56 protein-coding genes (2 of these 56 running past the window's edge) are annotated in these 57245 nt (G+C 66.2%); 36 read left to right on the forward strand and 20 right to left on the reverse strand.

Going from position 1 to position 57245, the window contains the following annotated elements:
- Together AC3WTE_RS05830 and AC3WTE_RS05835 are read left to right on the forward strand one after the other, a co-directional pair.
- Positions 1–634, forward strand: the 3' end of a protein-coding gene (locus tag AC3WTE_RS05830; RefSeq protein WP_492436402.1) for an adenylate/guanylate cyclase domain-containing protein. 1565 nt of this gene lie to the left of the window's left edge; only the last 634 of its 2199 coding nucleotides appear in the window; its start codon lies beyond the left edge, outside the window; its stop codon occupies positions 632–634.
- A 2-nt stretch (positions 635–636) separates the two neighbouring features.
- Positions 637–2121 (forward strand): mechanosensitive ion channel domain-containing protein, encoded by a 1485-nt coding sequence (locus AC3WTE_RS05835; protein WP_492436816.1) that lies wholly within the window; start codon positions 637–639, stop codon positions 2119–2121.
- On the opposite strand, the gene AC3WTE_RS05840 is transcribed toward AC3WTE_RS05835, so the two are convergent.
- The 3 genes from AC3WTE_RS05840 to AC3WTE_RS05850 all read right to left on the reverse strand — a co-directional run bounded on the left by AC3WTE_RS05840 (position 2118) and on the right by AC3WTE_RS05850 (position 6777).
- Entirely contained in the window at positions 2118–3608 is a 1491-nt protein-coding gene (locus AC3WTE_RS05840) for a class I adenylate-forming enzyme family protein (RefSeq protein WP_492436404.1), read from the reverse strand. The two genes, AC3WTE_RS05835 and AC3WTE_RS05840, sit on opposite strands and share 4 nt — an antisense overlap.
- Before the next feature lie 149 nt (positions 3609–3757).
- A complete protein-coding gene (locus AC3WTE_RS05845; protein ID WP_492436405.1) occupies positions 3758–5227 on the reverse strand; it encodes a FadD3 family acyl-CoA ligase in 1470 nt (489 codons plus the stop codon).
- Positions 5224–6777 (reverse strand): AMP-binding protein, encoded by a 1554-nt coding sequence (locus tag AC3WTE_RS05850; RefSeq protein WP_492436407.1) that lies wholly within the window; start codon positions 6775–6777, stop codon positions 5224–5226. Before AC3WTE_RS05850 ends, AC3WTE_RS05845 begins: the two co-directional genes overlap by 4 nt.
- Before the next feature lie 172 nt (positions 6778–6949).
- On the opposite strand from AC3WTE_RS05850, the gene AC3WTE_RS05855 reads away from it, so the two are divergent.
- Genes AC3WTE_RS05855 through AC3WTE_RS05865 form a run of 3 tightly spaced genes read left to right on the forward strand, consistent with a single transcriptional unit; the run spans position 6950 to position 9347 of the window.
- A complete protein-coding gene (locus AC3WTE_RS05855; RefSeq protein WP_492436409.1) occupies positions 6950–8344 on the forward strand; it encodes an HNH endonuclease signature motif containing protein in 1395 nt (464 codons plus the stop codon).
- A gap of 57 nt (positions 8345–8401) precedes the next feature.
- On the forward strand, positions 8402–8569 hold the full coding sequence (locus tag AC3WTE_RS05860; RefSeq protein ID WP_492436410.1) for a hypothetical protein: 168 nt from the start codon (positions 8402–8404) through the stop codon (positions 8567–8569).
- A gap of 7 nt (positions 8570–8576) precedes the next feature.
- On the forward strand, positions 8577–9347 hold the full coding sequence (locus AC3WTE_RS05865; RefSeq protein ID WP_492436412.1) for an enoyl-CoA hydratase/isomerase family protein: 771 nt from the start codon (positions 8577–8579) through the stop codon (positions 9345–9347).
- Here the strand turns inward: AC3WTE_RS05865 and AC3WTE_RS05870 are convergent.
- The 5 genes from AC3WTE_RS05870 to AC3WTE_RS05890 are packed head-to-tail and all read right to left on the reverse strand — an operon-like array spanning position 9339 to position 15360.
- Positions 9339–10829 carry an AMP-binding protein gene (locus AC3WTE_RS05870; RefSeq protein ID WP_492436414.1) on the reverse strand — a complete coding sequence of 497 codons (1491 nt, stop codon included), beginning with the start codon at positions 10827–10829 and terminating at the stop codon, positions 9339–9341. The two genes, AC3WTE_RS05865 and AC3WTE_RS05870, sit on opposite strands and share 9 nt — an antisense overlap.
- On the reverse strand, positions 10826–11593 hold the full coding sequence (locus AC3WTE_RS05875) for an SDR family NAD(P)-dependent oxidoreductase (RefSeq protein ID WP_492436415.1): 768 nt from the start codon (positions 11591–11593) through the stop codon (positions 10826–10828). Before AC3WTE_RS05875 ends, AC3WTE_RS05870 begins: the two co-directional genes overlap by 4 nt.
- Entirely contained in the window at positions 11584–13041 is a 1458-nt protein-coding gene (locus tag AC3WTE_RS05880) for an AMP-binding protein (protein ID WP_492436817.1), read from the reverse strand. Before AC3WTE_RS05880 ends, AC3WTE_RS05875 begins: the two co-directional genes overlap by 10 nt.
- A 7-nt stretch (positions 13042–13048) precedes the next feature.
- A complete protein-coding gene (locus tag AC3WTE_RS05885) occupies positions 13049–13780 on the reverse strand; it encodes a GntR family transcriptional regulator (protein WP_492436417.1) in 732 nt (243 codons plus the stop codon).
- Positions 13777–15360 (reverse strand): SMP-30/gluconolactonase/LRE family protein, encoded by a 1584-nt coding sequence (locus tag AC3WTE_RS05890; RefSeq protein WP_492436419.1) that lies wholly within the window; start codon positions 15358–15360, stop codon positions 13777–13779. Before AC3WTE_RS05890 ends, AC3WTE_RS05885 begins: the two co-directional genes overlap by 4 nt.
- A gap of 138 nt (positions 15361–15498) precedes the next feature.
- Here AC3WTE_RS05890 and AC3WTE_RS05895 point away from each other — a divergent pair, with 138 nt between their 5' ends.
- The 11 genes from AC3WTE_RS05895 to AC3WTE_RS05945 are packed head-to-tail and all read left to right on the forward strand — an operon-like array spanning position 15499 to position 28937.
- Positions 15499–16350 carry an SDR family NAD(P)-dependent oxidoreductase gene (locus AC3WTE_RS05895; protein ID WP_492436421.1) on the forward strand — a complete coding sequence of 284 codons (852 nt, stop codon included), beginning with the start codon at positions 15499–15501 and terminating at the stop codon, positions 16348–16350.
- Positions 16350–17702, forward strand: coding sequence for an aromatic ring-hydroxylating oxygenase subunit alpha (locus tag AC3WTE_RS05900; RefSeq protein ID WP_492436423.1), 1353 nt, complete (start codon positions 16350–16352; stop codon positions 17700–17702). Before AC3WTE_RS05895 ends, AC3WTE_RS05900 begins: the two co-directional genes overlap by 1 nt.
- The gene (locus AC3WTE_RS05905; RefSeq protein WP_492436425.1) at positions 17699–19546 is read left to right on the forward strand and encodes a flavin-containing monooxygenase; all 1848 of its coding nucleotides are present in this window, start codon (positions 17699–17701) and stop codon (positions 19544–19546) included. Before AC3WTE_RS05900 ends, AC3WTE_RS05905 begins: the two co-directional genes overlap by 4 nt.
- Positions 19547–20458: an SDR family NAD(P)-dependent oxidoreductase gene (locus AC3WTE_RS05910; RefSeq protein ID WP_492436426.1), complete on the forward strand. Its 912-nt coding sequence runs from the start codon at positions 19547–19549 to the stop codon at positions 20456–20458.
- A gap of 31 nt (positions 20459–20489) precedes the next feature.
- Positions 20490–21605 carry a CaiB/BaiF CoA transferase family protein gene (locus AC3WTE_RS05915; RefSeq protein ID WP_492436819.1) on the forward strand — a complete coding sequence of 372 codons (1116 nt, stop codon included), beginning with the start codon at positions 20490–20492 and terminating at the stop codon, positions 21603–21605.
- Between the two features lie 16 nt (positions 21606–21621).
- Positions 21622–22770: an acyl-CoA dehydrogenase family protein gene (locus AC3WTE_RS05920; RefSeq protein WP_492436820.1), complete on the forward strand. Its 1149-nt coding sequence runs from the start codon at positions 21622–21624 to the stop codon at positions 22768–22770.
- Positions 22767–23657 carry an acyl-CoA dehydrogenase family protein gene (locus AC3WTE_RS05925; protein WP_492436427.1) on the forward strand — a complete coding sequence of 297 codons (891 nt, stop codon included), beginning with the start codon at positions 22767–22769 and terminating at the stop codon, positions 23655–23657. Before AC3WTE_RS05920 ends, AC3WTE_RS05925 begins: the two co-directional genes overlap by 4 nt.
- Positions 23654–24820, forward strand: a complete 1167-nt coding sequence (locus AC3WTE_RS05930; RefSeq protein WP_492436429.1) for an acyl-CoA dehydrogenase family protein — start codon at positions 23654–23656, stop codon at positions 24818–24820. Before AC3WTE_RS05925 ends, AC3WTE_RS05930 begins: the two co-directional genes overlap by 4 nt.
- A complete protein-coding gene (locus AC3WTE_RS05935; protein WP_492436430.1) occupies positions 24817–25761 on the forward strand; it encodes an acyl-CoA dehydrogenase family protein in 945 nt (314 codons plus the stop codon). Before AC3WTE_RS05930 ends, AC3WTE_RS05935 begins: the two co-directional genes overlap by 4 nt.
- Positions 25762–25773: 12 nt before the next feature.
- Positions 25774–27486: a thiamine pyrophosphate-binding protein gene (locus AC3WTE_RS05940; protein ID WP_492436432.1), complete on the forward strand. Its 1713-nt coding sequence runs from the start codon at positions 25774–25776 to the stop codon at positions 27484–27486.
- A gap of 32 nt (positions 27487–27518) precedes the next feature.
- Complete coding sequence (locus tag AC3WTE_RS05945) at positions 27519–28937, forward strand: aldehyde dehydrogenase family protein (RefSeq protein ID WP_492436434.1); 1419 nt, start codon at positions 27519–27521, stop codon at positions 28935–28937.
- Positions 28938–29122: 185 nt separating this feature from the next.
- Here AC3WTE_RS05945 and AC3WTE_RS05950 read toward each other — a convergent pair whose 3' ends face one another.
- A complete protein-coding gene (locus AC3WTE_RS05950) occupies positions 29123–30313 on the reverse strand; it encodes an amidohydrolase family protein (RefSeq protein ID WP_492436436.1) in 1191 nt (396 codons plus the stop codon).
- A gap of 84 nt (positions 30314–30397) precedes the next feature.
- Positions 30398–30988, reverse strand: a complete 591-nt coding sequence (locus tag AC3WTE_RS05955; protein WP_459365926.1) for a TetR/AcrR family transcriptional regulator — start codon at positions 30986–30988, stop codon at positions 30398–30400.
- Between the two features lie 145 nt (positions 30989–31133).
- Here AC3WTE_RS05955 and AC3WTE_RS05960 point away from each other — a divergent pair, with 145 nt between their 5' ends.
- Positions 31134–32420 carry a cytochrome P450 gene (locus tag AC3WTE_RS05960; RefSeq protein ID WP_492436437.1) on the forward strand — a complete coding sequence of 429 codons (1287 nt, stop codon included), beginning with the start codon at positions 31134–31136 and terminating at the stop codon, positions 32418–32420.
- Positions 32421–32487: 67 nt separating this feature from the next.
- On the opposite strand, the gene AC3WTE_RS05965 is transcribed toward AC3WTE_RS05960, so the two are convergent.
- Positions 32488–33693 (reverse strand): CaiB/BaiF CoA transferase family protein, encoded by a 1206-nt coding sequence (locus tag AC3WTE_RS05965; protein WP_492436438.1) that lies wholly within the window; start codon positions 33691–33693, stop codon positions 32488–32490.
- A 246-nt stretch (positions 33694–33939) separates the two neighbouring features.
- Here AC3WTE_RS05965 and AC3WTE_RS05970 point away from each other — a divergent pair, with 246 nt between their 5' ends.
- From AC3WTE_RS05970 to AC3WTE_RS05990, 5 genes are all read left to right on the forward strand, one after another.
- On the forward strand, positions 33940–34638 hold the full coding sequence (locus AC3WTE_RS05970) for an SDR family NAD(P)-dependent oxidoreductase (RefSeq protein ID WP_492436439.1): 699 nt from the start codon (positions 33940–33942) through the stop codon (positions 34636–34638).
- A gap of 17 nt (positions 34639–34655) precedes the next feature.
- Positions 34656–35525, forward strand: a complete 870-nt coding sequence (locus AC3WTE_RS05975) for a mycofactocin-coupled SDR family oxidoreductase (protein WP_492436440.1) — start codon at positions 34656–34658, stop codon at positions 35523–35525.
- 12 nt (positions 35526–35537) lie between these two features.
- Positions 35538–35732 (forward strand): ferredoxin, encoded by a 195-nt coding sequence (locus tag AC3WTE_RS05980; RefSeq protein ID WP_138231335.1) that lies wholly within the window; start codon positions 35538–35540, stop codon positions 35730–35732.
- A 44-nt stretch (positions 35733–35776) separates the two neighbouring features.
- On the forward strand, positions 35777–37120 hold the full coding sequence (locus AC3WTE_RS05985; RefSeq protein ID WP_492436441.1) for a cytochrome P450: 1344 nt from the start codon (positions 35777–35779) through the stop codon (positions 37118–37120).
- A 90-nt stretch (positions 37121–37210) separates the two neighbouring features.
- Positions 37211–37972 (forward strand): MerR family transcriptional regulator, encoded by a 762-nt coding sequence (locus AC3WTE_RS05990; RefSeq protein WP_492436821.1) that lies wholly within the window; start codon positions 37211–37213, stop codon positions 37970–37972.
- Between the two features lie 16 nt (positions 37973–37988).
- On the opposite strand, the gene AC3WTE_RS05995 is transcribed toward AC3WTE_RS05990, so the two are convergent.
- Entirely contained in the window at positions 37989–39167 is a 1179-nt protein-coding gene (locus AC3WTE_RS05995; protein WP_492436442.1) for an acyl-CoA dehydrogenase family protein, read from the reverse strand.
- A complete protein-coding gene (locus tag AC3WTE_RS06000; protein ID WP_492436443.1) occupies positions 39151–40149 on the reverse strand; it encodes an acyl-CoA dehydrogenase family protein in 999 nt (332 codons plus the stop codon). The genes AC3WTE_RS05995 and AC3WTE_RS06000 overlap by 17 nt, the downstream gene beginning before the upstream one ends.
- Positions 40150–40255: 106 nt before the next feature.
- Between AC3WTE_RS06000 and AC3WTE_RS06005 the strand changes: the two genes are divergently transcribed.
- The 4 genes from AC3WTE_RS06005 (at position 40256) to AC3WTE_RS06020 (ending at position 43876) form a co-directional block, all read left to right on the forward strand.
- Complete coding sequence (locus AC3WTE_RS06005; RefSeq protein ID WP_492436444.1) at positions 40256–41332, forward strand: amidohydrolase family protein; 1077 nt, start codon at positions 40256–40258, stop codon at positions 41330–41332.
- 16 nt (positions 41333–41348) lie between these two features.
- Positions 41349–42491, forward strand: a complete 1143-nt coding sequence (locus AC3WTE_RS06010; protein ID WP_492436445.1) for an amidohydrolase family protein — start codon at positions 41349–41351, stop codon at positions 42489–42491.
- Position 42492: 1 nt separating this feature from the next.
- Entirely contained in the window at positions 42493–42882 is a 390-nt protein-coding gene (locus AC3WTE_RS06015) for a Rieske (2Fe-2S) protein (protein WP_492436446.1), read from the forward strand.
- 85 nt (positions 42883–42967) lie between these two features.
- Positions 42968–43876: an alpha/beta fold hydrolase gene (locus AC3WTE_RS06020; protein ID WP_492436447.1), complete on the forward strand. Its 909-nt coding sequence runs from the start codon at positions 42968–42970 to the stop codon at positions 43874–43876.
- Between the two features lie 2 nt (positions 43877–43878).
- Here the strand turns inward: AC3WTE_RS06020 and AC3WTE_RS06025 are convergent, their stop codons facing one another.
- Positions 43879–44340: a hypothetical protein gene (locus tag AC3WTE_RS06025; RefSeq protein WP_492436448.1), complete on the reverse strand. Its 462-nt coding sequence runs from the start codon at positions 44338–44340 to the stop codon at positions 43879–43881.
- Between AC3WTE_RS06025 and AC3WTE_RS06030 the strand changes: the two genes are divergently transcribed.
- From AC3WTE_RS06030 to AC3WTE_RS06075, 10 genes are read left to right on the forward strand one after another with little or no spacing between them, the layout of a single operon-like run.
- Complete coding sequence (locus tag AC3WTE_RS06030; RefSeq protein WP_492436449.1) at positions 44339–45628, forward strand: NADH-ubiquinone oxidoreductase-F iron-sulfur binding region domain-containing protein; 1290 nt, start codon at positions 44339–44341, stop codon at positions 45626–45628. The genes AC3WTE_RS06025 and AC3WTE_RS06030 overlap by 2 nt on opposite strands.
- On the forward strand, positions 45625–45921 hold the full coding sequence (locus AC3WTE_RS06035; RefSeq protein WP_492436450.1) for a ferredoxin: 297 nt from the start codon (positions 45625–45627) through the stop codon (positions 45919–45921). The genes AC3WTE_RS06030 and AC3WTE_RS06035 overlap by 4 nt, the downstream gene beginning before the upstream one ends.
- A 5-nt stretch (positions 45922–45926) precedes the next feature.
- Positions 45927–47570, forward strand: a complete 1644-nt coding sequence (locus AC3WTE_RS06040) for a thiolase C-terminal domain-containing protein (RefSeq protein ID WP_492436451.1) — start codon at positions 45927–45929, stop codon at positions 47568–47570.
- Positions 47571–47617: 47 nt separating this feature from the next.
- On the forward strand, positions 47618–48481 hold the full coding sequence (locus tag AC3WTE_RS06045) for an alpha/beta hydrolase (protein ID WP_492436822.1): 864 nt from the start codon (positions 47618–47620) through the stop codon (positions 48479–48481).
- The gene (locus AC3WTE_RS06050; protein WP_492436452.1) at positions 48481–49299 is read left to right on the forward strand and encodes an NAD(P)-dependent oxidoreductase; all 819 of its coding nucleotides are present in this window, start codon (positions 48481–48483) and stop codon (positions 49297–49299) included. Before AC3WTE_RS06045 ends, AC3WTE_RS06050 begins: the two co-directional genes overlap by 1 nt.
- Complete coding sequence (locus AC3WTE_RS06055) at positions 49296–50099, forward strand: NAD(P)-dependent oxidoreductase (RefSeq protein WP_492436453.1); 804 nt, start codon at positions 49296–49298, stop codon at positions 50097–50099. The genes AC3WTE_RS06050 and AC3WTE_RS06055 overlap by 4 nt, the downstream gene beginning before the upstream one ends.
- Positions 50096–51307, forward strand: coding sequence for a cytochrome P450 (locus AC3WTE_RS06060; RefSeq protein WP_492436454.1), 1212 nt, complete (start codon positions 50096–50098; stop codon positions 51305–51307). The genes AC3WTE_RS06055 and AC3WTE_RS06060 overlap by 4 nt, the downstream gene beginning before the upstream one ends.
- Positions 51304–51507 carry a ferredoxin gene (locus tag AC3WTE_RS06065; protein ID WP_492436455.1) on the forward strand — a complete coding sequence of 68 codons (204 nt, stop codon included), beginning with the start codon at positions 51304–51306 and terminating at the stop codon, positions 51505–51507. The genes AC3WTE_RS06060 and AC3WTE_RS06065 overlap by 4 nt, the downstream gene beginning before the upstream one ends.
- On the forward strand, positions 51504–52556 hold the full coding sequence (locus AC3WTE_RS06070; protein ID WP_492436456.1) for an NAD(P)H-dependent amine dehydrogenase family protein: 1053 nt from the start codon (positions 51504–51506) through the stop codon (positions 52554–52556). The genes AC3WTE_RS06065 and AC3WTE_RS06070 overlap by 4 nt, the downstream gene beginning before the upstream one ends.
- A gap of 20 nt (positions 52557–52576) precedes the next feature.
- The gene (locus tag AC3WTE_RS06075; protein ID WP_492436457.1) at positions 52577–53308 is read left to right on the forward strand and encodes an SDR family oxidoreductase; all 732 of its coding nucleotides are present in this window, start codon (positions 52577–52579) and stop codon (positions 53306–53308) included.
- Positions 53309–53331: 23 nt separating this feature from the next.
- Here AC3WTE_RS06075 and AC3WTE_RS06080 read toward each other — a convergent pair whose 3' ends face one another.
- The 6 genes from AC3WTE_RS06080 to AC3WTE_RS06105 form a co-directional block, all read right to left on the reverse strand.
- A complete protein-coding gene (locus AC3WTE_RS06080; RefSeq protein ID WP_020102581.1) occupies positions 53332–53622 on the reverse strand; it encodes a DUF1330 domain-containing protein in 291 nt (96 codons plus the stop codon).
- A gap of 14 nt (positions 53623–53636) precedes the next feature.
- The gene (locus AC3WTE_RS06085; protein ID WP_492436458.1) at positions 53637–53831 is read right to left on the reverse strand and encodes a ferredoxin; all 195 of its coding nucleotides are present in this window, start codon (positions 53829–53831) and stop codon (positions 53637–53639) included.
- Positions 53828–55117: a cytochrome P450 gene (locus tag AC3WTE_RS06090; protein ID WP_492436459.1), complete on the reverse strand. Its 1290-nt coding sequence runs from the start codon at positions 55115–55117 to the stop codon at positions 53828–53830. The genes AC3WTE_RS06085 and AC3WTE_RS06090 overlap by 4 nt, the downstream gene beginning before the upstream one ends.
- Before the next feature lie 97 nt (positions 55118–55214).
- The gene (locus tag AC3WTE_RS06095; RefSeq protein WP_492436460.1) at positions 55215–56060 is read right to left on the reverse strand and encodes a TauD/TfdA dioxygenase family protein; all 846 of its coding nucleotides are present in this window, start codon (positions 56058–56060) and stop codon (positions 55215–55217) included.
- The gene (locus AC3WTE_RS06100; protein WP_492436461.1) at positions 56057–56392 is read right to left on the reverse strand and encodes a hypothetical protein; all 336 of its coding nucleotides are present in this window, start codon (positions 56390–56392) and stop codon (positions 56057–56059) included. The genes AC3WTE_RS06095 and AC3WTE_RS06100 overlap by 4 nt, the downstream gene beginning before the upstream one ends.
- Positions 56393–56394: 2 nt before the next feature.
- On the reverse strand, positions 56395–57245 hold the 3' portion of the coding sequence (locus AC3WTE_RS06105) for an aromatic ring-hydroxylating oxygenase subunit alpha (RefSeq protein ID WP_492436462.1). The gene runs 409 nt beyond the window's last position; only the last 851 of its 1260 coding nucleotides appear in the window; its start codon lies off the right edge, out of view — the gene reads right to left on this strand; it ends in the stop codon at positions 56395–56397.

The following is a 57245-nucleotide window of genomic DNA, read 5'->3' on the forward strand; positions in this document are numbered from 1 at the left end:
TCGCGAACGCCAAGAGAATGCGCAGTTGCTGCGTTCGCTGATGCCCGAGGCGGTCGCGCAGCGGTACCGACAAGGCGAGGAGACCATCAGCGAGAGCCATCAGGACGTCGCGGTGCTCTTCGCCGACATCGACGGGCTGGATACCCTCGCCAGCGAGCTACCGTCCGACGAATTCCTGACCGTGGTCAACGAATTGGTTCGCCAGTTCGACGACGCCGCCGAACGGGGCGGCGTCGAGCCCATGCGCATTCTGCGCAACGGCTACACGGCCAGCTGCGGCCTGAATGTGCCGCGGTTGGACAACGTCGAGCGCATCGTGGCGTTCGCCATCGAGATGCAACGCATCGTGGCCCGCCTCAACGCCGAGGACAATCTGCAGCTCGGTTTCCGGGCCGGTATCGACACCGGCCAGGTCACCAGCGGGCTGGTCGGCAGCAACACGATGATCTACGACATGTGGGGCAGCGCAGTCGACCTGGCCTATCAGATCCAGGCCGGCGGCGGTGAACCCGGTATATACATCACGTCGCGGGTGCGCGACACGGTGCACGACACTCACCGGTTCACCCAGGCGGGACAGTTCACCGCCGGCGATGCCGAGGAGCCGGTCTGGCGGCTGACGGGGCGGCGGTGACCATGTACACCTCGGGGCCGTCGTGGTTCTTGTGGGTCGCCGTCATCGCCATCGGCCTGCCGGCCAGCCTGATCCTACTCACCGAATGGCGTCGGTCTCTCCTGCGCCGGCACAGTCCGCTGGCCGCGCCCGTGGGGCTCTTGCGCACCTACGTCCTACCGGTCGCGGCAGTGCTGTTCCTGCTGCTCAAGGTCGCCGTCGTCCCCGCGCGCGATATGCCCATCCGGATCGTGGCGACCGTACTGGTGTTCCTGACGCTTCTGCTGGTGCTCTCCGGTCTGAACAACACCATGTTCGCGAACGCGCCAGAAGCGTCGTGGCGCAGCCGGATCCCGCGGATTTTCGTCGATGTGGCCCGCATGGTGCTCATCATCCTGGGCCTGGCGGTGATCTCCCGCTACATCTGGGGCGCCAACGTCAAGGGCGTGTTCACCGCGGTCGGCGTGAGCTCGGTGGTCATCGGTCTCATGCTCCAGCACTCGGTCGGCCAGATCGTGTCCGGTCTGTTCATGCTGTTCGAGCAGCCGTTCCGGATGGGCGACTGGCTCGACACCTCGGCGGCCCGCGGCCGCGTCGTCGAGGTGAACTGGCGGGCCGTCCACATCGAATCCAGTACCGGCGTGCAGATCACGCCAAACTCGGTGCTGGCCGGCACGTCCTTCACCAACCTGAGCCGGCTGGCCACCGCGCACGCCACAGTGACCACCACGTTCGCCGCCACAGATTCGCCCGACCAGGTGTGCGCCACGCTCACCCGGATCGCGACCAACCTCCCGCAGCGCGGCGGCGATGTCGAGCCGTCGACAGTGCCGATCGGGGACCACAAGTACCGCACCACCATCGGCCTGAATTCCCCTGGCGACGACGAGGCCGTCCAGGCCACGTTCCTGCGTTGGGCCTGGTATGCCGCGCGGCGCGACAAACTGCACCTCGACGGTGTCGCCGACGACTACTCCAGCCCGAAACGCCTCGAGGAGGCGCTCGACGACGTCGCCGGCCCGGCGCTGCGGCTGAGCCAGAGCGACCAGCGGGCCCTGATGCCCTACGCACGTCTGATCCGTTACGGCACAGGCGAACTCATTCACGCGCCCGGTGAGGTGCCGAAGACCATCACGGTGCTGGTCTCCGGACGAGTGCGGTTGACCGTGCCCGCAGGCGACGGCTCCGTCACCACGGTTCGCAGCCTCGACAAAGGTGCGCTCCTTGGCGTTGCCGCGTTCACCCGCCAGGCCAACTTGGCGTACGCACACGCCCTCGACGAAGTCACCCTGCTGCAGATCGAGCACGACGAGATCCAGCGGCTGCTGACCGACCGGCCCCTGCTGTCCCGGGAATTCGGCCGCCTCATCGACGAGCGCCGTACCGAGGTGCAGTCCGTCCGTAGCGCGGCGAAGAAGGCGATTGCGGCCGCCGGTCAGGACGTCACCGCTCAGGACGCTCGGCCGTCAATCGCGGCCCCTGGGGGTCAGGGAGCCGAAACTCGTTAGCTCGCGGCCACGCTCAGTTCACCGGCCAGTTCGCGTCGCAGCACCTTGCCTGTCGGTGAGGTCGGTAACTCGTCCCGGAACACCACGCGATCGGGCGTTCGAGACCCCCGCAGGGCTGCCCGTACATACTGGCGCAGCGCCTCGGGGTCAGGGGAAGCGTCGACTTCGGGAACGACGACCGCGACGATGATCTGTCCCCATTCGGGATCCGGCACACCGACCACCGCGACGTCGCGCACCTGCGGATGCTCGACGAGGACATCCTCGAGCTCGGCGGGTGCGATGTTCTCTCCCCCGCGGATGATGGTGTCGTCAGACCGGCCGTTGATGAACAGGAAGCCCTCGGAATCCAGCCAGGCGAGATCACGGGTCGGGAACCAGCCGTTCTCGTCCAGCACCGAACCGAGGTCGGTGTACTTGCCCGACACCTGCTCACCGCGGATGAAGAGCTCACCGATCTCGCCGTGGCCCAACGGTTTACCGTCGTCGGCCCGGATCTCCACCTCGATGCCGGGTACCGGTCTGCCGACCGATCCCAGTCGCTTTTTCACGTCCTCATCTGCTGACTCGTGCGCGGCACGGTGGTCCTCGGGCGTGAGGACGGCAATGGTCGAACTCGTCTCGGTCAGCCCGTAGGCATTGACGAACCCGACCTCCGGCAACAGGTCGAGGGCCCGACGGACCAGCGGCAGCGGCACTTTCGATCCGCCGTAGGCCAGGTTGCGCAAGGAAGCCGGAGTCGGCGCGCCGCGCACGAGTTCGCCGACGATCCGGTCCAACATGGTCGGCACCACGGTGCCCGATGTGACAGCTTCCGCGGCCGCCAGTCGGAGCCATTCGGCAGCATCGAACTTCGGCAGGTACACCATCTTTCGGCCCGCGTACAGGTTCGACAGCGCCGCGCTCACGCCGGCGATGTGGTACGGCGGCACGCAGATCAGCGCGGCATCCTGCGCGTCCGAGGAGTCGAATTCGACGGTGCCGGTGACGTAACTGGTCAGGTTGTGATGCGAGAGCTCGACAGCCTTCGGCTTGTTCGTCGTGCCCGAGGTGAACAGCACGATGGCGACGTCGTCGGGGTCGGCGAATGCGGCCGGAGTTTCAGCGCAGGTGGCTGCATCGACGAAAGCCTTCGATGCCATTGCGCGGTGGCAATTTTCGGCAACCTCGGCGTATTCCTCGTCGTAGACCACCAACGGATCCGGCAAGCGCGCGATGAGGTCGCGCAACGCGGCCGGACTGAGGCGGTAATTCAGCGGCGTCAGCGGACGGTTCGCCCTCGCCGACGCGAAGATGAGGAGCGGCAGCATGGCGCCGCCGGTCCCGATGTACGCGACGCTGCCTGCACCGGACGCCGCCACCACTGCGCCGCCGCCGTCGGCGAGGCGGTTGAGTTCATCTGTCGTCCAGCGGGTTTCGCCAGAGACGACTGCGGTGCGGTCCGGATTGGCGGACGCCGCCATGTCGAGCAGAAGGGCAAGACTCACCGAGGGCTCCGTCTAGATGGGTGGAACTTTCATCCGAGCAACAATGTAAATCACGTTATCAGAAACGATAACGCAATTTCTATACGCTCTCATCAACCCGTCGGATTTGCGCTTTACCAGCGAGAATTACATTCTCGCATGTCGTCCGGTCACGCCCGAGTGCGGCGCTCCAACCTCGGGCCGGCCAAGGCGACCAGGGCGTCTTTCGTGACCTTCCCGGTGGCGTTCTGCGGGAGTTCCTCGACGAATTCGATGAACCGCGGCGCCTTGTAGCCCGCCATGCGATCTCGACTCCACGCGATCAGCTGTTGTTCGGTCACGGGCGACGCCGGGACGACGAACGCCATGCCCACCTGCCCCAGCCGATCGTCGGGAACACCGATGACCGCGACCTGGTCCACTGCCGGGTGTTCGAGCAGATAGCCTTCGATCTCCGCCGGGTAGGCATTGAAGCCGCCGACGATGAACATGTCCTTCTTCCGGCCGATGATGCGCAGGCGACCGCCGTCGTCAAACGATCCGAGGTCACCGGTGTGCAGCCAGCCCGCCACGTCGATGGCGTCCGCTGTCGCGACCGGATCATCAAGGTATCCCGCCATCACCGTGTACCCACGCACCAGTACTTCCCCGTCGTCGGCGATCCGGACCTCGACCCCGTCGGAGGGCCGGCCGACCGTGGTGGCGATGTCCTCGAACGAATCGTCCGGCCGGGACATCGTGGCCGTGCCGCACTCGGTGAGCCCGTACCCCGTCGCGAGCGTCTGGAACGGCAGCTCGTGCAGGACGCGGCGCACCAGCTCCACCGGAATGTCGGCGGCGCCCGTGACACCGGCCCGCAACGTGGCCAGCCTCTTCTTGTCCGACACCGCCAGCAACGAGTGATAGAGCGTGGGCGGGCCGGGCAACATCGTGATGCGCTCCCGTTCAACGAGTTCCACGACGGCATCAGCGTCGAACACCGCCACCGGCAGCATGGTCGCGCCGCGGATCAACGAAGAGATGATGCCCGCCTTGTAACCGAAGGTGTGGAAGAACGGGTTGACGATCAGGTACCGGTCGCCTTCACGTAGGTCGACCCGGTCGCACCATTCGGCGTACTGCCGCAAGGTCTGCCGGTGGTTCATCATCACGCCCTTGGGGCGGCCGGTCGTGCCTGACGTGTAGATGATGTCGGCAATGTCGTCGCCGTCGATGTCCGGGCACACAAAAGGCTCTGCACAGTCCAGGAATCCCGACTTGAGGTCAATGGCCGGCACACCTGTGGGGACATCGAAATCCTGCCCCAGGAAGCCTTTCTCGACCAGAACCGCCTTGGCGCCGCTCCGCAGGATGATGTCGGCCGCCTCCTCGGTCTTGAACCGGGTGTTGACCGGGACCACCACTGCGCCGGCAGTCAACAGACCCAACGCGGCGAGTACCCAGTTGGCCGAGTTGGGCGCCCAGATGGCGACGCGGTCTCCCTTCGTGACGCCCAGTGCATGGAAGGCCCCGGCCGCTTGCCGCGTGCGCCCTGCCAGTTCGGTGTACGACAAGCGCAACGGCCCGTCGATAAGCGCCTCCGCGTCGCCGAATCTGTCAGCGGTGCTCAGCACCATCTGCGGAATGGTGTCCCAACTCATGACCGAAGTCCTTGTCGCACCAGGAATTTCTGCACCTTGCCGCTGGCGGTCCGCGGATAGTCCGCCACCTCGTGCAGCTCCTCGGGCCACTTCTGGCGCGCCACGCCCGCGGCCGCGAAGTGTTCGCGAACTTGCTGCAGCGTCGGCAGTGCATGGCCGGGCCGGACGCGCACGACGGCCGCCACGCGCTCGCCCAGCCGGGCATCGGGTGCGGCCACCACTACCGCGTCGGCAATGCCCTCCATACCCAGCAGCACCTCTTCCACTTCCACGGCACTGACGTTCTCGCCACCACGGATGATCACGTCGGACTTGCGGTCGGTGATGGTGAGATAGCCGTCGTCGTCGAGGAATCCGATGTCACCGGTGCGGTACCAGCCGTCGTCGTCGAATGCCTTCGCGGTCAGCTCGGCGTCGGTGTAGCCGAGACACAGGTCCGGCCCTCGGCTGAAAATCTCGCCCTCATCGGTCAACCGGATCTCGACACCCGGCCGCGGATCGCCGTCGGTGAACAGGCGCTTCGGCTCGGGCGCGGTCGGATGCGTGCCGGTGATCGACGGGTGTTCGGTACTGCCATACGCCCGGTAGACGAAAACGCCGAGATCCGACAGCCGGCGCGTCACGGCCGCCGGCACCGACGACCCGCCCAGGCCAACGGTTTTCAGCAGCGACCGGTGCTCGGCCGTGCAGTCGGGATGGTCGAGCAGGCTCGTGACGAAGTAGGGCGGCCCACCACCGACCGCCAGTCCGTCGCGTTTCATCAATGCCAGCACCTGGCCGGCATCCCAGCTGTCGCAGAGGTTGATGGGCCGCCCCTCCAGCACCGGAATCAGGAACGCCCCGACCATGCCGATGAAGTGGCCGACGGGCGCGACGGTCAGCTCTTTGCCACGTTTGGTGGGGTATCCGGCGTTGAGTTGGCGCGTCTCGCAAACCAGCGTCTGGTGACTATGTACGACGCCTTTGGGGTTGCTCGTCGTGCCGGAGGTGTAGGCGATCAGCGCGGGCGCCGCCGGATCGACGGGAAGGGTGCCCGCCATCGGTTCCCCGGCGAGCAAGTCATCGAAATCGCGGCCCACCACCGCGACTATCGGCACATCGGCGCACAGATCAGCGTGGTAGGCCGGACGGCCGGCGTTGTCGGCGGTGATGAAGACCCGCGGGTCGGCATCGGCGAGGATGTGCGCGAGTTCCTTGCGGCCGTAGAAGTGCACGATCGGGACGACAACCGCACCGAGGAACGCCGACGCCCAGAACACCGCGGCGGCTTCCATCCAGTTCGGCAGCTGGAAGGCCACGACGTCGCCGGGTCCCACGCCACGTGCCCGCAGTCCGGCCGCGAGCCGACGAGCCACGCGCTCAGCCTCGACATAGGTGCCGGACCAGCCCCGGACGGCCGAGTGGATCCGGAAGTCGGCGCCGGGAGCGGCCCGCAGGCCGGCGGCCAGCAGGTCACCGACGGTCTCGGTGGTCCACCAGCCATTGTCTCGGTATCTGACGGCGAGATCAGCGGGGACGGTGCGGTTTACGGGGCTGCGAAGACCAGTCATGACACTGAGGATCGTATTCTCGAAAATAGAGAATGCCAATATCACTGCCGGGCTCGTCGACGGTCCTGGCAACCAAAAAACTTTGGTCACTTTATTTGCGCTGGTCACAGTAGATAACTGGTGTCACTTCACGGCCGATTTCTTGTCGGTCGTTCGAACTAGTGTTCTATATATGCCCACGGACCGCGCCACCATCGGCACCGCCTACGCGGCCCTGCAGGATGCCATCGCGATGGTCAACAGCCTCGACTACACCGGACTGCCGATCGAGGTCTTGCTGGAGTTGCAGTCTCTGCGCGAAACCCTGAAATGCTCCACTGAAGCCACCGATCACCAGATCCTGGCCGCCGCCCAAACCCAGGCCACCGCCAAAGACATCGGCGCCAAAGACTGGCCCGAAGTCCTGCACATCCGGCACCGCATCAGCCGTGACGAAGCCCGCCGCCGGGTCCGCGACTGCGACCACCTCGGTCCCCGGTCGGCGATCACCGGGGAGCCGTTAGGTCCGGTGTGGGCGCTGGTGGCTGCGGCGCTGGCGGAGGGCGCGATCAATATCGAGCATGTCGCGGTGATCACCCACTTCTTCGCGAAGGTGCCTTTGTGGGTGGACCCGGCCACCCTCGCCCAGTGCGAACGCGACCTGGTCGCCGCCGCGCGGTACAAGAGCCCCGAGGACTTGCGGGCCGCCGCAAAAGACTTGTTGTACCGGCTCGATCAGGACGGGCCCGAACCCGACGATGACGAACCGGATCCGAAACGTTCATTCGTGATGGGCAAGCAACAGCCCGACGGCCGCACCGAGGCCACCGCCACCCTGACCCCCGAAGCCCGCGCGTACTGGGACGCCATCTTCGACAAATACGCCGCACCCGGGATGTGCAACCCCGCCGACGAGGTGCCGTGTGTGTCCGGAACCCCGACCGCCGAACAGATCGCCAACGACACCCGCACCCTCGCCCAGCGCCAGCACGACGCGCAGATGTGGGTCGTCCGCATGGCCCTGACCTCCGGGATGCTCGGTGAGCACAATGGGCTGCCGGTCTCGGTGGTCGCCACCACCACTCTGCAGGAACTGCAACAGGGTGCCGGCGGCGCCGTCACCCACACCGGGTCGAAACTCTCGATCCGAGACGTGATTCGGATGGCCTCCCGCTCGTACTGCTACCTCGCGGTGTTCGACCAACACACCAACATCCCGCTCTATCTGGGACGGACCCGGCGCACCGCCACGCCCGGGCAACGCATCATGCTGTTCGCTCGCGACCGCGGGTGCACCAAACCGGGCTGCACCGCGCCGGCCTCGCGCTGTCAAGCCCACCATGCGGTCTGCAACTGGCGCGACGACGGCCAGACCGACATCACCGACATGACCCTGGCCTGCGGCTGCGACAACGTCCTGGCCGACACCGGCGGCTGGACCACCACCATGAAAAACGGCCGAGCCCACTGGACCCCACCGCCCCTACTCGACGTCGGCCAACCAAGGACGAACCAATACCACCACCCGACGCTGTACCCGCCCGAGGGTGAGGACGCCGATGGTGAAAGCGACAGTCCCGCAATCTGACCCGGCATACCGCCGCAGCACCCCATGCCGCGACGGCAATGCCGCACGCGCCGACGGATGCCACAGAACATCGTGGCCGCCGAAGGCAAGCGCGCGGCGCTGATCACCGCCCGCGACACCATGGTGCGTGGCATCGCCGTCCGCAGCCCCCTGAGTCGCGGCATCCTCTCGACCAGCGCAACGACGCTGCTATTCTCTGAAACGGAGAATGCCACTATCAGTTAGGTAGCGAATGCAGGGCGAGAGAAGCGACGGACCGCGTTCGGTCAACGTGGAGTTCGACGGCGGGTTGGCCGTCCTGACCATCGACCGCCCGCACGCGCGCAATGCCATTTCGCTGGACACGATGGACCAACTGAACGCCGCGCTGGACACCGTGGCAGACGCCCGGGTGCTGGTGATCAAGGGCGCAGGCGACCGCGCCTTCGTGTCTGGCGGGGACCTCAAGGAGCTGGCCGCCATCACCACTCACGACGAGGCCGCAGAGATGGCGTGGCGGATGCGCGGCATCTGCGATCGGCTGGTGAATTTTCCCGGCCCGGTGATCGCCGCCCTCAACGGGCACGCACTCGGCGGGGGCGCGGAGTTCGCCACCGCGGCCGACATCCGGCTGGCGGCCGACGACATCAAGATCGGCTTCAACCAGGTGACCCTGCAGATCATGCCGGCGTGGGGCGGCGCCGAACGGCTGGCGGCTCTGGTGGGCACCGGCAGGGCACTGCTGCTCGCAGGTACCGGCGAGATCCTCACCGCCGGCGAGGCCGAGCGAATCGGCTTGGTGGACAAGGTTTTCGAGCGGTCACACTTCGAGGACGGCTGGCGCCGGGTGGCCCAGGCGCTGACGGCCGCGCCCGTGCATGACATCAAGCGTGTCGTCCGCGGGTTGCCAGCTGCGGACGCCGTGGATGCCTTCGCCCGACATTGGGTGTCTGACGAGCATTGGGCGGCTGTCGACAACCGCACCAAACCGGTGCAAAGTCTTGACGCAGGACGCTCAGCCTGACCGGAGGCCTCGTGTCTCGTGCGCTGCTAACGGCGCCGACAGCTGGCCCCGTAGCTCTCGTTTCAGGACCTTGCCGTAACTGTTCTTGGGCATCTCGTCGAGGTACAGATAGCGCTTCGGCCGTTTGAATCGTGCAATGCGGTCCAGGAGATAGGCGTCCAACTCGACGGCCGGGGCGGTGCCGACGATGAACGCGACGGCGATCTCGCCCCACTCGGGATCCGGCGCACCCACCACGGCGGCTTCCGCGACGTCGGGATGTTCCAGCAGCACTTCCTCGACTTCGCGCGGATAGATATTGCTGCCACCGCTGATCACCACGTCCTTCGACCGGTCACGCAGGGTCAGGTGGCCGCGGTCGTCGAACGAACCCATGTCCCCCGTGTACAGCCAGCCGCCCCGCAACGTCTCGGTGGTGGCCGCTGGGTTGTTCCAGTAGCCGGCCATGACAACGTCTCCGCGGCAGACGATTTCGCCGATCTCACCGGTGGCGGCGCGAGTGCCGTCCTGCCGCAGCACGGCCACCTCGACACCGGAGCGGGCGTAGCCGACCGAGCTGAGGACTGCGTCGTCACCGGATTCGTGGTCGGCGCGGCGCAGGCCCGTGATGGTCATCGGCGCCTCCCCCTGGCCGTACAGCTGCGCGAAGACGGGACCGAACGCGGCCATCGCCTTCTTCAAGCCGGCGAGGTACATCGGTCCGCCGCCGTAAATGACGGTGCGCAGGTTGCGCGGCCGGGCCCGGCCGGTGTCGACCAGACGGGCCACCATGGTCGGCGCCAGGAACGCACTGCTGCCGGGGTGGTGGTCGCAGAGGTCGAGGAACTCATCAGGGTCGAACGCAGCGGACTCGGGTACGACCTGGCGCGCACCACGCAACACATATGGCGGGATGTAGAGCCCGGAACCGTGTGACATCGGTGCCCCGTGCAGGAGACTGCAGTTCTCGTCGGGGTCGTCGAGATCAGCCAAGTGCGCCAGCGTCATGGACATCAGGTTGCGATGGGACAGCATCGCGCCTTTGGAGCGGCCGGTGGTGCCGCTCGTGTAGAACAGCCACGCCAGCGCTGACGGGTCGTCGCCGGGCAGATCGACGGGCGGAGCGGCCAGCCGCTGCGAATACTGTGCGGTACCAATGACTTCGGCAGACCGCTCGAGGCGAGCAGCAATGGTCGGTGACGCGAAGATCAGAGACGCGCCGCTGTCATCGAGGATCTGCGCCATCTCGCGGGCGTGCAGCTTGTAGTTGATCGGAACCGCGACACATCGGGCCGCCCAGATCGCGAACAACAGCTCGACGATCTCGGGGCGGTTCTCGCTGGCGATCGCAATTCTTGCCCCGGGTGTGCCGAGGCCGGCGGCCAGGCGTAAGGCGCGCTCCCGCAACTCCTTCCACGTATGCAGTTGGGTCCGCCCGCGATACACCGCACCGCGGTCACCGAAGCGGGTGGCAGCGGAATCGAGCACGGCGAACATGTTCACCGCGCGATCCACTCCGAGTCCAGGGCGTGGTCCGACAAATACTTGGTCGAACTCCACCCGCCGTCAACGACGATGGTCTGGCCGTTGATGAAACTTCCCGCCTCCGAACACAGGAACGCCACGGTGCCGGCGATGTCCTCGACCCGACCGAGCCGTTGGTGCGGTGTCATTTCCACGTTGATCTTGCGGAATCGCTCGTCGTCCAATCGGTGCGCGACCATCGGCGTCATCGTGACCCCGGGTGCCACGGCGTTACAACGGATTCCGTGCGCACCGTACTGACATGCGATGTGTGTGGTCAGCGCCGTCAGCCCGCCTTTGGCTGCCGAATACGCGCCGCCGCGCAGCCCACCGACGACAGCGAACGTCGAGGTGACGTTGATGATCGCCGACCCCGGCGCCAGGTGCGCGATGACCTCGCGGGCCAGCCGGAACGGCGCGCGCAGCATCAGACCGAGCGCGTAGTCCAGTGCTTCATCATCGGTTTCGTGCAGCGGCTTCGGGCTGCCGACCCCGGCATTGTTCACCAGGAAGTCGATACGTCCCCACCGGCTGAGCGTGGCCTCGACGATGCGGGACGGCGCGTCGTCGTCGGTGAGGTTCACCGCGAGAGTGGCGATGCGGTCGGGGTTGCGCCGTCGCAATTCCGCCAGACGCGATTCATCCCGTCCGGTACCCAGCACGGCCATGCCGGCCTCGGCCAGCGTTGTCGCGCAACCGAATCCGATTCCGCTGCTGGCACCCGTGACGATCGCTACCCGCATGTCAGCCTCGCTCTGATCTGGTGCTTGAGGACCTTGCCCGCATCGTTCTTCGGCAGCGTGTCCCATGTCTCGACCTGCTCGGGGATCTTGAACCGGGCAATGCCCTTGTCCGCGAGAAAGGTTCGCAGGTCGGCGATCCCGGGTCGCCACCCCGCCGCGGGCACGACGACGGCGCACGCCCGCTCCCCCGTCCGCGCGTCGGGCAACCCTACGATCGCGATCTCCGCTATTCCCGGGTGGCCGATCAAGATGTCCTCGACCTCCTTGGGCGCGATGTTTTCGCCATTGCGGACGATGATGTCCTTGGCCCGTCCGGTCACCACGAGGTAGTCCCCGTTCCACCGGCCGAGGTCGCCAGTACGGAAATACCCCTCTTCGTCATGGGATTCGTCGTGTGCGTCACGGTAGCCGATGAGCATCTGGGGACCCCGGACCCGGATCTCATCGTCGACCAGCCTGATGTCGGCGATACCCGCACGGCCGTCGGTGTCCGCAGCAGCATCGGCATCATCGAGCGCGCCTACGGTGGTGACCGGAACTTCCGTGGACCCGTAGACGCGACTGACCCCGGCGCGCTCGAAATATGCGGTGGCCCTGCGGATCAGCGAAGGTGACACGGACGCGCCGCCGCAGATGAAGACCAACAGATCAGGCAGGCGTGTGCCGGCACGTTCAGCAGCGTCCAGAATCTGCTCGAGGATCGGCGTGGCACCGGCGATGTGGGTGCACCGTTCCGCGACCATCAGGGCCACCGCAGCATCGGCATCCCACCGATCCATGAGAACCGCGGTGGTGCCGAGCAGCAGCGGGCACTCGAACGCGTAGATGGAGCCGCCGATGTGGGCGATCGGTGAGGGCACCAGAAATGTGTCGCCAGGCTTGATCCGCCAGTGGTCACGGAGCTGCCCGATCAGCGCACCGATCGAGTTATGACTGTGCAGAACGCCTTTCGCGCGTCCGCTGGTGCCCGAGGTGTAGAGCAGCACGGCAGGGTCGTCGGGTGAGACCACCGGAAAGTCGCGGGGTGTCGCGCCTGTCGGCAGCGCTCCGTCGCGCACCACGACGATCTCCGGCGGGGTCTCCATCATCGCCGTCACGCGGGCCAGCATCGCGGCGTAGTCGTGGCCGCGAAACTCACCGGGGATGAGGATCATCCGGCAGTCCGCATCGGTGAGGATGAAGGACAACTCGTGGTCGCGCAACGAGGGCAGGATCGGATTCACCACCATGCCGGCGAGCAGCGCCCCGAGGTAGACGACGGCGGCCTCGGACCAGTTCGGCAGCATGAACGACACGACGCTGCCGGTCGGCAGCCGCGCCGAAAGGTGAGCAGCCAGCGCGCAGGCATCGTCGTGCAGTGTGGCGCCATCGACGCGGTGCGCGCCGTCGACCAGCACGGTGCGGTTGTCGCCCGCGAGTTCGCGGAGATCATCGAGGATTGTGCGCATCACCGCCTCAGCTCTTGACCCGCCGCATCGTCATCGAATGCCGGTACCGCGCCGCTGGATGGGTGTTGACGGTGACCTGCGCGACGTCGCCGTCCGACGTCCGGTAGGTGCGCCGCATCTGCAGAGCGGCCGTACCCGCATCCACCTTCAGCTCCGCGGCCAGGCCCGGCGAGACGAGCACCGCCGAAATCTCCTGGTGCACTTCGGCAATACTGACTCCGAACAGATCCTCGATCAGTGGGAAGATCGGACCCGAATGCCGGTGCAGCAACCGGCCCACGGCTGCGAACTCGCGGCTGATGTAGTACTCGGTGCGGCAGATGGGCGCACTGTTTCCGCTGCGAAAGCCGTCGACCGCCAGCCATTGCGAACCGGCCACCAGGCCCGTCCGGTTCTCGAGGTCGGCGCCGATGGTGACCATGGCGGTGGACACGATCTCGAACTGCGCGCCCTCGGCGAAGGCGAGCAGATCGTCGATCGACATCACGTCCTGGGCATACGTGTTCGCCGTGGATCGCGGCACGACCAGGGTCCCGGCGCGCGGCTTCGACTCGACCAGGTTGTCGTCCCGGAGGCGGCGCAGCGCTTCCCGAACGGTGTAGCGGGACACGGCGAATCGCTCGCAGAGTTCGTGTTCGGTGGGCAGCTGGGAGCCGACCGGGTAAACGCCGTCGACGATCTCCTTGCGCAGGGTGCGCGCCACCTGTAGATAGCGGTGTTCGGTGGTGGGGGCGGTCATGGGTGTTCCGGACGCAGAGCCAGCACGCTGCCGTCGCCGTCTGCCGAGACGTAGAGCGTGCCGTCGGGTCCGACGGCGATGCCCGCGAATGGTCCTTGCGCCCCGGAGAACGGCGGCAGGCCCCTGAGTGGCTTCGGCTCGACACCGGGCGGCGAGCCGATAGGCAAGTCCGCCGCAATTGTGGTGCGGGCCTTGTTGCCCAAGCCGAACACGACAACCTCCTTGGTGCCCGCATCGACGATATAGAGCCGGCTACCGGCAACCGCAATGCCCTGTGGACACCCAAGCCCGTCGACAACGACATCGACGGTCGAGCCCTTGACTTTCACGATCCGGCCGGCTGCCGACTCCGCGACCAGCACGCCGCCGTCGGGTGCGATCGCCACCCCCACCGGGTCGAGCAGCCCGGTGGCCAGCACCTCGACCGTCCCGGCCGCCACGGCCAGTACCCGCCCGGCGCCGAGTTCGGCGACCACCACGGCGTCGCCGTCGACCGCCACCCCGTACAGCTGGTCGAATCCGTCTGCCAGTACCTCGGTTTCGGCGCGCTCGGGCGCATACCTGCTGATCTGGCCGCCCGAGGTGGTGACCACGAACTCACCGGCACCGCACGGAGCCAAGCCCCGCACGAACCCGGGGTATCCCGGCGAGAAGAGCATCGCGACCGTTTGCAGTGCGCCGTCGGCGCCCACGGCATAGAGGTAGGTGCCGTCGGCGACGTACAGTCGGCCGTGGGTGCCGATGGCAACATCCAGCGGCCAGTTCAGCCCGCCCGGTAGCAGTGCGCGCGTCCCCCCGTCGGTGAGGATCTCTGTGATCTCGCCGGTGAAATTCGAAGCGAACAAACGCTTTCCGACGAAGGTCAGGTTGTCGAGTCCGGGCGTCAGCTGCGCCAGTACCCGCTGTTCACCACTGCGTGGGTCAATGCGAAGAACTTGTCCGGTGGCTACCTGGGTTGAGACGATGCAACCGTCGGCGTCGAACTTGACGGCGTCGGGCACGCCGAGATCGCCCGCAACCCGCTGCGGTGCACCACCATTCGGATTCACCCGCCAGATCTCGTTGGCGGTCAACAACGGGAAGTACAGCATCCCGTCCGGCCCGACCTCCATCGCGTTCGGTGACGGGAGGTTCTCCAGCAGGACCCGCGTCACTCCCCCGCCCAGATCGAGTTCCAGGAGCCGCCCACCGTCACGACATTCGTTGACGAACAGCCGATCCTGGTGCACGGTGATGCCGTTGGCGCTGGGGAGGTCGGCGCGAAGGACACGGCCGCGACCCGCCGCGTCGAGCACACTGACCCGGCCGTCCATCACCTCGGTGGCATACAGGTTCCCGGCGCCGTCGAACGCGACGTCGTCGGGCGCGATGATGTCACCGCCCTTGGCGGCCACCGTCTCGAGCGCTCCGCTGACCGGATCCAGCGCGCTGATCTGGCTGCCGGTCACCTGGGCGACATAAATGCGCCCGTCGGGACCGGTGCGCAATCCGTTCGCGCCGAACAGCCGGCTCGGCGCAGTCACCCGCTCAAGACGCCAGCCCTGCGCAACGCTCGGATTGGTCGCGATGTAGCGGCTCATGAGGGGCGACGCTATCAAGCCGCAGTAGTCCAGACAATAGGGCGGCCCTGCCCCTCAGAAACCCTTGACTAGCGGATTCCCCCTGCGGAATAGTGTTCTCCAATATGCAGAACAAGCTATGTTGTCCGGACAATTAGCATGTCGGTCACCAAACTGTTGCGACTGGACGGTCGCGTCGTCGTCGTCTCCGGCGCGGGCGGTGGTGGCATCGGCACCACCATCACCCGCATGGCCGCAGAATCAGGAGCGACGGTGATCGCCGTCAGCCGTTCCCAGGCGAATCTCGACCAGCATGTCGCGCCGCTCACGGCCGCCGGCCTCGCCGTCATCCCTGTCGCGGCCGACGCGTCGACCGACGAAGGCATCACCGCGGTCATCGACCAGGTGCGCAATACCGACGGCGCACTGCACGGCCTGGTGAATGTCGCGGGCGGCGCCGAGCCGGGCACCTGGATGCCGTTGACGCGCGTGACCCGCGACGACTGGCGGGCACTCTTCACCCGCAATCTGGAAACGGCGTTCTTCATGGGCCAGGCCGTGGCCAACGAGCTGCGGGCGGCACGGCGTCCCGGATCGATCGTCTCGATCTCGTCGGTCAGCGGCATGAACACCGCGCCCTTTCACATCGCGTACGGCACGGCGAAGGCGGCCGTCGTCGCCATGACCCGCACCATGGCCGTCGAGCTCGCGGCCGACGGCATCCGGGTCAATGCCGTCGCCCCCGGGGTCACTCAGACGGCAGCCTCGGCAACGTATGTAGACGACGATCCGGACCGCGATCGTCAGGCCATCGCGATGGGCCGCCGCGGAAACCCCGACGAGCAGGCCGGCGCAATCCTCTTTTTGTTGTCGGACCTGTCGAGCTACGTCACCGGTCAGACGCTTCTCGTCGACGGCGGCCTCAATCTCAAGTGGAGTCACCTCGGCGCCGACCACACCTCGCTGTTCCTGAAAGACGAGTCCTTCCGCACGACGATCAAGGAGATGTGATGGAGGAACTTTCGCAGCCGACGACCATCGGCGTCGAAGCCTACGTCAGCCCCGAGTACGCCCGTGCCGAGCGGGATCGGTTGTGGCGCAGGGTATGGCAACAAGTCGGACGTGTCGAGGAACTGCCGGACATCGGCAGCTTTCTGACTTATGACATCCTCGACGACTCGATCATCGTGGTGCGGACAGGGGCCGGCACGACGGCTGAGAATTTCCGGGCCCACCACAACGTCTGTATGCATCGCGGACGCCGCCTGGTCGACACCCCGGACGGCGCGAAGAACGCCCGCGGACGCAGCCACAAGAGCTTCGTATGCGGATTCCATGGTTGGACATACGGACTCGACGGCGCCTGCACCCACATCCGCGAAGAAGATGACTGGCAGGGTGTGCTGACGCCTCAGAACACGCACCTGACGCCTGTGCGCGTCGAGTGTTGGGGCGGCTGGCTTTTCATCAACATGGACAACGACTGTGAACCGTTGGCGGACTACCTCTTTCCAGCCGCCAAGATCCTCGACCCGTTCCGGCTGGACAACATGCGTTACAAGTGGCGCAAGTGGCTGAACTTCGACTGCAACTGGAAAGTCGCGATGGAGGCCTTCAACGAGACCTACCACGTGTTCACCACCCATCCGGAATTCAATAGGTTCGGCGAATTCAAAGGCTGGGCGAAGGCGCAGGGCCGGCACAGCAACATCGGCTACGACGCGCCCAAAGGTCTCGCCGAAACCAAGTCGAAGATCCGGCTCGGGATCGGGGACCCGCGCATCTCGACCGCCGAAATGCAGGTCTACACAATGGAAGAGACCAACGCGACCACGACGCAGACGCTTGTGGACGCCGCCAAGCGCCTGGTCGACGAATTACCGGAGGACACCCCGGCGGACAAAGTGCTGGAGCATTGGCTGTCCTCGGCCCGCCGCGATGACGAGGCACGTGGGGTCATCTGGCCGACCATCCCCGCAGACGTGCTGGGCCAGAGCGGCACGGCGTGGCAACTGTTCCCGAACTTCCAGATCGGCCAGGGCCTGACGAGCGCGCTGTGCTACACCGCCCGGCCGGACCCGACCTACGATCCGAACAAGTGCATCTTCGAGGTCGCGGTGTTCGAGTTGTATCCGAATGGTCAAGAGCCGCAGACGGAGTGGGAGTACACCCCGAAAGACAGCCCGAATTGGCTGTCGGTGCTGCCACAGGACTTCTCCAATATGGCGGCGGTGCAGCAGGGCATGAAGTCGGCCGGCTTCCCCGGCACGAAGCCCAATCCCTACCGCGAACGCAGCACCGTGAATCTGCACCACCAGCTGGCGAAGTACATGGGCACCGGCGAACCACAGGAGTTGCGATGAACGACACGTGCGGACCCACCCAGACGCCCGATGTCGACATCGACGCGATGCGGGCGAAGTACGCGCAGGAGCGCGCGAAGCGCGTCCGCCCCGAAGGCTCGGCCCAATATCTGGAAGCCGCTGGGGATTACGCCGATTTCTCCGACCACGATCCGCACACCCCGGTGACGCCACGGGCGCCGATCGATGCGGACCTCGAGGTGGTGATCCTGGGCGGCGGTATCGCCGGGCTACTGGCAGGCGCCTACCTGACGAAGGCCGGCGTCGAGGACGTACACGTCATCGAGGCGGGCGGCGACTTCGGCGGGGTCTGGTACTGGAACCGCTTCCCCGGAATCCAATGCGACAACGACGCCTACTGTTACATCCCGCTGCTCGAAGAGCTGGATTTCATGCCGTCGAAGAAGTTCGCCGACGGGGCCGAAATCCTCGCGCACTGCCAGAACGTCGGGAAGCATTTCGGTCTCTACGACGGCGCCATCTTCTCGACCCAGGTGCGCACCGTGCGCTGGAGTGAGAGCATCAAGCGGTGGCGGCTGACCACGAATCGTGGCGACGACATCCGTGCCCGCTTCGTCGTCATGACGCAGGGCTCCTACAACAGGCCGAAGCTACCCGGCATCCCCGGTATCAACGACTACCGAGATGCCGGCGGGCACGTCTTCCATTCCGCGCGTTGGGATTACGACTACACCGGGGGCGACGCGAGCGGCGGCCTCGACAAGCTCGCCGACAAGCGCGTCGCCCTCGTGGGCACCGGCGCGACGGGTGTGCAGCTGGTCCCGCACCTCGGCCGGGATGCCCAGCACCTCTACGTCTTCCAGCGCACGCCGTCGTCGGTCGACTTCCGCGGCAACGAACCCACCGATCCGGTATGGGCGCGGGCGCTGCAGCCGGGCTGGCAGGCCGAACGTAAGCGCAACTTCCACCGGTGGTCGCCGTTCGAGGGCGTGGTGTTCGATGCCGCCGACCAGGTCTGCGATTTCTGGACCGAGCTCGGCCGTAATCTGACGGCCCGCATCGCCGCAAGTCCCGATCCCACCGCCCTGGGCGTCGAACAGATCATGGCGATGCGGGAGGAAGAGGACTACAAGATCATGGAGCGGCTGCGCCGCCGGATCGCCGACGTGGTCGACGACCCCGATACCGCGGAGGCGCTCAAGCCGTACTACCGATTCATGTGCAAGCGGCCGACGTCGAGCGACGAGTACCTCCCCGCCTTCAACCGCCCCAACGTCACGCTGGTCGACGTCTCGGCATCACAGGGTGTGGAGCGACTCACCCGGGCAGGCATTGTCGCGGGTGGGGTTGAGTACGAGGTGGATTGCGTCATCTTCGCCAGCGGCTTCGAGATCTCCACCGAGATCAGCCGCCGCTACGCGATGGATGCGATCGAGGGCCGCGACGGGGTATCGCTGTTCGACCACTGGCGCGACAGCTTCCAGACGCTCCACGGAATGACGAGCCGCGGTTTCCCCAATCAGTTCCACACCGGCTTCATCCAGGGCGGCGTGTCGGCCAACACCACCGCGATGTTCGAGCAGCAGGCCGAACATATCGCCTACATCATCGCCGAGGCCATCAAGCGCGGCGCCGCCACTGTCGAGCCCAGCCAGGAGGGCCAGGACGCGTGGGTGGCCACCATCCGGGAGCTCGCCTTCGACAACACGGCTTTCGACAACAGTTGCACGCCAGGCTATTACAACAATGAGGGCCGCGGCTTCGGCGACGCGACGCGCTCATTTCTCGGCGAGGTCTACGCGCCCGGCTTCTACGCGTTCGACGATCTGCTGAAGGCGTGGCGGGACGCCGGCGACCTCGATGGCCTGGTGCTGGGAAATTAGATGTCCGACTTGAGATTCGACGGTCGCGTCGCGGTCGTCACGGGAGCGGGACGGGGGTTGGGGCGCGCGTACGCCCTACTGCTCGCCTCGCGCGGAGCCAGCGTCGTGGTCAACGACTCCGGCGGCACCATATCGGGTCACGGGGTCGACGAGGGTCCGGCCCACGACGTGGTGCAGGCGATCACCGCCGCCGGCGGCAAGGCTGTCGCGTGCACCCACTCGGTGGACAACCCGACCGGTGGCCGGGCCATCATCGACGCCGCGCTGGAACGCTACGGACGCGTCGACATCCTGATCCACAACGCCGGTAACGTCCGGCGGGCGCGGCTACGGGACATGACGTCCGACGACTTCGACGCGGTGCTCGACGTCCACCTGCGCGGCGCGTTTCATGTTGTGCGGCCGGCTTTCCCGGTGATGTGCGACGCGGGCTACGGCCGCATCGTCCTGACTTCGTCGATCGGCGGACTGTACGGCAACCACGAGGTGGCGAATTACGCCGCCGCCAAAACCGGCGTGATCGGGCTGTCGAATGTCGTTGCACTCGAAGGGGCTTCAGACGGTGTCAACTGCAACGTCGTCGTGCCCGCCGCCGTCACGAGGATGGCCGAAGGCGTCGACACCTCGGCCTATCCCCCGATGTCGCCCGAACTGGTGGCCCCGGTGGTCGGCTGGTTGGCCCACGAATCCTGCTCCGTCACCGGAGAAATCTTCGTCGCACTGGCCGGCCGCGTGGCGCGGGCCGTCGTCTCCGAAACCCCCGGGGTGTACCGGCCGTCGTGGTCCATCGAGGACGTGGCCGCACAATCGGCGGCGATCCGGGACGCCACGGCACCGGTGAACTTCCCCGTGGTCCCCGACGGACACGGCGACCACATCCGCTACAGCTTCGCGATGGCCGCTCATGGCTAGCGGGCCAGCCAGCGGGCCGGCCCGTGGACCGCTGCACGGGCTACGCGTCATCGACCTCACCGCCATGGTGATGGGGCCCTACTGCACGCAGATCATGGCCGACATGGGCGCCGACGTCATCAAGGTCGAACCGCCGCAAGGTGATGACACGCGCTTCATCTCGGTGGGTCCGGCGCCCGGCATGAGCGGGGTGTTCGTCAACGTCAACCGCGGCAAGCGCAGCGCGGTGCTGGACCTGCGTACCGATGCCGGCCGCAGAGCACTGAAAGCCTTGTGCGAGAAGGCCGACGTGTTCATCCATTCGATGCGCGCCAAGGCCATCACCCGGCTGGGATTCGGCTACGACGACGTGGCGGCGCTCAACCCGCGCATCGTCTACACCAACTGCTACGGCTACGGTCGCCGCGGACCGGACCACGACCGGCCCGCATACGACGACACCATCCAGGCCGAGTGCGGGCTGCCTGCCGTTCAGGCGCAACTCACCGGGCAAGCGGACTACGTCGGCACCATCATGGCGGACAAGATCGCCGGGCTCACCGCGCTCTACGCCACCACCATGGCGCTGTTCCACCGCGAACGCACCGGCGAGGGACAAGAGGTCGAGGTCGCGATGTTCGAGACCATGGCCTCGTTCATGCTCGTCGAACACGCCAACGGCGCGATGTTCGACCCGCCCCTCGGTCCCGCCGTGTACCCGCGCACCGTGGCGCCCAACCGCCGTCCCTACCGCACCAGCGACGGGGAGATCGCCGCCCTGATCTACAACGACCGGCACTGGGCCGCATTCATCGATGCGGTGCAACCGCCGTGGGCCGGCGACCAGTACGCCACGCTGGAACAACGCGCCCGCACCATCGACACCGTGTACGGGCTGGTCGCCGAGACCATGAAGGAACGCACGACCGATGAATGGCTGGCCCTGTTCCGCACTTTGGAGATCCCCGCGGCGCCGCTGAACACCCCGGACGCGTTGTTCGACGACCCCCATCTCAATGCCGTCGGCCTGTTCGAAACGGTGGACACCCCGCACGGCCCGGTGCGCTTTCCCGGAGTGCCGACGTGGTTCTCCCGCACGCCCGGCCGCGTCGCCGGCCCGGCACCGATGCTCGGCGCCGATACCGACGAGGTGTTGAGCGAACTGTGAGCAGCCGAGAATGACCATGGACTTCGAGATGGCCGCGGACGCCACGACGTTGCGCCGTCAACTGCGCGACCTTGTGAAACAGTATGTGCCGGAGGACTTTCTGGGCGCCTTCACCGATGATCCGGCGGATCTTGCGGTGGCGCAGCGGTTCTGCCGCATCCTCGCCGAGCGCGAGCTGCTGTGCCTGGCCTGGCCCGAGGAGTTCGGCGGTCGAGGCGCATCGGTATGGGAGCAGACCGTCGTACGCGAGGAGATGTGGGCACATCACGAGCCGCGGGGCGCCCAGTACATGGGTGTCAACTGGGTCGGCCCCATCATCATGCGCCACGGCACGCGGCAGCAACAGCGCACGCATCTGCCGCCCATCGCCCGTGGCGAGGTGATCTGGTGCCAAGGTTTCTCGGAGCCGGAAGCGGGATCGGACCTCGCGTCGCTGCGCACCACCGCACGTCCTGACGGTGACGGCTGGCGGATCACCGGTCAGAAGATCTGGACCTCCTACGCCACCATGGCGCAGCGGTGCTTCCTGCTCGCGCGAACCTCACGCCAGGAGAAAAAGCAGCAAGGTCTCACGATTTTCCTTGTCCCGATGGATGATCCGGCGATACAGGTCCGGCCCATCCGCACCATGCTCGGTCCGCACCACCTCAACGAGGTGTTCATCGACGAGCTGCGAGTCACGCCGGCCGACGTACTCGGCACGGTGGATCAGGGCTGGTCGATCGTGCAGGACGTGATGGCGTTCGAACGGGTCGGCATCGCCCGCTATGCGCGGTGCGAACGGCTGCTGGCCGCGGCGCCGACGGCACTGGGTGACCGTTGGCAGGCACTGCCGGATGAGTTGCGCAGCAGGTGGGTACGCATGCTGACGCACTGCCGACGGGCCCGTCTGATGGCGTATCGGGTGGTGGCACTACAGGCCGGCGGGCAGGTGCAGCCGGGCGACGCGGCGGCCTACCGCATCGCCGTCACCCGGCTGGATCAGGACAGCGCCGAGGTGCTCAGCGACCTGGCCGCCGAACTCAGCGACGACAGCGCGTATACCCGGTGGTTCAGAGCCGAGGTGGCAGATCACTGGCGCTACTCGCAGGCCTCGACCGTGTCATCCGGAAGTATCGAGATGCAGCGCATCCTGCTGTCCCGGGCATTGCTGGGGGCGCGATGATCCTCGACCTCGGTGTACAGGCCAAAGAGTTCGGCCGCCAAGCGCTTCGGGCGTTCGAGGCCGCCGGCGGCGACGCCCTCGTGCAGCAGGCAGAGGCCAAGCCGGACACCCGCGCGGAACTCGTCGAAGGTGTGTTGCGGGAACTGGGCACCTGGGATCTGAACGCATGCTCTGACGCCGACGAGCTGGAAGCGGCCGCCGCGCTGTGCCGCAGCGCCGGATACTGGGCGCTGCCCTATCCGGTGGCAGAGATACTGTCCCGGCCCGGCGATCTCGAGGTGGACGGATTATCGGTCGTAGCCGACGTCAACCCGGCCGCCCCGGTAGCCGGACTCGATGGACGGTGGGCGGCCGTCACCGTCGCCGGCAGCCGTGGTGCAGTGGTCGGACACGGGCCGGCCGGCCCGGGGTTCGTGGCCCCGCTCGAGCTGTCGGCCGTCGACGACCGCGGCGCCACCGATGTCGCGCTTGCTCTGGTCCTGCCGTGCTGGACGCTGCTGGGCATGCTGGACCGCGCGATGGAACTCACCGTCGCGCACGTCACGATGCGCAAGCAGTTCGGCTCTCCTCTCTCGTCGTTCCAGGGTGTGCAGTTCCAGCTGACCGACGCCGAGGTGGAACGCAGCGGGCTGGACATCCTGGCCAAACACGCGTTGTGGAGTGTCGGCACCGACCGGCCGGAAGCCACCAATGATGCGTTGGCGCTGCGGATGTCGGCCATCGAAGCTGCTGATGTCGTGTTCCGCGTGTGCCACCAGTTGCACGGCGCCGTCGGCTTCTGCGACGAGACCACCCTCTCGTGGCTGTCGCGGTACAGCCAGCCGCTGCGCCGGCTGCCGCTGGGGCTCTCCGCGACGAAAGCCGAACTGACTCGGAGGATGTCGTGACCGCCGGCTTCCGCGAACACGTACGCGCCTGGTGCGACGAGCATGTCCCCCGCGACTGGCGACGCACCCAAACCGGCGTCCCGGAAACGGAATTCGTGCGCTTCCAGAAAGCATGGTTCGCGGAGCTGCATGCCGCGGGGTTCGCCGTTCCGCACTGGCCCCGCGAATGGGGCGGCGGCATGACCGTGGCCGACCAGATCGTGCTGTACCAGGAGCTGGCTGCACACGATGCACCCCGGCTCGTCCTGGCGTTCGTCGGCATCCACCACGCCGCGGCCACGCTGCTGGCGGCGGGCACCGAAGCCCAACGGCAGCAGCACCTTCCGGCCATCCTCGACGGTGAAATATGGGTGCAGGGCTTCTCCGAGCCGGAGGCCGGCTCGGACCTGGCGAGCCTGCGGACCTCGGCCCGCCGTTCCGGTGACTCATACGTCGTCAACGGGCAGAAGCTGTGGGCCAGCGGCGGCGTGCACGCCGACTGGTGCCTGCTACTGGCCCGCACCGATCCGGATGCCCCGAAACGCAAGGGCATCTCGTACTTCCTGCTCGATATGCGCAGCCCGGGAGTCGACGTCCGCCCGATCCGCAACGCGATGGGTGACTCACACTTCTGCGAGATCTTCCTGACCGACGTGGTCGTTCCGGCGGCGAATCTCGTCGGCGCGGAAAACGCCGGATGGCAGGTGGCGCAGTCGACGTTGGGCGCCGAGCGCGGCCTGACCATGCTGGAACTCTCGGAGCGCCTGGCTCACAGCGGTTTTCGGCGACTGGTCGAGACCTGCCCGGCCGACGATCCGGTGGTCGCCGACCGGCTGGCCCAGTTGGAGATCGAGATCACCGGCCTGCGCGGCCTCTGCCGCCGCGTGGTGGAGAATGCGGCTGGCGAAGAAACCGGCTCGACCAATCCCGCCGACGCGTCGATCGTCAAGCTGTTCTACAGCGAATTGCTGCAACGCCTTACCGATTTCGGCGTCGAAGCCGGCGGTCTGGGCGTCCACACCGATCTGACGAAGCCGATGTCGAGTGGCTGGGAGTCGGGCTCGTGGGTACTGGACTTCATCGGGTCATGGGAGTGGACCATTCCCGGCGGGACCAGCGAGATTCAGCGCACCATCATCGGCGAGCGGGGACTCGGCCTGCCACGAGAGCTGAGTCCGCCGTGACCGATTTCACCGAGTTCCATGACGAGCTGCGGTCGGTCGCCGGCGATCTGCTGGCCAAGGCCAACAATGTCGAGTGGCCGTCCCTCGTCGCGGCCGGCTGGGTCGGGCTCGAGGTGCCCGAAGAGTTCGGTGGCGCCGGGACAACGTTCGCCGAAGTGGCCGTCGTCTGCGAGGAACTGGGCCGGGCCGCCGGCGCCACCAGTTTTCTCGGCAGCGCGGTGCTGACAGTCGGTGCCCTGAACATGCTGGCGCCCAGCGGTCTTCGCGACGAGCTGCTCACGGGCGTGGCATCGGGCAGCACGCGGCTGGCCCTGGCCATGGACTCGCACGATTTCGTGCCCGACGCCGAAGGCGCCGACCGCATCCTCCTGATATCAGGCGATGGAGTTTCGGTCGTCGACGCACCTGCCGTCCCGCAACCCGTACTCGACGAGTCGCGGCGCCTGGCCACCGTGATCGCCGACGGTGCCGCCGAGACCTTGCACTACGCAGACACTTCCGCTGACCCGATCGGCCTCCTGAGAGATCGGGCCGCAGTGGCGATCGCTGCCGACAGCCTCGGCATCGCCGAGGCGATGCTCGCCGCGACGGTGGACTACACCACGGTGCGCCATCAATTCGGCCGTCCGATCGGATCATTCCAAGCAGTCAAGCATGCGTGCGCCGACATGCTGGTCCAGGTCGAAGTGGCACGTGAACTCGTTCGCGCCGCAGTCGAATCCGTGGTGCAGGGTCGTGCGGACGCCGCCGCCTCGATGGCCAAGGCCTACGCCACCGGCGTGGCCGTCGACATCGCGGGCAAGGCCATGCAGCTCCACGGCGGCATCGGCTACACGTGGGAAAGCGGCATCCACGTCTACCTCAAACGCGCCGCACTCAACCGTTCGCTGTACGGCTCTCCGGCAGCACACCGCAGACAACTGGCCAAGCGCTACCGATAGAAGGAGTCTCAGATGGGTGTACCGGTCTACAAACGCATTCTCGATCTGTTCGAGGCCGAAGGCGTCAACACGTTGTTCGGCATCCCGGATCCCAACTTCGTGCATATGTTCACCGAGGCCGCGGCCCGCGGCTGGTCCGTCGTGGCGCCGCACCACGAACTGAGCGCCGGCTTCATGGCCGAGGCCGCCTCGCGGATGACAGGGAAGCCGGGTCTGTGCATCGGCACGCTCGGACCGGGCGTCGCGAACATCGCCGGGGCGATGATGTGTGCCCTGGTGGAGAACTCACCGGTCATCTTCCTGGGCGGACAGCGAGCCCGTATCACCGAGCGTCGCGTGCGCCGCGGACGCATCCAATTCATCCAGCAGGAAGGACTTTTCGCGCCGTCGGTGAAGTACAGCAGCTCCATCGAGTACGCCGATCAGACCGACGAGATCATCCACGAGGCAATCCGCCGGGCCATGTCCGGCACCCCGGGCCCGGCCTACGTCGAGTTCCCGTCCCACGTGATCCTCGACGAACTCGATGTGACAGAGGCACCGAGCCCCGCGACTTATCGGCTCGTCAACCAGGGCGCGGGCGCCCGTGAGGTCACCGAAGCCACAAAGCTCATCCGGGACGCCAAGAGCCCGATCCTGCTGGTCGGCCACGGCGTGCACACGTCACGCACCCAGCAGGAGGTCAAAGAGCTCGCCGAGCTGATGAACTGCCCCGTCATCCAGACCTCCGGCGGCACGTCCTTCATCCCCGGCCTGCAGGACCGGACGTTCCCGTACCTGTTCTCGCCGGCCGCGAACCAGGCTGTAGAGGAATCCGACCTGTGCGTCGCGCTGGGCACCGAACTGGGTGAACCCATGCACTACGGCCGGACCCAGCACTGGGCGGCGGGCAACGCGAACCGCAAATGGGTCTACGCCGAGCAGGATCCGGCCGCCATCGGGGTCAATCGATCGTTCGACGTGGCGCTCGTCGGCGACCTGCGCGGAGTCGTCCCCCAGCTCGTGGAGGCACTGCGCGACACCCCACGCGCTCCGTCGGCCAACCTCGACGCCTTGGTCACGGCCGACACCGCCGAACTCGCCCAACTCGCGGAGACCGCACCTTCGGGACGGGCGCCGATCCACCCGGCGCGGTATGTCGTCGAAGCCACCAAAGCGTTCAACGAACTCGAGGACGGCATCATGGTGCGCGACGGCGGCGCGACCGTGATCTTCCAGTGGACCTATTCCCAGTCCAAGCCGCGCGACGTCATCTGGAATCAGAACTTCGGCCACCTGGGCACGGGCCTGCCCTATGCAGTCGGCGCGTCGATCGCCGAAGGCCGCAAACGCCCGGTCATGCTGTTGACCAGTGACTCGGCGTTCCTGTTCCACATCGCAGAGCTGGAAACCGCTGCGCGCGAGGGCGTGCCGCTGGTATGTGTGGTGGGTGTCGACCACCAGTGGGGCCTGGAGGTCGGGGTCTACAAGCGAACTTTCGAACAGCCGTCGCCCCAGCCCGGCGTGCACTGGAGCAAGGAAGTCCGGATGGACAAGATCGCCGAGGGCTTCGGCTGCCACGGCGAGTACGTTGAGAAGGACGACGAGATCGGGCCGGCCATCGCGCGGGCCTACGCCAGCGGAAAGGTCGCAGTGGTGCACGTGTGCATCGACCCGAAGGCGAACTCTGAGGAGATGCCCAAGTACGACCGATTCCGCACCTGGTACGCCGAGGGCACACAGTGAATTCGCCAAGGGCACACGATAAAGGAGAGGCAATGCGCGAGTATCTGCAGTTCTACATCGGCGGGCACTGGGTCGACCCGGTCGAGTTGAACCCGCTCGACGTCGAGAATCCGAGCACGGAAGACGTCGCCGGCCGCATCGCCTTGGGCTCGGCGGCCGACGTGGACAAGGCGGTCGTGGCCGCGCGCCGCGCGTTCGGCTCGTGGTCGCAGACCAGCCGCGAGGAACGTCTCGATGTACTGCAGGCGATCAGCGCCGAATACCTCAGGCGCCAAGGCGATCTCGCCGAGGCTGTGAGCGAGGAGATCGGCGCCCCGCCCGCGCTTGCCGCCGGCGCCCAGGTACAGCTCGGCATCGGACATCTCATGACCGCGATCGAAGTGCTCAAGAATTTCGAGTTCTCGCGCCGGCTCGGCAACACACTGGTGTCCAGCGAGCCGATCGGCGTCTGTGGGCTGATCACTCCGTGGAACTGGCCGCTCAACCAGATTGCCGTCAAGGTGTTCCCGGCTTTGGCGACCGGCTGTACCGTCGTACTCAAGCCCTCTGAGGTCGCCCCGTTCTCGGCGCAGATCTTCACCGAGGTCATCGAGGCCGCCGGCGTGCCCGCTGGGGTGTACAACTTGATCTTCGGCGACGGAGCCGGTGTGGGAGCGGCCATTTCAAGCCATCCGGGCATCGACATGGTGTCGTTCACGGGCTCGACGCGCGCCGGTATCGAAGTCGCGAAATCCGCGGCCCCGAGCGTCAAACGGGTCAGCCAGGAGCTCGGTGGCAAGAGCCCCAACATCGTGCTGGACGACGAGGCCTTCGCCACCAGCGTGGCCGCCGGAGTCTCGGCCATGATGCCGAACTCGGGTCAGAGCTGCAATGCACCGTCCCGCATGCTGGTGCCGAACTCCCGGATGGCAGAGGCGGTTTCGATCGCGACAGAGACCATCGAGGGCGTACGGGTAGCGGATGTCGACAACCCGAAAGCCATCGGGCCGGTCGCCTCGCGCGCGCAATTCGAGCGCATCCAGGGCCTGATCGCCAAGGGCATCGCCGACGGCGCGAATTTGGTCGCCGGAGGCGAGGGACGTCCAGCCGGAGTGGACCGCGGGTTCTACGTCCGGCCAACGGTATTCGCCGATGTCACCAACGACATGACGATCGCCCGCGAGGAGATCTTCGGGCCGGTGCTGTGCATGCTGGGATACGACGACATCGACGATGCGGTCGACATCGCCAATGACACGGAATACGGTCTGGCCGGCTATGTTTCGGGAGCCGACATCGAAGCCGCGCGTGCGGTGGCCGGCAGGATCCGGGCCGGCTGGATCTCGATCAACCACGCCTTCGACATGAATGCGCCCTTCGGCGGCTATAAGCACAGCGGCAACGGGCGCGAATGGGGCGAAGCCGGTTTCCATGAGTACCTGGAGACAAAGAGCGTCCTCGGCCACGGGTAGCACCCCGGTAGCAATGGAACCGCGGCCGGCTGAACACAGTTCAGCCGGCCGCGGTTTCGCGTACCGCAAACCGGATCCGCCACCGCGCAACTGATCTCCGCACGACGCACCGACGAGAATGGCGACGCCGGCAGTAACGCCGGCGTCGCCACATCGCCGTGAAGTCCGCTCCGACTTCGCAGGCGTTACACGGAAACGAGCCGGGCGAGGTTGCCGCCCATGATCTTTGCCTGATCGTCGACCGGGAGGTGCTGCAGCGCCGTCACGTAGTGCGTCGGCTCGGCCAGACCCTCGGGGTGCGGCCAGTCGGAACCGTAGAGCACCTGGTCCACACCCACCAGGTTGATCAGGTCGTCGATGCCCTCCTCATAGAATGGGCTGACGTGGATTCGGTTCTTGATCTCCTCCATGGGGTTACCCAGGAAGGACTCGGGCGCCTTCTTGTACACCTCGGCCATCTGATCGAGCAGCGGGAACATCCACTTCGACCCGGCCTCGACGATGCCGACCTTCAGCTTGGGGTGCCGGAACAGCGCACCGTGGATCACCCACGAGGCCACGGCATCCTGGATCGGACGCCATTCGTTGAGGATCGCCATCGCGTTGGTCTGGAACGGCAGCATCTCCTGCGCCGCGCCGTCCCACTCCGAGGTGTAGCGGGAGTAGCCGCTGTCGGACGAGTGCATCCCGATGAAGACGTCGTACTCGACACACTTCTGCCAGAACGGATCGAACTCGGGCAGTGCGAACGAGCGCGGCCCACGGAATCCGGGCACCGGCGCCGGGCGGACGAGGATGGCGCGGGCACCTCGCTTGACGCACCACTCCAGCTCTTCGATGGCCTTCTCCACGATGGGCAGCGTGATCACCGGTGTGGTGAAGATGCGGTTCTTGTAGTTGAAACCCCACACCTCGTCCAACCATTGGTTCAGCGAGTGGATGAGAACGTGGATGGCGACCGGATCGTCGCGCAGCCGTTCCTCGATCAGGCTGGCCAGCGTCGGGAACATCAACGTGCGATCGAGGCCCAGCTGGTCCATGAGCTCGAGCCGCGGAGCGGGCTCGAAGAAGGCCGGGATGGCCTTCATGGGCTCGCCGAAGAGCTCACGCCGAGTCTTGCCCTCCGGGTTGCCGTACTTGAAGTACTCCTCCCAGGCGCCCGGCCGCGCCACCACCGAGAACGTGGGGTTCGGGATGTAGTTGCTGATCTGGCCCCGGATCGCGATCTTGGTGCGGCCGTTGACCTCGACGTACTGGACGACGTCCTGATACTCCTTCGGCAGGTACTTGGTCAGCGCCTCCGGTGGCTCGTAGAGGTGGTTGTCCGCGTCGAACAGCGGAAACGGAATATCGACCCGATGCGACAGTTGTCCCATGAAATTCTCCTTCGCGAATCATGAGAATCTTATTCTCATATGGCGCGAACACGCAATCGCCTACAGCCGGTTGCTGATCGGGGACTAGTTCTCGGTGACCGGATCGAGCTTGCGGAGGTGGCGATCGAAGTACGCGAGGATCTCGTCGTGACCGACGGAGACCCCGAGCGCGGCCTCCATGGTCAACAGCTGCGACATCCCGACGATCAGGGAGATCGCCACGATCGGGGGCAACTCGTCGGCGTCGATGCCGTATTTCGCCAGAACCGAGCCGACCAGCTCGGCCTGCCCTTCCAGGAACTGCTGCGCGGCACCGGCGATCTCGGATCCGAGCTCTTTGCGATGGTTGGCCAGCGCCGCGTACTCCATGATCAGCGCGGTGTCGCGGTTCTCGATGAGGAAGGTCCACAGCGCCCGCAGCGGGTTCGGAGCCAGCAGGATCATCGACTGTGCCGCCAGGCCCTGCTCGGTTCTGCGCCGGAAAGCGGCCAGGAACAGATCGTCCATGGTGCGGAAGTAGTAGTGGACCAGTTGCGGCTTGAGACCGGCCCGTTCGGCGACCCGCCGCGACGTCACCGCGGCGTAACCCTCGTCGAGCATCAACGCCTCGGCGGCGTCGAGTAGGGCCCCGCGGTTCTTCGCCTCGGGTCCGCCGATCCTTCGCTCCGATGCCATGCCGTCACAGTCCGTTCTCGATCGCCGCCGCGCCGATCGTAATTGTCCACATCCCGCCGTGTGACCTTGACCACGCCACAACCCAGATGCTAAGCAAGTGCCCAGCACTTTGGTTGCAAATCGATGCCTGGAGGCCAGCCCACATATGACGAACTTCGACGAGGTCGACTACTACACCGACCAGTCACTGGTGCCCGACCCACACCCGTACTTCGACCATCTGCGCAGCAAGTGCCCGGTCACCAGAGAGAAGCACTACGGCGTGGTGGCGGTGACCGGCTGGGAAGAGGCCAACGCGGTCTACAAGGACGCCGACTCGTTCTCCGCATGCGTCGCGGTGACCGGGCCATTCACCCCGCTGCCGTTCGCCCCCGAGGGCGATGACATCTGCGCCCAACTCGCCGAGAACCGCACCGCCATCCCGATGTTCGAGCACATGATCACGATGGATCCGCCCGAGCACACCCGCGCCCGCTCGCTGCTGTCCCGGCTGCTGACGCCCAAGCGTCTCAAGGAGAACGAAGACTTCATGTGGCGGCTCGCCGACCGCCACATCGACGAGTTCATCGCCGACGGCAAATGCGAGTTCTTGGCCGCCTACGCGCGGCCGTTCTCCTTGCTCGTCGTCGCCGACCTGCTGGGCGTCCCCGAGGAGGACCACGAGGAGTTCCGCCAGGCGTTCGGCGCCGAGCGCCCCGGCACTCGCGTCGGCGCACTCGACCACGAACCACTCGCATCGAACCCCCTGGAATGGGCCGACGAGAAAGTCGGCCAGTATCTCGAAGACCGCCGCAGCCACCCCCGCGACGACGTGCTGACCTCGCTAGCCACAGCCAAGTACGAGGATGGGTCGACACCCGAGATCAGCGACGTCGTCAAGACCGCGACGTTCCTCTTCGGCGCCGGTCAGGAAACGACGGCCAAGCTGCTGACCGCTGCGATGCGCTTCCTGGGCGAGCAGCCCGAGCTACAGAAGCGGCTACGCGAGGACCGCAGCCGCATCCCGAACTTCGTCGAAGAATGCTTGCGCATGGAAAGCCCGGTGAAGACGTTGCACCGGTTGGTGCGCAAGACGACGAAGGTCGGCGACCTCGACACCCCGGCCGGCACCGTCGTCATGATCAGCCCCGGCGCGGTCAACCGTGATCCACGGCGGTTCGACCAGCCCCACGAATTCCAGTTGGACCGCAAGAATGTTCGCGAGCACCTGGCTTTCAGCCGGGGCGTGCACTCCTGCCCGGGGGCTCCACTGGCCCGCGTCGAAGGCCGGGTGTCGTTGGAGCGGATTCTGGACCGCCTGGGCGACATCCAGCTCGACGAGGCCGCCCACGGCCCCGAAGGCAACCGGCACTACAACTACGAGCCGACCTTCGTGCTGCGCGGCGTCACCGACCTGAGCATCAACTTCACCCCGCTGGCCGCCAAGGCCTGACCTGCGAGAAGAGCAGATGTCCCCCAAAACCGTTGTTTTGGGGGACATCTGCGCCTTACGACGACCGCTACGTGACCGCGCCGGCCGACTTCAGTTCGATGATCCGGTCCCAGTCCATCCCGAGCTCCAGCAGGATCTCCTCGGTCTGCTCGGCGAAACCGGGCGCGGGGCCCGTCTGTGGCGGAGCGACGTCGAATTGCACCGGGTTGGCGACCAATTCGAGTTCTCCCGCCTGCACCAGGTAGTCATTGGCCCGAACCTGGGCGTCCCGGGCAGCCTGCAGCGTGTCCTGGACCGGTGCCCACGGACCGGAGAGCGTGGTGAACCGCTCGCGCCACTCCGCCAGCGTCTTGGTCGCCATCGCCTTGCCCAGAATCTCCACGGCCACTGCGGTATTGGTCGCGATGTCCTGCGCCGTCGCGAACCGCGGATCGTCGATGTACTCGTCCAGTTCCATGTGCCGGCACACGTCGGCCCAGAACTTGGTCGGCTGCATCATGACCAGCGAGATGATCCGCCCGTCCGACGTTTCATAAAGGCCCACAAGAGGATTGATGGGCGAACCGTGCACACCCGGGGCCGGCGCCTCCATCAGCTTGCCGAGGTGGGACGTCAGCGCGACGGTGTGCCCCAGGGACCACAGGCCGCTGCCCAGCAGCGAGACGTCGACGATCGACGGCTCGCCGGTGCGCTCCCGTTTGAACAGCGCCGCGGCGATGCCCCCGGCCAGGTTGGTGCCGGAAATGGTGTCACCGTAGGCCGGGCCCGGTGGCGCGATCATGCCGGGCATAGCTGGTGGCGTGATGGTCGCGGCGGTGCCGGCCCGGCACCAGAACGCGGTCATGTCGTAGCCCCCCTTTTCGGACTCCGCACCGCGCGGGCCCAGTGCGCTGCCGCGCGCATAGATGATCCCCGGGTTGACCGCCCGGATGTCGTCGACATCGATGGCGAACTTCTTGCGGTGACCGGGCAGAAAACTGGTCAGGAAGACGTCGGCACGACGCGCCAGCTCCAGCAGGACCTCGCGTCCCTCGGGGACCGCCATGTCGAGCCCGATGCTCCGTTTGCCGCGGTTGGCGTGCTCAATGTTGGGGTTCGGGTCGCCCTCGACGCGCAGCGTCCCGGTCTGCCGGAGGCCGCGCTGCGGATCGCCGGTCACGGCATGCTCGACTTTGATCACGTCGGCACCCCATTCGCCGAGCACCGCACCGCCCGACGGCACGAACCCATACATCGCGACCTCCAGCACGCGGACACCATCCAAGGGCCCCATCCGACCTCCTCTGTTCGGAAACATCATTCTTCAATTTCGGTAATCCTACTCGCATACCATGCATTTTCCGCCAGTCAATCGGCGATCTGGCCGACAATCGACAGACCGCAGGCCAGGTGAAACTCGACTATCGACGCAGGTGGAGCTCGTTATCAGCGGTTCTATTGCGGGACAGCGAAGTTGGAGAGTATCGTTCTCAAAATCGGAAGGGAGATTTCTTTCAGTGATCTACAACGGTGCCCTGTCGTGAAGAATGCCGTCGTTACCGGAGGTGGGTCCGGCATTGGTCGCGCCATCGTCGCGCGGCTGCGCGCCGATGGCCTGAACGTCGCGACCCTCGACCTCAATCCGTCAGACGACGAGTTCGGCTTCACTGCCGACGTCACCGACCGTGCTCAGGTCAATGCCGCGCTCGACGGCATCCGCGAGAAACTCGGACCGGTCACCGTGCTGGTGAACTCTGCCGGACTGGAGAAGTTCAAGCGATTCACCGACCTCGAATTCGCGGACTGGCAGCGAGTGATCGATGTCAACCTCAACGGTGTCTTCCACTGCATCCAGGCGGTACTGCCGGACATGCTGGAAGCGGGCTGGGGCCGCATCGTCAACATCTCGTCTTCGAGTACCCACTCCGGGCAGCCCTACATGTCGCCTTACGTCGCCGCGAAGTCGGCCGTCAACGGGCTCACCAAATCGCTGGCGCTGGAGTACGGGCCCGCCGGCATCACCGTGAACGCCGTGCCACCGGGCTTCATCGACACGCCCATGCTGCGCAAGTCCGAAGAACGCGGCTATCTGAAGGTCCAGCAGAGCATCGACGCGACCCCCGTGCGCCGCATCGGCCGCCCCGAGGACATCGCCGCCGCGTGCGCGTTCTTGATCTCCGAAGAGGCCGGTTACATCACGGGACAGATTCTGGGCGTCAACGGCGGACGAAACACTTAGCGAGGGAAGGCTTTTCAATGACTTCAGCGGGGCGGGTAGCGGGCAAGGTCGCCTTCATCACCGGTGCGGCGCGCGGCCAGGGCCGCAGCCATGCGGTCCGACTGGCCGAAGAGGGCGCTGACATCATCGCCGTCGATCTGTGCGAGGACATCGAATCCATCGGATATCCGATGGCCACGCCCGAGGACCTCGACGAGACCAAGAACCTGGTGGAGAAAACCGGCCAGCGCATCGTCACTGCGCACGCCGACGTCCGCGAGGTGACGCAGCTGCGGACGGCCCTCGAAGCAGGGCTGTCCGAGTTCGGCACGGTCGACATCGTCCTCGCACAGGCCGGTATCGCCGGCATGAAAAGTGATGTCCCCCTTCAAGCCTGGATCGACACGATCAACACCAACCTGATCGGCACCATCAACGCGATCCAGGTGTGCCTGCCCCACCTCAAGGAGGGTGCCGCCATCGTCGCGACGGGTTCGACGGCCGCCCTGATGGACGCTCACCTGAAGATGAACCCGGGCAACGACATCGGCGGTTTCGCCTATATGACGTCGAAGCGCCTGCTCTCCCAATATGCTCATGACCTCGCCACCGAGCTCTCCCCGCGCGGCATCCGCCTGAACGTGGTGCACCCCACCAACGTCAACACCGCGATGCTGCAGAGCCCGCCGATGTACAAGTCGTTCCGGCCCGACCTGCCGAACCCGACGCGCGAAGACGCCGAGCCGGCCTTCGGCATCCAGCAGGCCATGAAGATCAACTTCGTGGAACCGGAGGACATCAGCAACGCCATCCTGTGGCTGGTCTCCGACGAGGCCCGGTACATCACCGGTACCCAGTTGCGGGTCGACGCTGGCGGTTACCTCAAGTGGTACGACTACCACGTCTGATCGGGAGTGACAGTGAAGGTTTGGGTTGACGGGCAGCGCTGCCAGGGTCACACGCTGTGCGCGATGATCGCGCCGGATGCGTTCGTGCTCAATGACATCGACGGCACGTCGTCACCGGTTGACGAAGTCGTGGCGCCGGGGCTCGAGGACGCGGTCCGCGAGGCCGCGCACTCCTGCCCCGAGCAGGCCATCACGATCGAAGACTAGCGAGAAGCCAGACCGCGCATGAGAACAGCAGGGAGACAGGAACTTTGAGCGTCCAGGACGAGCGCAAGAAGGACACCTTCCACTTCGACCGGCACACCCCGGAGTACCGGCTGCAGTTCGAGCAGATCACCGAGGAGATGCAGGCGCAGTGCCCGGTGGCCTGGACCGACACCTACAACGGTCACTGGGTGGCGGCCGACAGCAAGCACGTCTTCGAGTTGGCACGCTGTCCCGTCGTGTCCAATCACCACGACGTCAGCGGCGAGACACCGTTCCAGGGCATCACCATTCCAAAAGCCAGCCGTGCCAGCGTCGTTCGGGGTGGCATCCTCGAGATGGACGAGCCCGAACACAGCACCTACCGCGGCGCGCTGAACCCGTACCTCTCCCCTGCCGCCATCAAGCGCTGGGAGCCGTTCGTCGACGAGATCACCCGCGCCGCGCTGGACGAACACATCGAGTCGGGCCGCATCGACTTCGTCGAGCATCTCGCCAACGTGGTACCTGCGGTGTTCACGCTGGCGATGATGGGTATCGAACTGAAGAAGTGGAACGTCTACAGCGAGCCCACACACGCGTCGGTGTACACGCCCGAGCACGCGCCCGAACGCGAGAAGATCAACGAGCAGCACCGCGAGATGGGCATCGACATCATCAACAACATGATGGAGATCCGGCAGAACCCGCGGCCCGGCCTGGTCAACGCGATGCTGCAGTTGCGGATCGACGGCGAGCCGGCCCCCGACCTGGAAATCCTGGGGAACCTGGGCCTGATCATCGGAGGCGGCTTCGACACCACGACCGCGCTCACCGCGCACGCGCTGGAATGGCTCGGCGAACACCCGGACGAGCGTGAGCGGCTCAGCCGCGAGCGCGCGACTCTGCTCAATCCCGCCACCGAGGAATTCCTCCGCTTCTTCACCCCCGCTCCGGGCGACGGCCGCACGTTCTCCGACGATGTCGAGGTCGAAGGCCAGCAGTTCAAGCGCTACGAGCGGCTGTGGCTGTCGTGGGCGATGGCGAACCGCGATCCAGCCGTGTTCGATCGGCCGAACGAGCTGATCATGGATCGAAAGGGCAACCGGCACTTCAGCTTCGGCATCGGTGTGCACCGCTGCGTCGGATCAAACGTGGCGCGCACGGTATTCAAGTCCATGTTGACGGCGGTGCTGGACCGGATGCCCGACTATGTGTGTGAACCCGAGGGCACAGTGCACTACGACAGTATCGGCGTCATCCAGGGCATGCGGAATCTGCCGGCTCACTTCACCCCGGGCAAGCGCCTGGGCGCGGGCCTCGACGAGACGCTGGAGAAGTTGCAGCGCATCTGTAACGAGCAGGAGCTGGCCCGGCCCATCACCGAGCGCAAGGACGCTGCCGTCATCTAGATCTGTCGTCCAGGTCCGTCATCTAAGTTGGGATTTGACCCTCACGCGACGTGAGGCACCAGTCTTATCGATGTGACGCAGGAGATGCCGGTGGACGGACTCACCGTGGGCGAAGTCGCGCAGCGCTTCGGCATCACGGTCCGGACCCTTCACCACTATGACGACATCGGGTTGTTGACCCCCAGCCGGCGAACCGCCTCGGGCTACCGGGTGTACACCTCGGCGGACCTGACGCGCTTGTCCCACATCATCGTCTACCGCAGGCTCGAGTTCCCTCTCGACGAGATCGCGAGCCTGCTCGATGAGGGCAACGAGGTCAGCCACCTGATTCGTCAGCGCGAACGCGTCATGTCCCGGCTCGACGAGATGAAATCTCTTGTCGAGGCCATCGATCAGGCTTTGGAGAAGGCAATGACGAACACCCCGATGACCGACGACGACATGCGCGAACTCTTCGGTGACAGCTTCGACGACTATCAGGCGGAGGCCGAGCAGAAGTGGGGTGAGACGCAGGAGTGGAAGGAATCACAGCGCCGGGCCAAGTCCTACGGCAAGGAAGACTGGATGCGGATCAAAGCCGAGGGGGAAGCCGTCGAGAAGGCGCTGTCCGACGCCTTCCGCGCGGGCCTTCCGGCCGACTCTCGGGAGGCGATGGACGCGGCAGAGCAGCACCGACTCCACGTGAATCGGTGGTTCTACGACTGCCCGCCGGCTTTCCACCGGAACCTCGGCGACATGTATGTCAGCGATCCCAGGTACGTCGCGACCTATGACGAATCGTTCGGGCTCCCAGGCCTTGCGGCCTACTGCCGTGCGGCCATCCACGCGAACGCGGACCGAACCGGCCACTGACCGGTTCGGCAGGGAGTCAGCGTGGTCGCGGCAGCCCCAGCACGTGCTGGGCGATGATGTTGCGCTGAATCTCGGAGGTGCCGCCGGCGATGGTGCCGCCGAAACTGCGGGCATAGCGCTCGAACCAGCTGACGAAGTAATGGTCGAGGTTCATGTGCTCGTAGCGGCCCGACGTCGAGGGATGGTTGAGACCCTCGATTCCCGCTGCCGACAACGCATTCTCGAGCGCGGTGCGTTCCGCCTCCGAGCCGAGGAGCTTGAGCACCGACACCGACTGGGTATCCATCTCGCCGCGGGAGGCCCGGGCCAGCGCCGCCGAACCCATGGCACGCAAGGCGTGGTAATCCATGATGGTCGTGGCGTACTGGTCGCGCTCGAGTGCTGTGCGCGGCCGGAAGTCCGCGATCATGTTGGCGATCCGGTCGGCGAAACCCAGCCACATCATGGTGCGCTCGTGGCCGAGCGAACCGTTGGCCACGCCCCAGCCGCCATTGAGTGGACCGACCAGGTTCTCCGCGGGAACCCTTGCGTCCGTGAAGAAGACCTCGTTGAAATCCAGGTTCTCCTGGCTGCACAGGTCCGCGAACGGCCGGCACACCACACCCGGCGTATCGGTCGGGATGATGAGGACGCTGATGCCCTTGTGCTTCGGGGCATCCGGGTCGGTCCGGACGAACGTCAGTAGGAAATCGGCGTCGTGTGCGCCGGAGGTCCACACCTTCTGTCCGTTGACGACGAAGTGGTCACCGTCGAGCACTGCGCGGGTGCGCAACGATGCCAGATCCGATCCGGCGCTCGGCTCGCTCATGCCGAGCGAAGCGGTCTTCTCACCGCGCAGGACCGGCACCGCCCAGCGGTGCTTCTGCTCCTCGCTGCCGAACGTAAGCAGCGACGCCGCAATGATATTCACGCCCTGCGGGTTGAAGCTGTGGTAAATCCGGCGCCGGCACAGCTCGTCGAGGTGGACGAACTGCTGCACCACCGTGGCATTGCGGCCGCCGAACTCCGGCGGCTGGGCGGGCAGCAGCCAGCCATTCTCGAACAGCAACCGCTGCCAGTCACGTGCCCACTGCGGCATGTGCGACACCGATCGAGGCCGCTCCAAAGTCTCTGTCTCCGTGGGCAGGTGCTCGTCGAGAAAAACCGAGAATTCGGCGCGGAAGGCCTCGACGTCGGCGTCATACGAGAGTTGCACGGTACTCCTCTGCGATCATTGCGCGGTGTTCTGCGGCGCCACCGAGCATCAGCTCGCCGGCCTTGGCGCGCTTGAGCGCGAACTGCAGATCGTTCTCCCACGTGAATCCCATGGCGCCGAACGATTGCAGACCTTGCCGGAACACCAGGGCCTGGCACTCCCCCGCCGAGGCCTTGGCCATCGCCGAGGCCAGGCGCCGGCGCGGGTCGTCGACACTGATGGTCAGTGCCGCGAAATACGCCAGCGCGCGGGCTCTTTCGATGGCGACATGCATGTCGGCCGCCTTGTGCTGCATCGCCTGGAACGACCCGATGGGGACGCCGAACTGCTGGCGTTCCTTGATGTGCTCCAGCACCAGATCAAGGATGCGCTGGCACGCGCCCACCATGTGCACCGCCATACCGGTCAGCGCGACATGGCGGCCGCGCTCGATATCGGTCCCGAGGCGCGCGGAGTCCGGCACCTGCACACCGTCGAACGACAGGTCGGCGACATGCAACGCGGGGTCGAACACCCGGTCCCGCCGCACGCTCACCGTTGACGCATCGACAAGGAAGACGCCGGCACGAGTCGCCACGGCCAGCCGCTCGGCGCGGTCGCCGTCCAGCACGTAGCGCGCGGTGCCGTCCAGCGCCCATCCTCGGCCCTCGCGGCGCGCCGAGACGCCGCTGTAGACAGCGGCGCCGGCTTCTTGCGGGTCGAAGCGTTCCCCGGCCAACGGCGCGAACTGGGTCATCGTGGACAGGAACGGCGTGGGATCGGTGGCCCGGCCGAGCTCCTCGAGCACGATGGCCAATTCGACGGCGTTCTCCGGGTCGGTCATCTCGGTCCAGCCGGCATCCACCCAGGTCCCCCAGAGCGGAGCCGGGTCGGCGTCGTATTCGGCGATGGCCCGGATCAACGTGGGCGGGCACTGCTTGGTTACGGCATCCCGGACGGTCTCCTGCCATAACCGCTGATCAGCGTCGAACTCCAAAAGCATGCGGCGCCTCCTACGGCTAAATTCGGTCGCGAAAGTGAGAATAGCATTCTCTTTTGAGGTAATTAAGATTTACACTAGGTCGAGAGCTCGGGAGGGCAGCCTTGTGATGGAACACGACGACGGGACACGTACCCCCGTCATCGATGCCAGCGTGCACATCTTCTTCGGATCGAACCGGGACCTACGGGGTGTGCTGCGTGAGCCGTTCAAGAGCCGCGGCTTCCCGGACTACGAAATGGATTGGTACGGCGCGCCCGGTGGCGAGTACGCCCCGGGGACCGTGGGACCCGAAGGCCAGTACCCCGGATCTGATCCCGACGTCGTCGCCCACCATCTCTTCGACGACCGCGGCGTCGATGTTGCTGTGCTGCATCCGATGTCGCGCGGCATCATGCCCGACCGGCACCTCGGCAGCGCGCTGGCGGCGGCACACAACGAGATGCTCGTATCACGCTGGCTGGAGCATCCCGAATTCGGCGACCGCTTCCGCGGCACCATCCGAATCAACCCCGACGACATCCCCGGTGCCCTGCGCGAAATCGACAAGTACAAGGACCACCCGCGCGTAGTGCAGCTCGGCATCCCGCTCCAGTCGCGCGAACTCTTCGGCAAGCCACAGTTCTGGCCGTTGTGGGAAGCCGCCATCGAGGCGAACCTGCCGGTGGCCGCCCACATTGAGGTGGGCGCCGGCATCGCCTCGGCGCCGACGCCGTCAGGCGTGCCGAACACCTACGAGCAGTACGCCGGCTTCATGGCGCTGAACTTCCTCTACCACCTCATGAACATGATCGCCGAGGGCGTCTTCGAGAGGATGCCTGAGCTGAAGTTCGTCTGGGCCGACGGCGCCGCCGATCTGCTGACCCCGTTCATGTGGCGCATGGACTGTTTCGGCAGGCCGCACCTCGAGCAGACGCCGTGGGCGCCGAAGATGCCCAGCGACTATCTGCCGGGCCATGTGCATTTCATCCAGGGTGCGCTGGACGGACCCGGCGAGGCCGAATTCGCCGGCGAATGGCTGGGTTTCACCGGCAAGGACGACATGCTGATGTACGGATCCAGCTACCCGCACTGGCAACTCAACGACCTCACGGTGACCAGCAGCTATACCGCCGAGCAGCGCGACAAGCTGTGCTGGCGAAACGCCGCGAAGCTGTACGGCATCGCGGTACCGGTCGGCGTGTGAGGAAGGAAGGACCGCAATGAGTGTGTCTGTCACGCAACGCAAGCCGGCGGCCGAGCGCATCGCCGTCCGGTGTGTCGATTCCGATGTGCACCCGGCCCCGCGCCGCGGGGAGTTGATTCAGTACATCCCGGAGCCCTGGCGCACCAAGTACTTCCTCGCCCGTAACGTCGGCGAACAGATCTACTACGACGCTCCCGATTACGCGCACACGTTCGCGATGCGTGTCGACGCGTTTCCACCGGATGGTGAATTCGCCTGCAGCGACCCCGACCTCGCCTTTCAGCAGCTGATCATGCAAGCGGGTGCCGATATCGCGATCCTGGAACCCGCCGCGTATCCGGCGCGCATCGGTGGCGCCAACCATGCCCTCAATGTGGCGCTGAACGAGTGGCAGCTGCATCACTGGCTCGACAGTCACAACAACTGGCACGAACGCTGGCGTGGCTCGATCTGCGTGGCCATCGAGGAACCGCACGCCGCCGCGGCGGAAATCGAGCGCCTGGCCGGCCACCCCTTCCTCGGCCAGATTCTGATCAAGGCCGAGCCGCGTCCCGCATGGGGCGACCCGAAATACGATCCGGTGTGGGCCGCAGCCACCAAGGCCGACATGCCGGTCAGCTGTCACTTGTCCCGCAGCCACCACGAAGAACTCCCCATGCCGCCGGTTGGCATGCCGAGCTACAACCACGACTTCATGGTCACCTACTCGCTGCTCGCGGCGAGCCAGGTGATGAGCATGATCTTCGAGGGACTGTTCGACCGATTCCCCACGCTGCGAATCGTTTTCGTCGAGCACGCGTTCACCTGGATCCTGCCGCTCATGTGGCGCATGGACAGGCTCTACGAGGCGCGCAAGCCGTGGCTCGACATCAAGCGCAAGCCGAGCGAGTACGTCAAGGACCACATCAAGTTCACCACCCAGCCGCTGGACTATCCCGAGGACAAGACCGAGCTCACGCGAGCATTCGAGTGGATGGAGTGCGAGAAGATCCTGCTGTTCAGTTCGGACTACCCGCACTGGACGTTCGACGACCCCCGTTGGCTGGTCAAGCACCTGCCCGAGCACGCGCGCGAAGCCGTGATGTTCCGCAACGGCATCGAGACGTACAAGCTCCCGACCACGGTGCCGGCGCTCGAGGGACAGGTCCGGGTGTTCTGAGTTGAGTGAACCAACTGAGCCCCGGCTCGCGCAGGGGCGCGAGCACGTCGTCGCCACCGTCGACGAAATCCCGCCGGGTACACACAAACTGGTGCCCATCGGACGACACGGCGTCGGCGTGTACAACGTCGGCGGCACGTTCTACGCCATCGCGAACTATTGCCCGCACGAAGGCGGTCCGTTGTGCTCGGGCCGCCCGCGCGGCCGGACCATCGTCGACGACAGTGTGCCGGGCGACGCCGTGATGGTTCGCGATATGGAGTTCATCTACTGCCCCTGGCATCAGTGGGGCTTCGAATTGGCTACCGGGACAACAGCGGTGAAGCCCGAGTGGAGCATCCGGACCTACCCGGTGCGGGTCATCGGCGACGAGGTGTTGGTGCAGGCATGACAAACCCATTTTTCGCGAGCGTGCGTGTTTGCACACGACACGCCGCCCATTGCGGGCACTTTGCGCACGCTCGTGGAGGTGAATCGTGAGCGCGCCCGCGAAGCCGGGCCCCACACTGGGGCGCGGCGAGCAGACCATCGAGATCAATGGCGGCAACGTCGTATACGAAATCCTGGGCAAAACAGGCGATTTCATCGCCCTGACGCCCGGAGGCCGATTCAGCAAGGACATTCCGGGCCTGCGCCCCTTGGCACAAGCCCTCGTCAAGGGCGGCCACCGGGTGCTGCTGTGGGACCGGCCCAACTGCGGCAAGTCCGATGTGCAGTTCTACGGTCAGAGTGAATCGCACATGCGGGCCGAAACGCTGTACACGCTCATCTCCAAGCTGGGCATCGGACCCTGCATCCTCGCCGGCGGCTCGGGCGGGGCCCGGGATTCGATGCTCACCGCGATGCTCTTCCCCGAGATCGTCACCAAGCTGGTCGTCTGGAACATCGTCGGCGGCGTGTACGGCTCCTTCGTCCTGGGCTCGTACTACATCGTGCCGAGCATCCTGGCCGTCCGCGGTGCGGGAATGAAAGGTGTTGCCCAGGTTGACGAGTGGCGCGACCGTATCGCCGACAACCCGGCGAACGCCGCTCGCCTGCAGGCCTACGATGCCGATGAGTTCCTCAAACTCATGCTGCGGTGGCTCAATGCGTTCGTGCCCAAGCCCGGCCAGACGATCCCGGGGGTAGAGGACGAGATGTTCGACAACATCACGGTGCCCACCCTGATCATCCGTGGCGGTGAGAACGACCTGGACCACCCGAAGCGGACGTCACTGGAAGTCAGCTGCCTCGTCAAAGGTTCGCAACTGATCGACCCACCGTGGCCGGAAGACGCCTGGGAGCGCGCAAACGAGGACCGGGCGGCCGGAAAGGTCAAACACTTCAACATGTTCGACACCTGGGTGCAGGCCGCGCCGCCGATCCTGGAATTCCTCCGCCGATGAATTCATACCGTGCGGATGCGCACCTCACAATTCAGCGATGCCTCCAGCGCCGTGTGAATGCGGCTCTCCGGAATTCGCTCCAGGTCCACCAAGGCCAGCGTCACCGTCACGATGTCGAAACCTTCGGAGCCGGGCTCACGTGCGACCTCTCCGGTGATCCCGAAACGCGCCAGCACGCCGTGCGCGTCGTCATCGGTACCGCGACTGACGTAGGTGACGACGCCGAGCTCCGGCGCGGTGCCGAATGCCTTGGCGCACAGAGCGACACCGGATTCCGGCGCGCGTCCGGCGATCAGCAGCTGCACCTGGCGACGCCGGGGCGGTATCGCCGCCAGGTCCACGTCGATCACGTCGACACCCGCCGCGGCGGCCAGCTCCTTGAGGACCGTCATGGCGTCCGCTAACTGCTCTGACGTGAGTTCACCCGCGGGGTCGACATCGACCCGCACCACCGCCGTGCGCATGCCGCTCAGCCTAACGGTGGCCACCTGGCCAGGACTCACCCCGCGGCTGCTGCGTGCCGACGGCGAGCACAGCGCGGGCAGCGAGGACTGCGACACCTACGTCGCCGCCGGCGGCTATCGCGATCTCACCGACCCCGACCGGCTGCTCGGCGAAGTCGAACGCTCCGGGCTCCGCGGCCGCGGCGGCGCCGCATTCCCCATGGCGGTCAAGCTGCGTTCGGTCCGGGCGGGCGGCCGTGACCGCGGCGGAGCGATCGTCGTCGCCAACGGCGAAGAGGGTGAGCCGGCGTCCATCAAAGACCGTTGGCTGCTGCGCAACCGGCCCCATCTCGTACTGGACGGCCTGCGGCTGGCGGCGACCATCGTCGGCGCCCACAGAGCGTACGTCTATGTCTCAGACCCTGCCTCCGCGGCCAGCGTGGAAACCGCTGTTGCGCAGCGGCATTCGGGGCCGCCCGTTGAGGTGGTGACGGTCACGCCCGGGTATGTCGCCGGCGAGGAGACCGCCGCGGTGCGCGCCATCAACGGTGGTCCGGCCAAGCCCACCGACAAACCGCCGCGCCCATTCGAGCAGGGTGTCGCCGCGCTGCCCACGCTCGTCAGCAATGTGGAGACGCTGGCGAATCTCCCCCACATCCACGCGTATGGCGGCCAGGACTTCAGATCCGTCGGCACCGCGTCATCGCCGGGCTCGTTCCTGGCGACCATCACCGGCGCCGGTCGCCCGCCCGCCCTCTATGAGCTGCCGCACGGCGTGGGATTCGCCGAGGTACTCGAAGTCCACGGCGTGCCGGCCGAAATCGCGACGGGTGCCCTGATGGGCGGCTATTTCGCCGGCCTCCTGGGCCCAGGTGTGTTGGATGCGACGCTGGACCACGAGGCCCTGGGTAGTTTGGGCAGCGGTCTGGGCTGCGGCGCCATCTCGATCCTGAACGGCGATTGCCCGGTGGCCGTCGCCGCATCGGTACTGGCGTACTTCGACCGAGAGAACGCCGGGCAGTGCGGGTCATGCTTCAACGGCACCGCGGCGATGGCCGCCGCCGCGAGGGGTCTGCGCGACGGCGTCGCGACCGGCGACGACATCGCCCGGCTGCGGAGGTGGTCGCGCGAGCTGCGCGGGCGTGGCGCGTGCGCGACGTTGGATGGCGCCGCGAACATCGCGGCCAGTCTCCTCGATCAATTCCCCGCCGAAGTCGCACGTCACCTGGAGAACGGCTGCCCGGCATGCCAATCCGGTGATTTCCTCCCGGTGCGGCCCTATGAAGTGGAGGCGGTGATGATGGCATGAGGATCCGCCTGGACCGGACGATGTGCGACGGGTTCGGCATCTGCGCCAAGCATGCACCGTCGTACTTCTCTCTCGACGACTGGGGTTACGCGACACTCGTCGGCACCGGCGAGGTACCCGAGGCAGACCAGCCCGCCGTCATGCGCGCGGTACTGGATTGCCCCGTGCACGCCATCATCGAAATGACCGGCGGCCCACTCGCTGCGCCCACACCCGCGCCGATTCACGCTGAGGCACCCGAACCACACCCAGAGACCGACGCCAACGAAGCAGAATGGGGATTTGTCCGTTGACTCGCATGCCGCTGCCGCAAGTGACGCCTGAGAACGAGTTCTATTGGACCGCAGGCGCCGACGGAGCGCTGCGCATCACCGAATGCGAAAACTGCAACGCGCTGATCCATCCGCCGGCGCCGGTCTGCCGCTACTGCCGCGAGCGAAAGATGGGCGTCCGCACGGTGTCCGGTCTCGCGACGCTCATCGGCTTCACGCTCAACCAGCGATTCAGCATTCCCGGGTTGCCGGCACCCTACGTGGTGGCCCAGGTGGCGCTGGTCGAAGATCCGCGAGTCCGCCTGACCACCAACATCATCGACTGCGATCCCGGGCAGCTGGCCCTGGGCCAGCAGATGGAAGTCGTCTTCGAGCAGCACGAGGACGTGTGGCTGCCACTGTTCCGTCCGGTCGCCGCCCAGCCGGCGCTGGCTCCGCTGCCGACCGACGAAATCGAACCCCAGGACTTCGCCAGACACGTGCGGCCGATGATCACCACCGAGAAGTTCGAAGACAAGGCTGCCATCACCGGTATCGGCGCCTCGCAGATGGGCCGCCGCCTGATGCTGGACCCGCTGGCGCTGACCGTCGAGGCGTGTGAGAACGCCATCGCCGATGCCGGGCTGACCATGGACGATATCGACGGGCTGTCGACCTGGCCCGGCGCGGGCCTCCCCGGCCCCTTCGGCGAAGGCGGGGTGACCGCGCTGGAGACCGCCCTGGGCATCAAGCCGACCTGGTACAACGGCGGGCCCGAGACTTTCGGCCCCGGCGGCTCGGTCATCGCGGCCATGCTGGCCGTCGCCGGTGGAATGGCGCGCCACGTGCTGTGCTTCCGCACCCTGTGGCAGGCCACCTACGACGAACTCATGAAGCAGGGCAGGGCCGCCCCGATGGGCGGGACCCGCACCACCAGTTGGCAGATGCCGTTCGGCGCGACGTCGGCCGCACACACCTTGGCGCAGAACGCGCAACGTCATATGCACCGCTACGGCACCACCAGGGAGACGCTCGGCTGGATTGCGCTGAACCAGCGCGCGAATGCCGCGCTGAACCCGACGGCCATCTACCGCGATCCGATGACCATGGACGACTATCTGAACGCCCGGCCCATCACGACACCGTTCGGGCTCTACGACTGCGACGTGCCGTGCGACGCGTCCATCGCCGTCATCGTGTCGGCCGTCGACGTGGCCCGCGACCTCGCCAAGCCGCCGATCCGCGTGGAAGCGGTCGGCACCCAAATCCTCGAACCGATCGAGTGGGACCAGAGCACGCTGACCCACGAACCGCAGGTGCTCGGCCAGGCCGCCCACCTGTGGACCCGAACCGACCTGAGGCCCGCGGATGTCGACGTCGCCGAACTCTACGACGGGTTCACGTTCAACTGTCTGTCCTGGATCGAAGCGCTCGGGTTCTGCGGTATCGGGGAGGCCAAGGACTTCCTCGATGGCGGCGCCAACATCGCCCGCGATGGCGTGCTGCCCCTGAACACCCACGGCGGTCAGTTGTCGCACGGCCGCACCCACGGCATGGGCCTGGTTTACGAGGCGATTTCGCAGTTGCGCGGCGAGTCCGGTGAACGTCAGGTCGCCGATGCGCGCGTGGCGGTGGTCAGCAGTGGCGGCCTCACCCCCAGCGGGGTGCTTCTCCTACGGACCGACTCGTGAGTGCGGCGAGCAGCGCAGGCGGATCGCCCATCAGCCCGGTGCCGCGGATGGTCCGCGTCGGCGACGTCATGATGTCAGGGCTGCTCACCGAAGCCGAGGCGCCACGCGCCGTCATCGTCGCCGTACACGGCGGTGGCAGCAGCGCAGCATATTTCGATTGTCCGGGGCACCCACGACTGTCGCTGATGCGCACCGCCGCAGCGCTCGGCTACACCGTTGTCGCACTGGACCGCCCCGGATACGGGGCGTCCGACGCCTACCCCGAGGCAATCGCGCACCCGGAGCAGCGGATCGCCCTGGCCTACGGCGCGGTGGACGCGATGCTCGGGCCTAGGGGCCGTGGCGCCGGCGTATTCCTGCTCGGGCACTCCAACGGCTGCGAGCTGACGCTCCGCATGGCCGTCGACGAACGCGCCTGCCAGGCAGGTGTTTTCGGTATCGCGTTGGCCGGCACCGGCCTGCACTACCAGGACGCCGCCATGGAGATGCTCAAGTCGGCGTCGGTCACCCACCGCCCGCCCGGGCTGCGCGAACTACTGTGGCACCCCGCAGAGCTCTACCCGCCGTTGACGAGCACTCCCAACGCGCGCAGTGGCGCCCGGTACGAGGCCGCGATGGTCCAGGACTGGCCCCGCAGTGACTTCCCGGCGCTGGCCGCCGACGTCCGGGTACCCGTGCACTTCACCGTCGCCGAGCATGAACGGGTCTGGCGATCGGATCCGGACGCCGTCGCGGCCATCAGTGGATTGTTCACCGCAGCACCACGGATGACGGTCCACCACCAGGTCGGAGCGGGCCACAACATCAGCGTTTCGGTCGGGGCAGCGGCCTACCACCTCACCGTGCTGGCGTTCATCGAGGAATGCCTGGCCACCCAGCGCAACACAGAAGTCACACTGGAGGTCGGTTAGTGCGAGTCGGATTCATCGGTCTCGGCAGCCAGGGCGCGCCGATGGCGCGCCGTATCGTGGACGCGGGATATCCACTGACGTTGTGGGCCCGGCGTTCGGCCTCCGTCGAACCATTCGCCGACACCGCCGCCAAAGTCGTCGAAACACCAGCCGAGTTGGCCGCCGTCAGCGACCTCGTCTGCGTGTGTGTTGTCGGGGACGACGACGTCCGCCAGGTGCTGGACGGCGATAACGGCATCTGCACCGGATTGGCACCCGGCGGCATCATCGCCATCCACAGCACCGTACATCCGGACACCTGCCGCGATATTGCCAGAACCGCAGCAGCCAAGGGAATTTCGCTGATCGATGCGCCGGTCAGCGGCGGCGGTCCCGCCGCCGCTGCCGGCCGTCTCCTCGTGATGGTCGGCGGTAAGCCTGACGCCGTGGAGCGCAGTCGACCGGTGTTCGCCACCTACGCCGACCCGATCGTCCACCTCGGGGATGTCGGCTCGGGCCAGGTGACCAAACTGCTGAACAACCTGCTGTTCACCGCCAATATCGCGACCGCGAAGTCGACGCTGGATCTGGGCGAGGCGCTGGGCGTCTCGGTCGAGCGGCTCGCGGAGGTGATCACCCAGGGATCGGCGAACAGCTTCGCGCTCCGCCGCATCGCGCAATTCGGCGGAAGTCTCGATGTGCTCAAGTCGGTCGCGGCGGACCTGTTGAAGAAGGACGTCTGTCTGATCGCGGACCTCGCCGAGTCCGCCGGCGCCACACCGGGCGCGGTACTCGAATCCGCCGATGCCGCACTGGGTTTGATGGACCGCACGCGGTGAACACGGTCGGTTTCGTCGGAGCGGGACGCATGGGCGGTGCCATGGTCGGCCGCCTCGTCGCGGCCGGCCACGAGGTGAACGTCCTGGCCCGCACACCGGAGAAGAGTGCAGCCATCACCGCACTCGGCGCAACCCCGGTCACCGATCTGGCCGCCGTCTGCGCAGGCGCCGATACGGTCGTCATCTGTGTCTTCACCGACGAACAGGTCCGGGACGTCGCCAATGCCCTGGCGGACAACCTGCGCCCGGACACCGTCCTGGTCATCCACACGACCGGCAGCCCGCACACTGCCGAGGCCATCGCCGACCACGGCGTGGACGTCATCGACGCCGCGGTCAGCGGCGGTCCGCATGACATCGCCGCCGGCCGGTTGACGTTGTTCGTCGGCGGCTCCGACGCCGCGGTCGAGCGAGCCAGACCCGTGCTGTCGTGTTATGGCGACCCGATCATCCACACCGGTCCGCCGGGCACGGGCCAACGGGTCAAGCTCGTCAACAACGCATTGTTCGCGGCGAAGATCGGGTTGATCAGCGCCGCAGTCGAACTCGGCGAGCGGCTCGGCGTCCCCGAATCCGCACTGCTGACCGCCCTGCCCCACGCCAGCGCGGGCAGCCGTGCGCTGGACAGCATCTCGCGAGCGGGTTCGGTCGCGTCGTTCCGCGCGGTCGTCGGCGAGTTCCTGAGCAAGGACGTCGCGACGGTCCGAACCACCGCAGCTGAGTTGGGCACCGGCCTGGGCGTGCTCGACACCATCATCGACACCGGCATGGCGCCGACGGGAGGGAGCAATCCAGCATGACCGCAACAAAACTCGTGTTCGACCCGTTCTCCGAGGACTTCTTCAACGGGCCGTGGGAGACCTACCGGCGAATGCGCGCGGAAGCACCGGTGTATTACAGCGAGGAACACGACTTCTACGCGCTGTCCCGACACGACGACGTCGCCCCCGCGTACCGCGACTTCGAGACCTATTCGTCTGCGTATGGAACGGATCTGGCACAGGTGCGCGCGGGGGCCGAGATGCCGGGCAATATGCGGATGATCATCTTCATGGATCCGCCCGAGCACCGCCACATCCGCAGCCTCCTGAACAAGGTGTTCACGCCGCGGGCAATCCAGTCGCAGCGCGAAATGGTCCGCGCGAAGATCGACAAGTACCTGAACCGCCTCGATCCCAACGGATTCGACGCGGTACAGGACTTCACCGGACCGTTCCCGGTCGAGGTGATCACGAACATGATGGGCGTCCCCGAGGAGGAGGCCCAACAGGTCCGGTACTGGATCGACGAATCGCTGCACCGCGAAATCGGCCAGGTCGAAACCTCGGAACAGGGCATCCAGGCCTACATGGACAGTGCGGCTTTCTATTTCGAATTGGCGCGCCAGCGTAAAGAAGCACCGGGCGACGATCTGATCAGCCGCCTCCTGGCCGCCGAGACCGAACGTGAAGACGGCACCGTCACCAAGCTCGAGGACTACGAGATCGCCGGATTCGCTTCGCTGTTGGGCGGCGCCGGCGCCGAGACGGTGACCAAGCTGGTCGGTAACGCGGTCTACCTGTTCGCCCGCCATCCCGACCAGTGGCAGAAGCTGCTGGACGATCGCAGCAAGGTCCCCGCCGCCGTCGAGGAACTGTTGCGGTACGAGGCACCCGCGCAGTACAACGTGCGCCGCAGTATGAAAGACGTGCAGCTGCACGGGACGACCATTCCGGAGGGCGCTCCGGTGTTCCTGCTCGGCGGTTCCGCCAACCGCGATCCGGAGGCGTGGACCGACGCCGACGCGTTCGACATCGACCGTAACCACACCGAGGCCCAGAACCTCGGTTTCGGGTACGGCATCCACAGCTGCCTGGGGGCGGCGCTGGCGCGCATGGAGAGCGCCACCGCGCTGGAGGCGTTGCTGGACTTCATGCCACGCTACGAGATCGACTGGGACGGTTGCAGACGTGTCCACATGCAGAACGTGATGGGTTGGCAGAACATCCCGGTACGGGTGCTGCGATGAGCAAGGTGAGCGTCGACTTCGGGCTGTGCGAGAGCAACGGCGTCTGCGAGGGAATCATCCCCGACGTGTTCCATCTCGACGACCAGGACTACCTGCACATCCGGCGCGACGAAGTGACGCCGGACAACCGGGACCGGATCGTCGAAGCCGTCCGTCAATGTCCCCGCCAGGCGATATCGATCACGGAGGATCCCGCATGAAGCCCTATCGCGTCGTTCAATGGACCACCGGCAATGTCGGCAAGAGCTCGGTCAAAGCCGTTGTCGCACATCCAGACCTGGAACTCGTCGGATGCTACGCCTGGTCACCGGACAAGGCCGGCCGTGACGTCGGCGACCTGTGCGGGATCGAGCCCACCGGGGTGACCGCGACCAATGACGTCGCGGCACTGCTGGCACGGAAGCCGGATTGCGTGGTGTACAACCCGATGTGGATCGACGTCGATGAAGTGGCGCGCATCCTGGAAGCCGGGGTCAATGTCGTTGCGACCGCGTCATTCATCACCGGACACAACCTGGGCCACGACCGGGAGCGCATCATCGAGGCGTGCCGCGCCGGCGGCTCGACCATGTTCGGCTCCGGGGTCAGCCCGGGTTTCGCCGAGCTGCTGGCGATCGTCGGCGCCATGGCGTGCGACCGGGTGGACAAGGTGACGGTCGCCGAGGCCGCCGACACCACCTTCTACGACTCACCCGCCACCGAAATCCCCTGCGGTTTCGGCATGCCCATCGATTCACCGGACCTGCCGCCGATGGCCGCCGCGGGCACCGCGATCTTCGGTGAGGCAGTGCGGTTACTGGCCGACTCGCTCGGCGTCGAACTCGACGACGTGCGGTGCGAAGCCGAATACGCACAAACCACCGCGGATCTCGATCTGGGCTCGTGGACCATCGAGAAAGGCTGCGTCGCCGGCGTCGCCGCGAGCTGGCAAGGCGTGGTTGCCGGTAGGACCGTCATCGAGCTCAAGGTGCGGTGGCGCAAAGGCCAGTCACTCGAGCCCGACTGGCAGCTCGACGCCGACGCGTGGAACATCACGATCGATGGTCGCCCGACGGTCACCATGAAGATCAACTTCCTGCCGCCGCCGGACTTCCAGGCGACGACGATGGCGGAATTCATGACCCTCGGCCACATCATGACGGCGATGCCCGCCATCAACGCGATCCCGGCTGTCGTCGCGGCCGCACCCGGCATCGCCACCTACAACGACCTGCCGCTGACCCTACCGCGCATGAAAGGCCTTGTATGAAAGAAGGATTCGATAACCGGGTGGCTCTGATCACCGGAGCCGGCTCGGGCATCGGACGCGCCACCACCCTGGCATTCGCCAAGGCGGGCGCCCGCGTCGTCGCCGCCGACATCAACGGTGACGCGGCCCAGGAAACCGCGGATTTGATCGGCGACGCCGCCATTGCCGTCGCCGCCGACATCGCCGACGAGGAGTCCGTCGCGCGGGCCGTGACTGCCGCCCTCGACACCTACGGCCATATCGACGTGCTGTCCAACAACGCCGGCGTCATCGACACCATGGCGCTACCGGCCGATACCACGCTCGCCGAATGGGACCGGGTCATCCGGATCAACCTGACCGGCACGTTCATCGTGACCCATGCGGTGCTCCCCCACATGCTCGGCCAACAGCGCGGCGTCATCGTCAACACCGCCTCGGCCGCCGGAGTCCGCGGCGGCTCTGCCGGTGCCGCATACACCGCCTCCAAGCACGGCGTGATCGGCCTGACCCGGAACATCGCCTGGTCGTACGCCAAGGACGGCATTCGGTGCAACGCGATCCTGCCCGGCCCGACGCTCACCGGAATCGCCGGCAGCATCAGCGGATTCAACGAGACCGGTCAAGCCCGTCTGACGCCGATCATCTCAGCGGCCCCGGATATCGCGCTGCCCGAGCAGATGGCCGACGTGATCGTCTTCCTGGCTTCCGATGCCGCCGCATTCGTCAACGGCGCGATCGTGGCGGCCGACGCCGGGTGGTCAGCGGGCTGACGCCCGCTGACCGTCAGGTCCTGTCAGGCCCCGAAGCCCGACAGGATCACGGCGTTGCAGTCCGCGGCGGACTGGCGGACTTTCGCGGCTGCCTGGTACGCGTCGGACTCGTACCAGGCGCGCGCGGCGTCCACGGATTCGAACTCCAGCACGACGGTCTGGTTGCCGTGCCAGCTGCCCTCGAGCACCTGGGGGTTCTGGTCCACCGACACGATCGTGGCGGACGACATCGCCTTGCCGGCCAGCTTGGCGTACTCAGCCATGCCCGCCGGGTCCTTGACGTCCTCGGTGAGGATCACATATCCCTTGGCCACTCGAATCTCCTTGACTAGTAGTTCGTTTCGACGATTGCTTGTTCGGGACAGTTCGCCATGGCATCGCGAACCGCACCTTCGAGATCAGCCGTCACTACCGAAGGATCGGCGACCGCATAACCGTCGTCGGTCATGCTGAAGACATCGGGACACAACGTCAGGCACATGCCGTGGCCGCGGCACCGGTCTTCATCGACGACAACCTTCATGATGAGCTCCCGGCAGGATCGAATTCGAGGTGGAGATCGATGATGCCACGCAGGATGTACGTCGGAATGTATTGGTACCGGCGATTTCCCGCGGGGCCGTGGTGCGCCTCGGAGATCCGGATGTCCGACGTTCGGTCCAGGAGCCGCTCCAGCGCCACGCGCGTCTCGGCCCGCGCCAATGGCGCACCGGGGCAGCTGTGGATGCCGCGCCCGAACGCCAGGTGCTGGCGGGCGTTCTTGCGCTCGGCGTCGAACGTGTCGGGATCCTCGAACCGCCGTGGATCACGGTTGGCCGCACCGTTGATCACCATCAACGTGCAGCCCGCACCGATGGCCTCGTCACCGATGGTGGTGGGCACGCGCGAGAGCCGGAAGTCGCCCTTCACCGGGCTCTCGATACGCAGGCATTCTTCGATGAAGTTCGGCAGCAGGCTGCGATCTGCCCGAAGCTTGGCCTGGATGTCGGGTTGCTCGCCGATCACCTTCAGCGCCGTACTGAGCAACCGGACCGTGGTCTCCTGACCGGCCGAGAAAACGTTCGTGGCCACCCGCACCACGTCGTCGACCGTCGGCATGGTCCCGTCGGGGAACGTCGCGGTGGCCAGACCGGTCAGCACATCGTCGCGCGGTTCGCGGCGGCGATCCTCGATGTACACCGCGAAGGCCTCGTAAAGGTACTCGAAAGGTGTTTTTGAGAGCGTCTTTTCGTCGGTGCTGCCGAGTCCGCCACCGTGGGTGCCCTTCGCAAGCCGCTCGAGCAGTTCAGGGCAATCCTCGTCGGGTACACCGAGCAGGTCCGCGATGACGCGCAAGGTGAACGGCCCGGCGAAGCCCTTGATGAACTCACCCTCGCCGGGAGCCAGGAACTCCCCGAGCATGTCGTCGGCGATCCGCCACATCGCGTCCTCGTTCTCCTTGAGGCGCTTGGGCGTGATCAGCCGCATGAGCAGGGCGCGGTGATTGGTATGCGTCGGCGGGTCCAGCGTCGGCAGCTGGTCGCTGTACGGAATCTCGTCGCGGTGCTTCTCGATGAGCTCACTGACATCGTCCCCTTCGAGTGGCACCGGGAAGCCCGGGAACGGACCCGTCACCGAGATGCACGACGAGAACGTCTCGGCGTCGTTGTAGACGTCCACCGCCTCCTGCCAGCCGGTGACCATCGTGACGCCGTAGTGGTCTTCACGGGCCACCGGGCATTTGTTGCGCAGCGCCTCGTAAAACGGGTACGGGTCGTCGGTCAGCCGATCATCCCGGAAGAAATCGACCGCGGTGAGGTCTTCCGACACCTGTCCTCCATTCCAAGCAAACTCAGATGAGAATGTGATTCTCAAATGTGGTGATTACATTTCCATAGTGGTCCGCCGGCGTCAATGCGCCCGGCGGTCATCGGATCGGTTCGTCGCCGAGGACGGTGGTGCGCAGCATCTCTCGCGGCGAGTCGGCGGCGTAGGGAGCCGCGCGGTGCAGCACGCCACGGTTGTCCCAGACGACGGTGTCCCCCACCGACCACCTGTGGCTGTACACCTTCTCGGGAGCCGTGGCTCGCTCCAGCAGTTCGGCGAGCAGTGCGCGTCCCTCATCCCGGTCCATGCCGATGACGTGGTCCGCGGACGCGCCGAGCACCAGCGACTTGCGACCGCTGCGATGCGTCCAGACCAACGGGTGCTCGTGCGTCCGCCGCGACCGCCACGCCGCGAGCTGCTCTGGCGACGGGTCAGGAGTGACCCGGCGCTGCGATGCCTCCAGCGAATGCACTACCCGCAGCTGCCCGTAGCGCTCCTGGTCGCCGGTGCTCAATTCGTCATATGCGGCATAGGAATTGGCAAATTCGGTCTCGCCGCCGTTGGTCGCCACCGCGACGGCCGAGAGCACGGTCGCCTTCTGCGGATAGGTTTCCTCGACCGGGGTGCAGCCGTCGATGTGCCAGTCGAACGTCGCGCGGAGATAAGCCGCCGAGGTGTTCCTGGACGTGTCGAGAGTGATCGGATAGATACCGGCGACCGGGTGGTGGCCGTCCGAGGAGTGGTCGACAGCGCCGAGTCTGCGACTGAACGCCACCTGCTCTTCCGGATCGAGCCGCAGACCCGGGAAAACCAGCACGCCGTTGTCCTCCAAGGCATCGAGCACGGCCGCGGCCAGGTCATCATCGGCAGTCAGTCGCCCGGCATCGACGCCGACCACTTCCGCGCCGACCGACGACGTCAGCTTGCCCAGCGTCAGCAGACTCATGGCACCGGCGCCCCGACACGATTCATGATGGCGTCGGCAGAGTCGGCCGGCTTCTGCGTGCCGAAGATCTCGACGGCCATCGAGACCATGATCATCGAGTAGATCAGGTGCAGCAGATTGAGCGCGTCGTCCGGCAGGTCGTCGAGTCCGTACTTGTCGCAATAGTCGATAGCCTCCTCGAAGCGCGGCGTGAAGGCGTCGTAGAACTGCCGGATCTCGGTCATCGGAGTCTGCATGCGCATCTCCCAGCGTTCGGGTTCGGTCGCCAGGCACCACTTCTCGGCGAACGGCTCGAACTCGGCGAAGGCGCTGGGCAGTCGGGATTCGGCCACGATCACACCCCCGCCGGGGCACGCTGAGCCTGGTATTCCTCGACCCAGTCGACCGACACCTTGTGCAGATGGCGCACCAGGATCTCCTGGTCCGACAGCGGGTAATCGTCGACGACGTCGTATTCCAGTGCCGCCTGGGTGCCGCCGAGCATGCCGGCGTCCTGGAGAGCGAACTCTTTCAGCACCACCGAGGCGACCTCGTGCTCGATGCGCTCGCGGACGGTGCGCGCCGGGTGAAACGCGTTGTACGCCTCGAACTTATGGGTGTTGTGCGACGTCGGCCAGTAGCGGTACAGCAGATACCAGCCGTGGTAGATCAGGATCTCCAGGTTCGGGAAGATCTGGAAGTTCGTGATGCCCCACGGTTCGATGCCGCCTGGATTCAGGCCGGCCGAGAAGTGGGTCTCCGGGGTACGCCACGGCCCCACGAGACCGCTACGCGTCACCCGTTCGACGGGGTACATGTAGTCGGGATCGAGCTTCCAGCGGCGGGTACCCGCCGTCGACACCAGTCGGTGCGGCCCGTCGATCTGGAAGTGCCCGCACTCGAAGGTGGCGTTCGGTTGACGCACCGCGCTCGGCACCTGCTGGGAGTGCAGCGACGGCACGTGGTAGTACTCCTGGAATGCGTCGGCGAAGATCTTCCAGTTGCTGTTGTTCTCCGCCGCGAAGTCGTAACGCTCGGTCATCGCCCCGAACGGGTAGTCGTCGAGCGCGGTGATCATCGGGCCGAGGAACTCGCGCAGGCTCCACTGGGGCTCGGGATCGAAGTTGATGAAGATGAAGCCGTTCCACACGTCGCACTGCACGGGCTTCAACCCGTACCGGGTGCTGTCCAGCCCGAAGAACTCGC

This window comes from Mycobacterium sp. FW102-FHT13B02 (genome assembly GCF_058790275.1).

Coding starts and splice junctions, on each gene's coding strand:
- AC3WTE_RS05945 (WP_492436434.1), top strand. CDS start 27,519: ATGCGCGAGTATCTGCAGTTCTACATCGGCGGGCACTGGGTCGACCCG.
- AC3WTE_RS06000 (WP_492436443.1), bottom strand. CDS start 40,149: ATGCTTTTGGAGTTCGACGCTGATCAGCGGTTATGGCAGGAGACCGTC.
- AC3WTE_RS05975 (WP_492436440.1), top strand. CDS start 34,656: ATGACTTCAGCGGGGCGGGTAGCGGGCAAGGTCGCCTTCATCACCGGT.
- AC3WTE_RS06035 (WP_492436450.1), top strand. CDS start 45,625: ATGAGGATCCGCCTGGACCGGACGATGTGCGACGGGTTCGGCATCTGC.
- AC3WTE_RS05880 (WP_492436817.1), bottom strand. CDS start 13,041: ATGCGCACAATCCTCGATGATCTCCGCGAACTCGCGGGCGACAACCGC.
- AC3WTE_RS06065 (WP_492436455.1), top strand. CDS start 51,304: ATGAGCAAGGTGAGCGTCGACTTCGGGCTGTGCGAGAGCAACGGCGTC.
- AC3WTE_RS06040 (WP_492436451.1), top strand. CDS start 45,927: ATGCCGCTGCCGCAAGTGACGCCTGAGAACGAGTTCTATTGGACCGCA.
- AC3WTE_RS06030 (WP_492436449.1), top strand. CDS start 44,339: ATGCCGCTCAGCCTAACGGTGGCCACCTGGCCAGGACTCACCCCGCGG.
- AC3WTE_RS05900 (WP_492436423.1), top strand. CDS start 16,350: ATGGAGGAACTTTCGCAGCCGACGACCATCGGCGTCGAAGCCTACGTC.
- AC3WTE_RS06010 (WP_492436445.1), top strand. CDS start 41,349: ATGAGTGTGTCTGTCACGCAACGCAAGCCGGCGGCCGAGCGCATCGCC.
- AC3WTE_RS05890 (WP_492436419.1), bottom strand. CDS start 15,360: ATGAGCCGCTACATCGCGACCAATCCGAGCGTTGCGCAGGGCTGGCGT.
- AC3WTE_RS06025 (WP_492436448.1), bottom strand. CDS start 44,340: ATGCGCACGGCGGTGGTGCGGGTCGATGTCGACCCCGCGGGTGAACTC.
- AC3WTE_RS05965 (WP_492436438.1), bottom strand. CDS start 33,693: ATGGGGCCCTTGGATGGTGTCCGCGTGCTGGAGGTCGCGATGTATGGG.
- AC3WTE_RS05875 (WP_492436415.1), bottom strand. CDS start 11,593: ATGCGGGTAGCGATCGTCACGGGTGCCAGCAGCGGAATCGGATTCGGT.
- AC3WTE_RS05960 (WP_492436437.1), top strand. CDS start 31,134: ATGACGAACTTCGACGAGGTCGACTACTACACCGACCAGTCACTGGTG.
- AC3WTE_RS06095 (WP_492436460.1), bottom strand. CDS start 56,060: ATGAGTCTGCTGACGCTGGGCAAGCTGACGTCGTCGGTCGGCGCGGAA.
- AC3WTE_RS06070 (WP_492436456.1), top strand. CDS start 51,504: ATGAAGCCCTATCGCGTCGTTCAATGGACCACCGGCAATGTCGGCAAG.
- AC3WTE_RS05940 (WP_492436432.1), top strand. CDS start 25,774: ATGGGTGTACCGGTCTACAAACGCATTCTCGATCTGTTCGAGGCCGAA.
- AC3WTE_RS06005 (WP_492436444.1), top strand. CDS start 40,256: ATGGAACACGACGACGGGACACGTACCCCCGTCATCGATGCCAGCGTG.
- AC3WTE_RS05860 (WP_492436410.1), top strand. CDS start 8,402: ATGCCACAGAACATCGTGGCCGCCGAAGGCAAGCGCGCGGCGCTGATC.
- AC3WTE_RS05835 (WP_492436816.1), top strand. CDS start 637: ATGTACACCTCGGGGCCGTCGTGGTTCTTGTGGGTCGCCGTCATCGCC.
- AC3WTE_RS06060 (WP_492436454.1), top strand. CDS start 50,096: ATGACCGCAACAAAACTCGTGTTCGACCCGTTCTCCGAGGACTTCTTC.
- AC3WTE_RS05905 (WP_492436425.1), top strand. CDS start 17,699: ATGAACGACACGTGCGGACCCACCCAGACGCCCGATGTCGACATCGAC.
- AC3WTE_RS05845 (WP_492436405.1), bottom strand. CDS start 5,227: ATGAGTTGGGACACCATTCCGCAGATGGTGCTGAGCACCGCTGACAGA.
- AC3WTE_RS05955 (WP_459365926.1), bottom strand. CDS start 30,988: ATGGCATCGGAGCGAAGGATCGGCGGACCCGAGGCGAAGAACCGCGGG.
- AC3WTE_RS06085 (WP_492436458.1), bottom strand. CDS start 53,831: ATGAAGGTTGTCGTCGATGAAGACCGGTGCCGCGGCCACGGCATGTGC.
- AC3WTE_RS05950 (WP_492436436.1), bottom strand. CDS start 30,313: ATGGGACAACTGTCGCATCGGGTCGATATTCCGTTTCCGCTGTTCGAC.
- AC3WTE_RS05855 (WP_492436409.1), top strand. CDS start 6,950: ATGCCCACGGACCGCGCCACCATCGGCACCGCCTACGCGGCCCTGCAG.
- AC3WTE_RS06045 (WP_492436822.1), top strand. CDS start 47,618: ATGGTCCGCGTCGGCGACGTCATGATGTCAGGGCTGCTCACCGAAGCC.
- AC3WTE_RS05885 (WP_492436417.1), bottom strand. CDS start 13,780: ATGACCGCCCCCACCACCGAACACCGCTATCTACAGGTGGCGCGCACC.
- AC3WTE_RS05910 (WP_492436426.1), top strand. CDS start 19,547: ATGTCCGACTTGAGATTCGACGGTCGCGTCGCGGTCGTCACGGGAGCG.
- AC3WTE_RS05925 (WP_492436427.1), top strand. CDS start 22,767: ATGATCCTCGACCTCGGTGTACAGGCCAAAGAGTTCGGCCGCCAAGCG.
- AC3WTE_RS05850 (WP_492436407.1), bottom strand. CDS start 6,777: ATGACTGGTCTTCGCAGCCCCGTAAACCGCACCGTCCCCGCTGATCTC.
- AC3WTE_RS05895 (WP_492436421.1), top strand. CDS start 15,499: ATGTCGGTCACCAAACTGTTGCGACTGGACGGTCGCGTCGTCGTCGTC.
- AC3WTE_RS05920 (WP_492436820.1), top strand. CDS start 21,622: ATGGACTTCGAGATGGCCGCGGACGCCACGACGTTGCGCCGTCAACTG.
- AC3WTE_RS05865 (WP_492436412.1), top strand. CDS start 8,577: ATGCAGGGCGAGAGAAGCGACGGACCGCGTTCGGTCAACGTGGAGTTC.